The 57,671-nt window shown below is 68.9% G+C and carries 52 protein-coding genes (1 of these 52 running past the window's edge); 15 read left to right on the top strand and 37 right to left on the bottom strand.

Annotated elements, in window-relative coordinates:
- The 6 genes from D473_RS0121180 to D473_RS0121155 form a co-directional block, all read left to right on the top strand.
- Positions 1 to 102, top strand: the 3' portion of a protein-coding gene (locus D473_RS0121180) for an alpha-1,4-glucan--maltose-1-phosphate maltosyltransferase (RefSeq protein ID WP_017611043.1). Its footprint begins 1,869 nt before the window's first position; only the last 102 of its 1,971 coding nucleotides appear in the window; its start codon lies beyond the left edge, outside the window; the stop codon is at positions 100 to 102.
- A gap of 88 nt (positions 103 to 190) precedes the next feature.
- Positions 191 to 2,035 (top strand): maltose alpha-D-glucosyltransferase, encoded by a 1,845-nt coding sequence (gene treS, locus D473_RS0121175; protein WP_017611042.1) that lies wholly within the window; start codon positions 191 to 193, stop codon positions 2,033 to 2,035.
- A gap of 1 nt (position 2,036) precedes the next feature.
- Entirely contained in the window at positions 2,037 to 3,422 is a 1,386-nt protein-coding gene (locus D473_RS0121170) for a maltokinase N-terminal cap-like domain-containing protein (protein WP_017611041.1), read from the top strand.
- A gap of 126 nt (positions 3,423 to 3,548) precedes the next feature.
- Positions 3,549 to 5,828 carry a 1,4-alpha-glucan branching protein GlgB gene (gene glgB, locus D473_RS0121165; RefSeq protein ID WP_017611040.1) on the top strand — a complete coding sequence of 760 codons (2,280 nt, stop codon included), beginning with the start codon at positions 3,549 to 3,551 and terminating at the stop codon, positions 5,826 to 5,828.
- Positions 5,829 to 5,989: 161 nt separating this feature from the next.
- Positions 5,990 to 7,222 (top strand): heparan-alpha-glucosaminide N-acetyltransferase domain-containing protein, encoded by a 1,233-nt coding sequence (locus D473_RS0121160; RefSeq protein WP_241474846.1) that lies wholly within the window; start codon positions 5,990 to 5,992, stop codon positions 7,220 to 7,222.
- Between the two features lie 87 nt (positions 7,223 to 7,309).
- The gene (locus tag D473_RS0121155; RefSeq protein WP_026127170.1) at positions 7,310 to 8,734 is read left to right on the top strand and encodes an APC family permease; all 1,425 of its coding nucleotides are present in this window, start codon (positions 7,310 to 7,312) and stop codon (positions 8,732 to 8,734) included.
- Between the two features lie 38 nt (positions 8,735 to 8,772).
- Here the strand turns inward: D473_RS0121155 and D473_RS0121150 are convergent, their stop codons facing one another.
- The 6 genes from D473_RS0121150 to rpsB all read right to left on the bottom strand — a co-directional run bounded on the left by D473_RS0121150 (position 8,773) and on the right by rpsB (position 14,406).
- A complete protein-coding gene (locus D473_RS0121150; protein WP_026127169.1) occupies positions 8,773 to 9,954 on the bottom strand; it encodes a pyridoxal phosphate-dependent aminotransferase in 1,182 nt (393 codons plus the stop codon).
- Positions 9,955 to 10,037: 83 nt separating this feature from the next.
- Complete coding sequence (locus D473_RS0121145) at positions 10,038 to 10,973, bottom strand: phosphatidate cytidylyltransferase (protein WP_017611036.1); 936 nt, start codon at positions 10,971 to 10,973, stop codon at positions 10,038 to 10,040.
- Between the two features lie 3 nt (positions 10,974 to 10,976).
- Positions 10,977 to 11,534: a ribosome recycling factor gene (gene frr, locus D473_RS0121140; RefSeq protein WP_017611035.1), complete on the bottom strand. Its 558-nt coding sequence runs from the start codon at positions 11,532 to 11,534 to the stop codon at positions 10,977 to 10,979.
- 56 nt (positions 11,535 to 11,590) lie between these two features.
- Positions 11,591 to 12,343 (bottom strand): UMP kinase, encoded by a 753-nt coding sequence (gene pyrH, locus D473_RS0121135; RefSeq protein ID WP_017611034.1) that lies wholly within the window; start codon positions 12,341 to 12,343, stop codon positions 11,591 to 11,593.
- Positions 12,344 to 12,496: 153 nt separating this feature from the next.
- Positions 12,497 to 13,333, bottom strand: a complete 837-nt coding sequence (gene tsf / locus D473_RS0121130) for a translation elongation factor Ts (RefSeq protein ID WP_017611033.1) — start codon at positions 13,331 to 13,333, stop codon at positions 12,497 to 12,499.
- A gap of 119 nt (positions 13,334 to 13,452) precedes the next feature.
- On the bottom strand, positions 13,453 to 14,406 hold the full coding sequence (gene rpsB, locus D473_RS0121125; RefSeq protein ID WP_017611032.1) for a 30S ribosomal protein S2: 954 nt from the start codon (positions 14,404 to 14,406) through the stop codon (positions 13,453 to 13,455).
- A 265-nt stretch (positions 14,407 to 14,671) separates the two neighbouring features.
- Between rpsB and D473_RS25185 the strand changes: the two genes are divergently transcribed.
- The 4 genes from D473_RS25185 (at position 14,672) to D473_RS27335 (ending at position 19,786) form a co-directional block, all read left to right on the top strand.
- A complete protein-coding gene (locus D473_RS25185; protein ID WP_017611031.1) occupies positions 14,672 to 15,319 on the top strand; it encodes a M23 family metallopeptidase in 648 nt (215 codons plus the stop codon).
- An 88-nt stretch (positions 15,320 to 15,407) separates the two neighbouring features.
- The gene (locus D473_RS0121115; protein ID WP_017611030.1) at positions 15,408 to 15,818 is read left to right on the top strand and encodes a hypothetical protein; all 411 of its coding nucleotides are present in this window, start codon (positions 15,408 to 15,410) and stop codon (positions 15,816 to 15,818) included.
- A gap of 219 nt (positions 15,819 to 16,037) precedes the next feature.
- Entirely contained in the window at positions 16,038 to 16,802 is a 765-nt protein-coding gene (locus D473_RS0121110; RefSeq protein WP_017611029.1) for an IS5/IS1182 family transposase, read from the top strand.
- 485 nt (positions 16,803 to 17,287) lie between these two features.
- Positions 17,288 to 19,786, top strand: a complete 2,499-nt coding sequence (locus tag D473_RS27335; RefSeq protein WP_152436893.1) for a TPR repeat region-containing protein — start codon at positions 17,288 to 17,290, stop codon at positions 19,784 to 19,786.
- A gap of 90 nt (positions 19,787 to 19,876) precedes the next feature.
- On the opposite strand, the gene D473_RS0121090 is transcribed toward D473_RS27335, so the two are convergent.
- From D473_RS0121090 to D473_RS0121005, 18 genes are all read right to left on the bottom strand, one after another.
- Complete coding sequence (locus D473_RS0121090; RefSeq protein ID WP_017611025.1) at positions 19,877 to 20,758, bottom strand: tyrosine recombinase XerC; 882 nt, start codon at positions 20,756 to 20,758, stop codon at positions 19,877 to 19,879.
- Positions 20,755 to 21,108, bottom strand: a complete 354-nt coding sequence (locus tag D473_RS0121085) for a RidA family protein (RefSeq protein ID WP_017611024.1) — start codon at positions 21,106 to 21,108, stop codon at positions 20,755 to 20,757. The genes D473_RS0121090 and D473_RS0121085 overlap by 4 nt, the downstream gene beginning before the upstream one ends.
- Positions 21,109 to 21,257: 149 nt before the next feature.
- Positions 21,258 to 22,400, bottom strand: coding sequence for a DNA-processing protein DprA (locus D473_RS0121080; RefSeq protein WP_017611023.1), 1,143 nt, complete (start codon positions 22,398 to 22,400; stop codon positions 21,258 to 21,260).
- Between the two features lie 17 nt (positions 22,401 to 22,417).
- Complete coding sequence (locus D473_RS0121075) at positions 22,418 to 23,935, bottom strand: YifB family Mg chelatase-like AAA ATPase (protein ID WP_017611022.1); 1,518 nt, start codon at positions 23,933 to 23,935, stop codon at positions 22,418 to 22,420.
- Complete coding sequence (locus D473_RS0121070; protein ID WP_017611021.1) at positions 23,932 to 24,300, bottom strand: YraN family protein; 369 nt, start codon at positions 24,298 to 24,300, stop codon at positions 23,932 to 23,934. The genes D473_RS0121075 and D473_RS0121070 overlap by 4 nt, the downstream gene beginning before the upstream one ends.
- Before the next feature lie 143 nt (positions 24,301 to 24,443).
- Entirely contained in the window at positions 24,444 to 24,785 is a 342-nt protein-coding gene (locus D473_RS0121065) for a DUF2469 domain-containing protein (RefSeq protein ID WP_017611020.1), read from the bottom strand.
- Positions 24,786 to 24,994: 209 nt separating this feature from the next.
- Positions 24,995 to 25,891 (bottom strand): signal peptidase I, encoded by an 897-nt coding sequence (gene lepB / locus D473_RS0121060; protein WP_017611019.1) that lies wholly within the window; start codon positions 25,889 to 25,891, stop codon positions 24,995 to 24,997.
- 68 nt (positions 25,892 to 25,959) lie between these two features.
- Entirely contained in the window at positions 25,960 to 26,319 is a 360-nt protein-coding gene (rplS, locus tag D473_RS0121055) for a 50S ribosomal protein L19 (protein ID WP_017611018.1), read from the bottom strand.
- A 174-nt stretch (positions 26,320 to 26,493) separates the two neighbouring features.
- On the bottom strand, positions 26,494 to 27,273 hold the full coding sequence (gene trmD, locus D473_RS0121050; RefSeq protein ID WP_017611017.1) for a tRNA (guanosine(37)-N1)-methyltransferase TrmD: 780 nt from the start codon (positions 27,271 to 27,273) through the stop codon (positions 26,494 to 26,496).
- Between the two features lie 63 nt (positions 27,274 to 27,336).
- Positions 27,337 to 27,855, bottom strand: coding sequence for a ribosome maturation factor RimM (gene rimM, locus D473_RS0121045; protein WP_017611016.1), 519 nt, complete (start codon positions 27,853 to 27,855; stop codon positions 27,337 to 27,339).
- A gap of 132 nt (positions 27,856 to 27,987) precedes the next feature.
- Positions 27,988 to 28,230: an RNA-binding protein gene (locus D473_RS0121040; RefSeq protein WP_017576214.1), complete on the bottom strand. Its 243-nt coding sequence runs from the start codon at positions 28,228 to 28,230 to the stop codon at positions 27,988 to 27,990.
- Between the two features lies 1 nt (position 28,231).
- Positions 28,232 to 28,693, bottom strand: coding sequence for a 30S ribosomal protein S16 (rpsP, locus tag D473_RS0121035; RefSeq protein ID WP_017611015.1), 462 nt, complete (start codon positions 28,691 to 28,693; stop codon positions 28,232 to 28,234).
- A 239-nt stretch (positions 28,694 to 28,932) separates the two neighbouring features.
- On the bottom strand, positions 28,933 to 30,510 hold the full coding sequence (ffh, locus tag D473_RS0121030; RefSeq protein WP_017611014.1) for a signal recognition particle protein: 1,578 nt from the start codon (positions 30,508 to 30,510) through the stop codon (positions 28,933 to 28,935).
- A 172-nt stretch (positions 30,511 to 30,682) separates the two neighbouring features.
- Positions 30,683 to 31,894, bottom strand: a complete 1,212-nt coding sequence (locus D473_RS0121025; protein WP_017611013.1) for a hypothetical protein — start codon at positions 31,892 to 31,894, stop codon at positions 30,683 to 30,685.
- A 407-nt stretch (positions 31,895 to 32,301) separates the two neighbouring features.
- Complete coding sequence (locus D473_RS0121020; protein WP_017611012.1) at positions 32,302 to 33,633, bottom strand: ammonium transporter; 1,332 nt, start codon at positions 33,631 to 33,633, stop codon at positions 32,302 to 32,304.
- A 336-nt stretch (positions 33,634 to 33,969) separates the two neighbouring features.
- Complete coding sequence (ftsY, locus tag D473_RS0121015; RefSeq protein WP_017611011.1) at positions 33,970 to 35,169, bottom strand: signal recognition particle-docking protein FtsY; 1,200 nt, start codon at positions 35,167 to 35,169, stop codon at positions 33,970 to 33,972.
- A 66-nt stretch (positions 35,170 to 35,235) separates the two neighbouring features.
- The gene (locus tag D473_RS0121010; RefSeq protein ID WP_017611010.1) at positions 35,236 to 36,270 is read right to left on the bottom strand and encodes a FecCD family ABC transporter permease; all 1,035 of its coding nucleotides are present in this window, start codon (positions 36,268 to 36,270) and stop codon (positions 35,236 to 35,238) included.
- A 163-nt stretch (positions 36,271 to 36,433) separates the two neighbouring features.
- Positions 36,434 to 37,432, bottom strand: a complete 999-nt coding sequence (locus tag D473_RS0121005) for an ABC transporter substrate-binding protein (protein ID WP_017611009.1) — start codon at positions 37,430 to 37,432, stop codon at positions 36,434 to 36,436.
- Positions 37,433 to 37,925: 493 nt separating this feature from the next.
- Between D473_RS0121005 and D473_RS0121000 the strand changes: the two genes are divergently transcribed.
- On the top strand, positions 37,926 to 40,553 hold the full coding sequence (locus D473_RS0121000) for a S8 family serine peptidase (RefSeq protein WP_017611008.1): 2,628 nt from the start codon (positions 37,926 to 37,928) through the stop codon (positions 40,551 to 40,553).
- 67 nt (positions 40,554 to 40,620) lie between these two features.
- On the opposite strand, the gene smc is transcribed toward D473_RS0121000, so the two are convergent.
- The 10 genes from smc to recG all read right to left on the bottom strand — a co-directional run bounded on the left by smc (position 40,621) and on the right by recG (position 52,395).
- Complete coding sequence (gene smc, locus D473_RS0120995) at positions 40,621 to 44,190, bottom strand: chromosome segregation protein SMC (protein WP_026127166.1); 3,570 nt, start codon at positions 44,188 to 44,190, stop codon at positions 40,621 to 40,623.
- Between the two features lie 422 nt (positions 44,191 to 44,612).
- Positions 44,613 to 44,801: a hypothetical protein gene (locus D473_RS0120990; protein ID WP_017611006.1), complete on the bottom strand. Its 189-nt coding sequence runs from the start codon at positions 44,799 to 44,801 to the stop codon at positions 44,613 to 44,615.
- A 323-nt stretch (positions 44,802 to 45,124) separates the two neighbouring features.
- The gene (locus D473_RS0120985; protein ID WP_017611005.1) at positions 45,125 to 45,445 is read right to left on the bottom strand and encodes an acylphosphatase; all 321 of its coding nucleotides are present in this window, start codon (positions 45,443 to 45,445) and stop codon (positions 45,125 to 45,127) included.
- A 125-nt stretch (positions 45,446 to 45,570) separates the two neighbouring features.
- Positions 45,571 to 46,425, bottom strand: a complete 855-nt coding sequence (gene mutM / locus D473_RS0120980; protein WP_017611004.1) for a bifunctional DNA-formamidopyrimidine glycosylase/DNA-(apurinic or apyrimidinic site) lyase — start codon at positions 46,423 to 46,425, stop codon at positions 45,571 to 45,573.
- A gap of 5 nt (positions 46,426 to 46,430) precedes the next feature.
- On the bottom strand, positions 46,431 to 47,165 hold the full coding sequence (rnc, locus tag D473_RS0120975) for a ribonuclease III (RefSeq protein ID WP_017611003.1): 735 nt from the start codon (positions 47,163 to 47,165) through the stop codon (positions 46,431 to 46,433).
- Positions 47,166 to 47,516: 351 nt separating this feature from the next.
- Positions 47,517 to 47,693 carry a 50S ribosomal protein L32 gene (gene rpmF / locus D473_RS0120970; RefSeq protein ID WP_017611002.1) on the bottom strand — a complete coding sequence of 59 codons (177 nt, stop codon included), beginning with the start codon at positions 47,691 to 47,693 and terminating at the stop codon, positions 47,517 to 47,519.
- A 143-nt stretch (positions 47,694 to 47,836) separates the two neighbouring features.
- Positions 47,837 to 48,415, bottom strand: a complete 579-nt coding sequence (locus tag D473_RS0120965; RefSeq protein WP_017611001.1) for a YceD family protein — start codon at positions 48,413 to 48,415, stop codon at positions 47,837 to 47,839.
- 238 nt (positions 48,416 to 48,653) lie between these two features.
- Positions 48,654 to 49,145 (bottom strand): pantetheine-phosphate adenylyltransferase, encoded by a 492-nt coding sequence (gene coaD, locus D473_RS0120960; protein WP_017611000.1) that lies wholly within the window; start codon positions 49,143 to 49,145, stop codon positions 48,654 to 48,656.
- 306 nt (positions 49,146 to 49,451) lie between these two features.
- Positions 49,452 to 50,009, bottom strand: a complete 558-nt coding sequence (gene rsmD / locus D473_RS0120955) for a 16S rRNA (guanine(966)-N(2))-methyltransferase RsmD (RefSeq protein WP_026127164.1) — start codon at positions 50,007 to 50,009, stop codon at positions 49,452 to 49,454.
- A gap of 274 nt (positions 50,010 to 50,283) precedes the next feature.
- Positions 50,284 to 52,395: an ATP-dependent DNA helicase RecG gene (recG, locus tag D473_RS0120950; RefSeq protein ID WP_017610998.1), complete on the bottom strand. Its 2,112-nt coding sequence runs from the start codon at positions 52,393 to 52,395 to the stop codon at positions 50,284 to 50,286.
- Between the two features lie 387 nt (positions 52,396 to 52,782).
- On the opposite strand from recG, the gene rpmB reads away from it, so the two are divergent.
- Positions 52,783 to 52,968 carry a 50S ribosomal protein L28 gene (gene rpmB / locus D473_RS0120945; RefSeq protein ID WP_017610997.1) on the top strand — a complete coding sequence of 62 codons (186 nt, stop codon included), beginning with the start codon at positions 52,783 to 52,785 and terminating at the stop codon, positions 52,966 to 52,968.
- Between the two features lie 193 nt (positions 52,969 to 53,161).
- On the opposite strand, the gene D473_RS0120940 is transcribed toward rpmB, so the two are convergent.
- Complete coding sequence (locus tag D473_RS0120940) at positions 53,162 to 53,809, bottom strand: cellulose binding domain-containing protein (protein ID WP_026127163.1); 648 nt, start codon at positions 53,807 to 53,809, stop codon at positions 53,162 to 53,164.
- A 121-nt stretch (positions 53,810 to 53,930) separates the two neighbouring features.
- Positions 53,931 to 54,926, bottom strand: a complete 996-nt coding sequence (locus D473_RS0120935; RefSeq protein ID WP_017610995.1) for a thiamine-phosphate kinase — start codon at positions 54,924 to 54,926, stop codon at positions 53,931 to 53,933.
- 154 nt (positions 54,927 to 55,080) lie between these two features.
- Between D473_RS0120935 and D473_RS0120930 the strand changes: the two genes are divergently transcribed.
- Together D473_RS0120930 and D473_RS0120925 are read left to right on the top strand one after the other, a co-directional pair.
- On the top strand, positions 55,081 to 55,314 hold the full coding sequence (locus D473_RS0120930) for an Lrp/AsnC family transcriptional regulator (RefSeq protein WP_017610994.1): 234 nt from the start codon (positions 55,081 to 55,083) through the stop codon (positions 55,312 to 55,314).
- A gap of 62 nt (positions 55,315 to 55,376) precedes the next feature.
- Positions 55,377 to 55,850 (top strand): DUF3515 domain-containing protein, encoded by a 474-nt coding sequence (locus tag D473_RS0120925; RefSeq protein WP_083918057.1) that lies wholly within the window; start codon positions 55,377 to 55,379, stop codon positions 55,848 to 55,850.
- A gap of 120 nt (positions 55,851 to 55,970) precedes the next feature.
- Here the strand turns inward: D473_RS0120925 and D473_RS0120920 are convergent, their stop codons facing one another.
- Positions 55,971 to 56,696, bottom strand: a complete 726-nt coding sequence (locus tag D473_RS0120920; RefSeq protein ID WP_017610992.1) for a DUF3105 domain-containing protein — start codon at positions 56,694 to 56,696, stop codon at positions 55,971 to 55,973.
- Between the two features lie 89 nt (positions 56,697 to 56,785).
- Between D473_RS0120920 and D473_RS0120915 the strand changes: the two genes are divergently transcribed.
- Positions 56,786 to 57,487 (top strand): DUF305 domain-containing protein, encoded by a 702-nt coding sequence (locus tag D473_RS0120915; RefSeq protein WP_017610991.1) that lies wholly within the window; start codon positions 56,786 to 56,788, stop codon positions 57,485 to 57,487.
- The last annotated feature ends 184 nt before the right edge of the window (positions 57,488 to 57,671 follow it).

Genomic DNA, 57,671 nt, shown 5'->3' with positions numbered 1-57,671 from the left:
GACGAGCTGACCGGCCGCACCTACACGTGGCGAGCGCACAACTACGTGCGTCTCGACCCGGCGGCCGGGCCCGCGCACGTGTTCACCACCAACGGCAGATGAGGCTCCCGGGGCGGCCCGACCGGCACCGGGCCCGCACCCGGAGGACGCCCGTTGATCCGACGTCGAACATTTTGGTGGGGAGCAGTAGATGAGCAAAGACGCGCCCGGACCCGGCGACCACGCCGAGCACGGTCCCCTGGCCCCGGCCACCGGGGCCGCCACCGGACCACTGATGTCCTCCGGCGGTTCCAGCGATCCCTACTGGTACAAACACGCCGTCTTCTACGAGGTGCTCGCCCGGGGGTTCTCCGACTCCAACGGCGACGGCACCGGAGACCTGGCCGGCCTGACCAGCAAGCTGGACTATCTCCAGTGGCTGGGGATCGACTGCGTCTGGCTGCTGCCGATGTACGAGTCACCGCTCAAGGACGGCGGTTACGACATCTCGGACTACTTCAAGATCCTCCCGGAGTTCGGTCGCACCTCCGATTTCGTGGAGCTGCTGGACGAGGCCCACCGCCGCGGCATCCGGGTCATCACCGACCTGGTCATGAACCACACCAGTGACCAGCACCCGTGGTTCCAGGCCTCCCGGGAGGACCCCGAGGGGCCCTACGGCGACTTCTACGTCTGGTCGGACACGCCCGACCGCTACGAAGAGGCCCGCATCATCTTCGTCGACACCGAGACCTCGAACTGGAGCTGGGACGAAGTACGCGGCCAGTACTACTGGCACCGCTTCTTCTCGCACCAGCCCGACCTGAACTACGAGAACCCGAAGGTCCAGGAGGCGATCCTGGAGGTCCTGCGTTACTGGCTGGACCTGGGCATCGACGGCTTCCGTCTGGACGCGGTGCCCTACCTGTACGAGCGCGAGGGCACCGACTGCGAGAACCTCAAGGAGACGCACGAGTTCCTCAAGCAGGTGCGCGCCGAGGTCGACCGCCTCTACCCGGACCGGGTGCTGCTGAGCGAGGCCAACCAGTGGCCCTCCGACGTCGTCGACTACTTCGGCGACCGCGAGAGCGGCGGCGACGAGTGCCACATGAACTTCCACTTCCCGCTGATGCCGCGGATGTTCATGGCGGTCCGCCAGGAACAGCGGTTCCCGATCTCGGAGATCCTCGCCCAGACCCCGCAGATCCCGGAGAACTGCCAGTGGGCGATCTTCCTGCGCAACCACGACGAGCTGACCCTGGAGATGGTCACCGACGAGGAACGCGACTACATGTACGCGGAATACGCCAAGGAACCCCGCATGCGCGCCAACGTGGGGATCCGCCGGCGCCTGGCCCCGCTGCTGGACAACGACCGCGACCAGATCGAGCTCTTCCACGCGCTGCTGCTGTCGCTGCCGGGCTCACCGGTGCTCTACTACGGCGACGAGATCGGCATGGGCGACAACATCTGGCTGGGCGACCGCGACGCGGTACGCACACCGATGCAGTGGAGCTCGGACCGCAACGCCGGTTTCTCCAAGAGCGACCCGGGCCGCCTGTACCTGCCGCTGGTCCTGGACCCGATCTACGGGTACCAGGCCGTCAACGTCGAGGCCCAGGTCGACAACCCGGGGTCGTTGTTGCACTGGACGCGGCGCATGATCCAGATCCGCAAACGCCACCCGGTCTTCGGTACGGGGGCCTACACCGAACTCGACGCCACCAACCCCAGCGTGCTGGCCTTCCTCCGCGAGGACGGCGACGACCGGATGCTCTGCGTGAACAACCTGTCCAAGTACCCGCAGCCCGTGGAGCTGGACCTGTCCCGGCACGCCGGGGTGAGCCCGATCGAGTGTGTGGGCGGGGCGCGTTTCCCCCGGATCGGCGAGCTGCCGTACCTGCTGACCCTGCCGGGCCACGGGTTCTACTGGTTCCAGCTCCCGCCTCTCGTCCCGGAGGAGAGCACACGGGACGAGGCCGGGGAGCTGCCCGGTTACGGCCTTCCCGCGGCCGGGGTCAGTGCACGCAGCACCCAGGGAAGCGGGGCGGTCTGACATGTGCGAGCTCGAAGAACTCCTGGCCGTCTGGCTGCCCCGGCAGCGGTGGTTCTCCGGCAAGGGGATCCCGCTCCGCCGGCTGCGCATCCTGAGCCGGCACCAGCTGCTGTCGGTGGGCCCCGAGGGGCCGGACCTCAACCTGCTGGTCCTGGAAGCGGGCCAACGCGGCACGACCTCGCGCTACCAGATCATGTTGGGCTCGCGTCCGCCGCGGACCCTGCCCGCCCACCTGGCCCGCACCGCCATCGGGGTGTGCCAGGTCTTCGGCGGCCGCGCGCAGGTCGTCTACGACGCCGCCCATGACGAGGAGCTCACCGGGCTGCTGCTGGAGCGTTTCGCCGACACGGAGTCGGCGGGCCGCTCCGAGGTCCGTTTCCGTACCCTGCCCGGAGCGCGGGTGCGCACCGGTGAACCGGGCAGGTTGCTGACCGGGGAGCAGTCCAACACCTCGCTGGTCTTCGGCCGCGACCACGTGCTCAAGACCTTCCGCCGGCTGTGGCCCGGCCCCAACCCGGACCTGGAACTGAACACGGCACTGTCGGGATCGCCCTACGTGGCCGAACCCTGCGGGTGGATCGAGGCCGATCTGCCGGGATCTCCCACCCCGACCACGCTCGCGATGCTGCAGACCTTCGTGCCCGAGGCGACCGACGGCTGGGTCCTGGCGACCGTGAACGTGCGGTCGCTGCTCGCGGGAGCGACCCAGGAGCGGGAGGCGGCCTTCGCGGAGGAAGCAGCGCTGTTGGGGCGCACCACCGCCGAGGTGCACCGGTCCTTGTCCCAGGCCCTGCCGACCGACGTGCTCTCGCTGGGCGAGATCTCCGACCTGGCCGAAGCCATGGTCGAACGCCTGGCGATGGCCACCGCGGAGGTCCCGGAACTGGCCGAGCACGCCCAGAGCGTGATGTCGGCCTACTCCGACTTCTCCCAGGTGGACGGGCCGCTGCCGACCCAGCGGGTGCACGGCGACTACCACCTGGGGCAGGTCATCCGCCCGGAGCGGGGATGGGTCCTGCTCGACTTCGAGGGTGAACCCACGATGCCGGTGCAGGACCGCCGGCGCCTGTCCAACCCGCTGCGGGACGTGGCCGGGATGTTGCGCTCCTTCGACTACGCGGCCGGGTACCTGCTCATCGACCATCCGGGCGAACCCGACCTGGAACAGTCGGCCCGCTCCTGGGCCCGGCACAACCGGGAGGCCTTCTGCCGCGGTTACGCCGACGGCGGCGGTATCGACCCGGAGAAACACCTGATCGCCCTGCGGGCCTTCGAGTTCGACAAGGCGGTCTACGAGGTGCTGTACGAGGCCCGGAACAGGCCCAACTGGCTACGGGTACCGCTGGACTCGATCGCCTCGGCGGTCGCGACCTCGGTGCCGGGCTGACAGCGGGGTGCGGTCACGGCGGCCGGGAGCGGCCCCGTGACCGCACCGTGTCTTCCCTCTCCCCACAGGACTCCCGCCCCCGATCACGAGCACTGTCCACGACCACGAACCACACACGGAGCCGTCTTGTCCCCGTCACACGAAGAACGACAGCCGAACGAGCACGCCGCGGCCTCCACGCCGAAGGCCGCCGCACCGGCGCCGCGCACGCGCCGTCCTGCCGGGCCCTCCCCCGAGCTCCTGTCCGAGATCGACCGTGTCGTCGACGGCCGCCACCACGACCCGCACTGCGTACTGGGTGCGCACACCGAGGGCCGCAGCACGGTCGTGCGGGCCCTGCGTCCGGGGGCGCTGGACGTGCACGCCGTCCTGGGTGACGGCTCACGGGTGGAACTCTCCCACCTGCACCGGGGCGTCTTCTCCGGCAAGGTGGCCAAGAAGGCGCTGGGGGCCCCGGCCGAGTACCGCGTGGCCGCCCGTTACGAGGAGGGCGGCGAGGAGCACCTGAGCGCCGAGCCCTACACCCTCGCCCCGACCCTGGGCGAGCTCGACCTGCACCTCATCGGCGAGGGCCGGCACGAGGAGCTGTGGAACGTCCTGGGCGCGCACCCGGAGACCCTCTCCACCCGCGCGGGCGAGGTCGAGGGCACCGGGTTCTCGGTGTGGGCGCCCGACGCGCGCGGGGTCCGTGTCATCGGCGACTTCAACTACTGGAACGGTGTCGGCCACCCGATGCGCAGCCTCGGTTCGAGCGGGGTGTGGGAGCTCTTCGTCCCGGGGCCGGGCGAGGGCGACCTGTACAAGTTCCAACTGCTGGGCGCGGACGGCCACTGGCACGACAAGGCCGACCCGATGGCGCGGGCCACCCAGATGCCGCCGGCGACGGCGTCGGTGATCACCTCCTCCGATTACGTGTGGGGCGACCAGGAGTGGATGTCCGCCCGCAAGGGCACGGAGCCGCACCGGGCGCCGATGAGCGTCTACGAGGTGCACCTGGGCTCGTGGCGGCCGGGGCTGGGTTACGAGGAGCTCGCCGAGCAGCTGGTGGAGTACGTGGCCGAGCACGGGTTCACGCACGTGGAGCTCCTGCCGGTGGCCGGGCACCCCTTCGACGGGTCGTGGGGTTACCAGGTCACCTCCTACTTCGCTCCCACACCGCGGTTCGGGACGCCGGACGGGTTCCGGCACCTGGTGGACGCGCTGCACCGGGCGGGGATCGGTGTACTGCTGGACTGGGTCCCCGCGCACTTTCCCAAGGACTCCTGGGCGCTGGCCCGGTTCGACGGGACCGCGCTGTACGAGCACCCGGACCCGCGCCGGGGCGAGCACCCCGATTGGGGCACGCTCATCTTCAACTACGGCCGGACCGAGGTGCGCAACTTCCTCATCGCCAACGCCCTGTACTGGTTGGAGGAGTTCCACATCGACGGTCTGCGGGTGGACGCGGTGGCGTCGATGATCTACCTCGACTACTCGCGCGACTCCGGACAGTGGGAGCCCAACGCCTTCGGCGGCCGGGAGAACCTGGAGGCGATCGAGTTCCTCAAGGAGCTCAACTCGGCCGTGTACCGGCGCAACCCGAGCGCGGTGATGATCGCGGAGGAGTCCACCGCCTACACGGGGGTGACCACGCCGGTCGACCTCGGCGGGCTCGGGTTCGGACTCAAGTGGAACATGGGGTGGATGCACGACTCCCTGGAGTACGTGAAGAAGGAACCCGTCCACCGCAAGTACCACCACAACGACATCACCTTCGCGATGATGTACGCCTACAGCGAGAACTACGTGCTGCCGCTGTCGCACGACGAGGTGGTGCACGGCAAGCAGTCCCTGCTCAACAAGATGCCCGGGGACGAGTGGCAGCGGGTGGCGAACGTGCGGGCGCTGCTGGGCTTCATGTGGTCGCACCCGGGCAAGCAGCTGCTGTTCATGGGCGGGGAGATCGCCCAGGGCGAGGAGTGGTCGCACGAGGAGGGTGTGCCGTGGTGGCTGCTGCAGTTCGACCACCACGCGGGGGCCCAGCGCCTGGTCAAGGAGCTCAACGACGCCTATCGTCCGCGTGAGGCGCTGTGGTCGCTGGACACCGATCCGGCCGGGTTCACCTGGCTGGACGGGGGCGACCACGAGGGCAACACACTCTCCTACCTGAGGTCGGGGCAGGAGGGTTCCGTGCTGGCCTGCGCGGTGAACTTCTCTCCGGTACCGCGGCAGGACTGGCGCATCGGGCTGCCGCGCGCGGGACGGTGGAACACGGTCCTCAACACCGACGACACCCGTTTCGGCGGATCGGGCCACCCGGCGCCGACGGCGGTGGAGGCCGAGGAGACGGGGTGGCACGGGCAGCCGTGCTCGGCGCCGGTCACGCTGCCGCCGCTGTCCGCGGTCTGGTTCGAGCCACAGAACTGAACCTGCCGGTGAAGGGCCTCGGGTATCCCCCGGGGCCCTTCGGCGTGCGCAGTGGCCAGTGGCGTTGCGCACCGGAGCTCCTGCACGTGTCGCGGGGAGTGCGCCCGGGTCACTACCCTACGGAGGTTCGTGTCCCCGATCGTCCGGTTCCAGTAAGGTCCATGACTGCGCCCCGCCACCCCGCTGCCCCGCCCTCCCCTGCCCCGAATGAGGCCCGACCACGGCTGGAAGGGGTGGACCTGGCCCGCTGGGCGGCGATCGCGGGCATGCTGATCGTGCACTTCAGCGTCCCGTTCGTCCCCGATGACACGGTGACGGCCTGGTTGACCCACCAGGCGGCCTGGGGGCGTTCGACGATCCTGTTCACGTTCCTGGCCGGGGTGTCGCTGGCGCTCATCTCCGGGACACGTGAACCGCACCGCGGCAGCCAGGGGCACGTGACCGCGGGCCGGGTGGCGGTGCGCGGCGTGGTGCTGATGCTCATCGGGTGGACGCTCACCTCGATCGTGGCCCCCACCGAGGCCGCGCTGACGGTCATCATCACCTACTACGGCCTGTACTTCCTGCTGGCGGTGCCGTTCCTGCGGCTGAACGCGAAATGGAGCGCGGCCGCCGCAGTCACCGCCGTGATCGTGGGGCCGCAGCTGCTGTACGCGTTGCGGCGCTCCAACGACGTGGGCGGGCGGTTCTTCGAGATCACCCAGGCATGGAACCAGTCCTCACCGGGGCACATCTTCCTGGAGCAGGGACTGCTGGACCTGGCGGTCTACGGGCTCTACCCGGCGTTGAGCTACGTGGCGGTCGTGCTGGCCGGCCTGGCCGTGGGGCGTCTGGACCTGCGTTCGCACACGGTCCGACTGGGGATCGCCGCTCTGGGGCTGCTGCTGAACTCGGTCGCCTACCGCGCCTCCTGGCACGCCTGGGAGAGCTACCGGCTCGTCGAAGAGCTGGGGCCGCGTGAGGAGTACCAGGGGCCGTTGCCCACCGAGGACGCCCGGTGGCTGCTCTCCAGCGTCTCGCACACCGCCACGACCCCCGAGATCGTGGGCGGTACCGGGCTGGCCATGGCGGTGCTCGTGGCGTGCCTGTACCTGGCCGACCACCTGCCGCGGCTGCTGAGGCCGTTCATCGCGACGGGAACGTTGGCGCTGACCGTGTACGTGGCACACGGCCTGGCCATGGTCTGGCAGGCGAACCTGGACCACACCGCGGGTGGGCTGTCACGTTGGTTGAACGAGTCCATGCCGGAGGTCTTCGTCGTCGGGTCGATCGTGTTCGGTCTGGCCTGGCACAAGATCGTGGGACGCGGGCCCCTGGAGGCGCTGGTGTCCACGGTGAGCAGGGCCGTGGTGCCGGGCACGCGGCCGTCACGGGGGACCGGGGCCGACACGTAGGCCACCCCTCGTCCGGCCCGTGCCCCCCTTCCACCGGTGCCCCGAGCGTGTTTGGGTGTCCTCCTGCACACGAGTGAGGGGAAGGGCATGGCCGATCAGAGTACGGGCCTGCTGAGGGTCCTCGGGCGCGGAGACGTCCTCGCACTGTCCTTCGGGGCGATGATCGGCTTCGGCTGGATCGTCCTGACCGGTGAGTTCATCGACGCGGCCGGTCCCGGCGGCGCAGCGCTCGCCTTCGTCATCGGCGGCGCCATCATGGCCTTCGTCGGCCTCATCTACTCCGAGCTCGTCTCCGCGTTGCCGTACGCCGGAGGCGAGCACCACTACGCGTTGCGGGCGATCGGGCCCAAGGGGGCACTCGTGGCCTCCTGGGCGATGGTCCTCGGGTACGTGTCCGTGGTGGCCTTCGAGGCGGTCGCGGTACCCGAGACCCTCGTTTACCTGTTCCCCGACATGGGCGCGGGCCACCTGTGGACCATCGCCGAGTACGACGTGCAGGCGAGCCTGGTCGCGGTCGGTGTCGTCACCGCCGTGTCCATGGCGGCCGTCAACTACGTGGGTATCCGCCCCGCCAGTGTCCTCCAGATCGTCGCCGTGCTGTTCCTGCTCGGGATCGGGGCGATGATGGTCACCGGCTCCTTCGTCGGCGGCTCCGCGGAGAACATGGAACCGCTCTTCACCGGCGGCGCCTCCGGGCTCTTCGTCGTGCTGGTGGCGGTGCCGTTCCTGTTCGTGGGCTTCGACGTGATCCCGCAGTCGGCCTCGGAGATCAAGGTTCCCTACCGCCTCGCGGGCGGGCTGCTCGTGGTCTCGGTGTTCTGCGCGACCGCCTGGTACGTGATGGTCATGCTCACCGCCGGGGCCGGCCTGTCCCCCGCGGAGCTGCTCGACTCCGAGCTGGCCTCCGCCGACTCCGTGGCCGCCGTGTGGGACAGCCGCACGATGGGCAACCTGCTCGTCCTCGGCGGGATCGCAGGGCTGCTCACCAGCTGGAACGCCTTCCTCATCGGGGGCAGCCGGCTGCTGTTCGCGATGGGGCGTTCCGGGATGGTGCCGGCCTGGTTCGGCCGCCTGCATCCGCGCTACCGCACTCCCTCCAACGCGATCCTGTTCATCGGTGTGCTGTCGGTGCTCGCGCCGCTCTTCGGCGATCCGATGCTGGTCTGGTTGAGCAACGCCGGGGCGTTCAACATCGTCATCGCCTACCTGTCGGTCATCGCCTGTTTCCTCGTGCTGCGCCGCCGGGAGCCGGGCATGGAGCGCCCCTTCCGGGTACCTGCGGGCACCCCGGCCGGTATCGTCGCGTTCGTACTGGCCTTCGGCCTGTTCCTGCTCTACCTGCCGGGCATGCCCGCCGCCCTCTCCTGGCCCGAGGAGTGGCCGATGGTGCTCGTGTGGTGGATCGCGGGTCTGTTCCTGATCCTGCGCCTGCCCCGTGTACGCGCGGGCGCCGGCGCCGAGGACCGCCTCCTCCAGGCCCTGCGTGCCCGTCGGAGCTCCCCACGCCCCTGACCCGGACCGCGGTGGCCGGTGCACCGGCCACCGCGGTGTCAGCCGCGGTCGGCGTGCCAGCGGCGCAGACGCGTGAGCGCCTCGTCCAGGACCTCGTCACGCTTGCAGAAGGCGAAGCGCAGCAGGTGCGCGCCCTCCTCCTCGTGGTCGTAGAAGGCCGAGGCGGGCACCGCAGCCACACCGGCCTCACGGGGCAGGGCCCGGGCGAGTTCCTCGCCGTCGGAGAAGCCCAGGGGCCGGATGTCGGCCATGAGGAAATAGGTGCCCTCGCAAGGCCGTACGTCGAAACCGGTCTCCGTCAGGCCCTCGGCGAGACGGTCACGCTTCTGCTGCAGCGCGTCGCGTTGCGCGAAGATCCACTTCTCCTCGGCCTCGAGCGCGTCGGCGATCGCCAACTGCAGTGCCCCGTTGGCCGAGAAGGTGAGGAACTGGTTGACCGTGCGCGCGGCCCGCACCAGCGGTTCGGGGCCCATGACCCATCCGGTCTTCCAGCCCGTCACCGCGAGGGTCTTGCCCACGGACGAGATCGACAGGGTGCGTTCGGCCATGCCCGGCAGGGTCGCCAACGGCACGTGCGGCAGACCGTCGAAGGTCAGGAACTCATACACCTCGTCGGTGACCGCGACGAGGTCGTGCTCACGGCAGACCTTCGCGATCTCCGCCAACTCCTCGGCGTCGAAGACCGCGCCGGTCGGGTTGTGGGGCGTGTTCACGATCATCACCCGGGTACGCGGCCCCACGGCGGCACGCAGTTCGTCGGGGTCGAACGTGAAGCGCCCCGTGGTGCTGTCGGGGCGCAGCGGCACCGTCCTGCGCACTCCCCCGGCCAGACTGATCAGGGCCGCGTAGGAGTCGTACATCGGCTCGAAGACGAGGACCTCGTCGCCGCGCTCCACCAGGGACAGCAGGGAGGCCGCCAGAGCGCCGGTCGCCCCGACGGTGACGTAGACCTGCGTCTCCGGGTCGAGTTCGATGCCGTGGCGGCGGGACCGGTAGCGGGCCACGGCCTCGCGCAGCTCCGGTCGCCCCGACCCGGGCGGGTACTGGTTCACTCCCTCGAGCACGTAGCGGTTCGCACCCTCCAACAGAGAGCGGGGCCCGTCGGTGTCGGGAAAGCCCTGCCCGAGGTTGACCGACTCGGTCTCGTTGGCCAGGCGCGTCATCTCGGCGAAGATCGTCTCGCCGTAGGAGCGCATTCTCTCGATCAGCGGTTCACTCACATCACGAGCGTATCGACAGCACGACGGGGACCGACACTCCTGGTCGGCCCCCGCTTCACTCCTCCGTTGCCGGATCCGGGCGTTCAGAGCAGCAGGCTCAGCACCACCCACACCACGGGGCCGGCGATGAGCAACGAGTCCATACGGTCCATGAGGCCGCCGTGGCCCGGCATGAACCGGCCCATGTCCTTGATGCCGAGGTCGCGCTTGAGCAGCGACTCGATGAGGTCGCCGACGGTCGCGGCCAGCACCACGGCAAGGCCCAGGACCACACCGACCCACCAGTCGCCGTCCAGCATCTCCGTCACGCACAGGGCACCGGCGATCGCGCAGCCCAGTACCGAACCGCCGAAACCCTCCCATGTCTTGTTGGGGCTGATCACCGGGGCCATCTTGTGGCTGCCCAGCAGGATTCCGGCGAAATATCCCCCGATGTCACTGGAGATCGTCACCACGATGAAGGTGACCAACCAGAACTGCCCGTCGCCGGGGTGGGCGATGAGCAACTGCCAGGTCGCCAACAGGAACGGCAGGTACACCACGGTGAACATGTTCGCGGCGGAGTCGGCGGCGAACCCGTCCGCGCCCCCGCGCAACCGCCACGACAGGGCGACCAGAGCGGTCAACGCGGTCGCACCCAGCAGTACCGGGGGCCCTCCGAAGTAGGCGGCGGACTGCATCGCCACACCGCCCAGGGCCAACGGCACCACGGCCAGGTGCACGTCCTTGCGCGCGAAGGCCCGGTTGAGCTCGCGCAGCCCCAGCAGCACCGCGATCGAGGTGATGATCGTGAACAGCTGCGGCCAGGGAAAGATGGAGAAGAAGACGAGCACGCCGAGCACGACGCCGCTCGCGATGGCCACCGGGAGGTTGCGGCCGGTGCGCACCGGATCGCCCCCCGGCTTGTGCAGCACGAAACGCTGCCCGTCGGCCTGGTCGGAATCGGTCGGCGATTCCTCGTCGGGTCTGTGCTCCGGCGAGTGATCGCCACCTCCGGAGCCGCGGGAAGGTGTCGTCACTGTCTAGACCTCGAGGAGTTCCGATTCCTTGAGCTTGAGCAGTTCGTCGATGCTGCCGACGTACTTCTGCGCCAGCTCTTCCAGCTCGGCCTGCGCACGATGGGCCTCGTCCTCACCGACCTCGCCGGCCTTGACCGCCTTCTCGAAGCTGTCCTTGGCACGGCGGCGCACGTTGCGGATCGAGACACGGGCGTCCTCGGACTTGGTGCGCGCGAGCTTCACGTACTCCTTGCGGCGCTCCTCGGACAGCTCCGGGAAGACCACGCGGATGACCTGACCGTCGTCGGAGGGGTTCACCCCCAGGTCGCTGTTGCGGATCGCGTTGACGATGTTGGTCCGCGCGCTCACGTCGAACGGCGAGATGACCATCATGCGCGGTTCGGGAACCGAGAACGAGGCCAGCTGGTTGATCGGCGTGGTCGTACCGTAGTAGTCGACGGTGATCTTGTTGAAGGTCGCCGGGTTGGGACGGCCCGTGCGGATGGCCGCGAAGTCCTCTTTCGCGACCCCGACGGCCTTCTCCATCTTCTCTTCGGCCTCGAGGAGGGTTTCTTCGGTCATTGTGGCGCTCCCGGAACTACTTGGTGTTCGTGGCTATGTGGCCCGGCGGTCCGGCGTCAGGACCCGGACGGGCCGACGATGGTGCCGATCTTCTCACCGCGTACCGCACGCAGGATGTTGCCCTGGCTCATCAGGTCGAACACCACGATGGGCAGTCCGTTGTCCATGCACAGGCTGACCGCGGTCGCGTCCATGACCTTCAGTCCGCGGGTGAGGACCTCGTTGTAGTTGAGCTTGTCGAACTTGACCGCGTCGGGGTTGCGCTGCGGGTCGGAGTCGTAGACCCCGTCGACCTGGGTGCCCTTGAGCACTGCCTGGGCACCGATCTCCAGCGCACGCTGAGCGGCCGTGGTGTCGGTGGAGAAGAACGGCGCGCCCAGACCGGCACCGAAGATGACCACACGGCCCTTCTCCAGGTGTCGGGCGGCGCGGCGCGGGATGTAGGCCTCGGCGACCTGGCTCATGTGGATCGCGGTCTGCACGCGCGTGTCCACACCCAGGCGCTCCAGGAAGTCCTGCAGTGCCAGGCAGTTGATGACGGTGCCGAGCATGCCCATGTAGTCGGCCCGGCCGCGCTCCATACCGCCCTCGGTGAGCTCCGCGCCGCGGAACATGTTGCCGCCGCCGACGACCACCGAGACCTGCATACCCTCGGAGACCGCTTCGGCGATGGACTCGGCAACGTACTGCACGATCTCGGGGTCGATACCCAGACCGCCACCGCCCGCGAACGCCTCCCCGGAAAGCTTGAGCATGACCCGTTTCCAACCGGAGTCGTGCATGGCGGGTTCGGTGTTCGTCTCTTCCATCACGGCCTGAGGCCTCCCTGTTCGTCCCCGAGCGGCACGGGTCCCCCGAGTTCATCTGTCACGGCCGGCCCCGCCTGCGGCGCCGTAAACCGCCCTGATCCACCAAAGGTGCCGGGGAGATCTCTCCCCGGCACCCCCATCATCTCAATACCCCTAGGCCTGGCCGACCTTGAAGCGGGCGAAGCGCTTGACGTTCACGCCGGCCTCGTCGACGACGTTCTGCACCGTCTTCTTGTTCTCCTTGACGGAGGGCTGGCCCAGCAGGGTGATCTCCTTGAAGAAACCGTTGAGGCGGCCCTCGACGATCTTCGGGATGGCCTGCTCCGGCTTGCCTTCCTCACGGGTGGTCTGCTCGGCGATACCGCGCTCGCGCTCGACCACGTCAGCGGGGACCTCGTCCTTGCTGACGTACCGGGGAGCCATCGCGGCGATCTGCTGGGCGAGGTCCTTGCCGATCTGCTCGTCCGCCTTGTCCAGCTCGACCAGGACACCCATGGTCGGGGGCAGGTCCGGGTCGGACTTGTGCAGGTAGGTGGCGATGTAGGCGCCCTCGAACTTGGCGATGTTGCTGAGCTGCAGCTTCTCACCGATGACGGCGCTCTTGCCCTCGATGTAGGCCTGCAGGCTCTTGCCGGACTCGATCTCGGCGTCCATGACCGTGGCGAGGTCGTCGCTGTCCTGGGCGGAGACGAAGCCGGCGACCTCGTCGGCCAGAGCGATGAACTGCTCGTTCTTGGCGACGAAGTCGGTCTCGCAGTTGAGCTCGACCAGCGTGGCCTTGCTGTCGCTCTCCTGCTTGAGCACGACGGTGCCCTGGGCGGCAGTGCGCTCAGCACGCTTGCCGACGTCCTTGGCACCCTTGACGCGCAGGGCCTCGACGGCCTGGTCGAAGTCGCCGTCGGCCTCGGTCAGGGCCTTCTTGCAGGCCATCATGCCCGCACCGGTCATGTCGCGCAGCTTCTTGACGTCCGCGGCGCTGAAGTTCGCCATTGTCGGAGTTTCCCTCGGAAGTGAAAGTCTGTGGTGGACGGGGCGGTGCACCAGCCCCAGGGGGCCGCCCCGCCCGGTGGGGCGGGGCGGCGGCGAAAACGTTCGGCTGCTCGCCCGGACTAGGCCTCGGAGGCCTTCTCCGCGGCGTCGCCCTCCGGCGCCTGCTCAGGGGCGTCCACGGGGGAGTCGACGGCCTCGGGCTCGGCCGGAGCCTCGGCGGCGACCTCGTCGGCCGGAGCGACCGTCGGGGTCTCCTCCGGAGCGGCCTCGGCGGCTTCCTCCTTCGGAGCGGCCTCCTTGCCCTCCAGGAGCTCGCGCTCCCACTCGGCCAGCGGCTCCTCGTCGGCCTTCTGCTCGCTCGCGCCCTCGGCGGAGGCACCGGAGCGGACCATCAGACCGTCGGCGACGGAGTCGGCGACCACGCGGGTCAGCAGGCTGACGCTGCGGATGGCGTCGTCGTTGCCCGGGATCGGGTAGTCGACCTCGTCCGGGTCGCAGTTGGTGTCCAGGATGGCCACGACCGGGATGTTGAGCTTGCGAGCCTCGCTGATCGCGATGTGCTCCTTCTTGGTGTCCACGATCCACACGGCGCTGGGCACGCGGGCCATGTCGCGGATACCACCGAGGGTGCGCTCGAGCTTGTCCTTCTCACGGCGGAGGTTGAGCAGCTCCTTCTTGGTGAGCGTGGAGCCGGCGACGTCGTCGAAGTCGATCTCCTCCAGCTCCTTCAGGCGCTGCAGCCGCTTGTGGACGGTGGAGAAGTTCGTGAGCATGCCGCCCAGCCAACGCTGGTTGACGTAGGGCATGCCGACACGGCGGGCCTGCTCGTCGATGGCCTCCTGCGCCTGCTTCTTGGTTCCGACGAACAGGATGGTGCCGCCGTGGGCAACCGTCTGCTTGACGAACTCGTAGGCGCGGTCGATGTAGGACAGCGACTTCTGGAGGTCGATGATGTAGATGCCGTTGCGCTCGGTGAAGATGAAGCGCTTCATCTTCGGGTTCCAACGGCGGGTCTGGTGCCCGAAGTGGACGCCGCTCTCCAGGAGCTGGCGGATCGTCACGACTGTGGCCATGACCTGTCCTTCCTGCGGTGGCGGGGTACTGCCCCGCCTTCGGTTGTGCCTGACGCCCCGGCCGTGCCGCCACCCGCTCTCGCGGTGTGGACCGTAGGTCCGGCCCCTCCCCCGTGGGGAGGCTCGTGGACGTGCGTGATGTGGTTGGCCTCAAGGGCCACAGATGATTCTATCCTCCGTCGGGAACACCCAGGACCCATCCGTGGCCGTCCACAGATTCGGGCTCCCTCTGGTGGACCACCACCTTCCGACGGACCCTTGACGCATGGGCCCACTCACCCGCTGGCTACTGACCTTCTCGCTCCTGCTGTTCCCCTTTTTCCCGATCCGAACCGCCGCCGCGGAGCCCCCGTGGCAATGGCCCCTGGATCCCCGCCCCCACGTGCTGCGGGGCTTCGATCCGCCGGAACGGAGGTGGCACGCGGGCCATCTGGGCGCTGACCTGGCGGCTGAGGTGGGACAACCCGTGCTGGCGTCCGCGGACGGGGTGGTGCACTTCGCCGGGACGGTCGCCGGTGTGCCGGTCGTCTCAGTGGCACACGGCGACCTGCGCACCACCTACCTGCCGGTGCGCGCCTCGACGGCGCGGGGTGACCCGGTGCTCGCCGGCGACGAGCTGGGGACCCTGCCCGCGGAGCCGGCGCACTGCGCCTCCCGGCCGTGTCTGCACTTCGGGCTGTTGCGGGGAGCGGCGTACCTGGACCCGCTCGGTCCACTGGGGCACGGCCCGGTGCGGTTGCTGCCCCTGCCGGGATCCTGGCGGAGCGGGCCGGTGGAGAGGGAGGCAGAGGTCGAGCCTACGGACAGCGACCGCGGCGCCCACGTACGGACCTCCGGCACTCGGCCCGGGGGCACGGATGCCACACTCCACGGGCGGACCCTCCCGACGCGCGCGACGCGGGCGGGCAGGTGAGCAACCGGCCCCCTGGGGACAGGGAGCGGTGACCGCCACACACGGGTCCCGACCACATCCTCATCCAGCGACAACGGAACAGAGAAGCATGTCCGACAACAAGCACCCCGTCGACCGGTACTTCGACGAGCGACCGAACTTCGGCTACTGGGCCGGCACGGTGATCGGCGCCGTGCTCACCCTGGTGGGCTGCGCTGTCGTCTTCCAGCTACTGACGACCCCCACGGAACACATGCCCAATTCAGAAGCTTCCACTTATTGCTTGCCGGTCACCCAATGGAGGGAGGTTCCAGAGCATCACGATGTCAGCTACGACCGTGAAAACTCCCTCACCAGAGAACATTGCAGCCGGAAACGCGAGAACACCATCGCCACGGCAATCTTCGTTGCGGTCCCCACGAGCATGGTCGGTTCCCTCACCGGCGCCGCGATCCTCTTCCGCCGACGCCTCACACCCCACCAGCAGAGCTCAGACCAGAACGGCCAAGTAAGCGAATAAGCTACTCCAGCTCCGAACCAGAGCAGCCCCCTCCGCCTCGCCTCATTGCAAAGGCAGAGCATGTCCGCTTCCGGCCATGACCGGCTCCATACTGAGCCGTTTTCATCCTGAAGGTGCAGGTCACAGCCTCGTACCGGCTCCGCGAAACCACCCCTGACAGCAAGAAACCCCTGGTAAGCGGGTTAACGACCAAGAAAACCAGCCCGACCAGGGGTCCCGATGCTGTTCTACCGCGCCTGCCTGCCGTTGTCACGCCGCACCCTGAACCTGGCCGCCCGTACCATCGCCGCCCACCGCAAGGCCACCGGCACACGCTGGAGGCGCCTGGACCCCGCCCAGCAGGCCCTGCTCGTACTGGTCCATCTGCACAAGGGCGAGCCCTTCACCACCCTGGCCGCCGGCTTCGGGGTTTCCACGACCACCGCCTGGCGCTACGTCCGCGAGGCCGTGCGCCTACTCGCCGGCCTTGCCCCCTCGCTCGAGGCGGCGCTGCGCCGGGCTCGCCGTAAAGGCTGGACCTTGGTGATTGTGGACGGAACCCTTATCGCCTGCGACCGCGTGGCCGCCGACCGGCCGTTCTACTCGGGAAAGCACAAGCGCCACGGCATGAACATCCAGGTCGTGGCCGCTCCTGACGGCGAGCTGCTGTGGGTCTCGGGGTGTCTGCTTGGTTCGGTGCACGATGTCAGAGCGGCCCGGGTCTTCAATATCGCCGAGCGGATCGCGGCCGCGGGTCTGTTCGGCCTGGGCGACAAGGGCTATGTCGGCTTGTCGCCGGTGGTGATCTGTCCGTTCAAGGGGCGGGGCAAGCCGGAGTGGCAGAAGGAGGCCAACCGGGTCCACGCGCGGCTTCGCGGGCCCGGCGAGCGGGCAAACTCCCAGCTCAAGAGCTGGGACATTCTGAAGCAGCTGCGTTGTTGCCCCTACCGGGCCGGTGAGATCGCACGGGCGGTGCTGGTCCTACAGAGCCGCAAATCACGATGAAAAGGCCTCACTGTTTGACCTGCTGAAATTTCCACCCGCCCTTACCCCACAGGGAGCCCACCCCCAAACGATCCGTTATCATACGAAATACGCGATGCTCGCGCCACAATAACTCACCAGGAAGGCGAGTTTCACTTGTCAGGACATGAGGCGGGGGCCAATGTTGCCGATGCGTACGGAGCCGGCCAAGATGCTGAGTCCTACGCAGCAGGCTTCTCAGGCCTAGGACTGGATTTTGATGACGCCCTCCAAGGGGCCAAAACTGCCTGCCAAAATGACCCAGAGGTCACCGGCTGGTCCCAGTATGGAGATGACCAAGCTGAAGCCATCTCGAGCGTTGAGAGACACGGAATTTCGATTGGCGAAAACGTCCAAGGCAGCGCCTCCGAAATTTCACGCACGGACGAAGAGGCCTCCGAGATCATCGGAGAGAGCGAAGCCAACCTCCCTCGGGACTTGAACTTCTAAAACAATAAGGAAATCTCATGGAATTCAACCCCAAGACCTGCGAAGTCGACACTGGAAAGCTCGACAGTGTCGCAGAAGACCTCCTAGGCATGGTCTCCAGAATCAGCGGTAAAACTGGTGACATGGAGGCTCATTTCAATAATTCAGCAAAAGAGTTTTCTGACCTCATTGCAGAGGATATATACTCCGTTGCCGATGAGAATATTGGCGCATGGGGGGACGCCCTCACTGCATGCTTCCATGTTTTCGGTGTAGTCAAAAAATGGAGCCAAGAAGTAGGAAGATACCGTGACAACATTGATGCCCTACAAGAGGAATGGGATGAAGCTGTACAAAACAATTTTGGATTCATGGATCCCGATGACGTGGGAATCGCAAAAGCAATGCGAGTCAGGGCCGAGAGCCTCCAAACTCGCGCTGATAAATATTGGGAAACCCTCGAAGGGCAATCTGAAGACAACACGGATAGCCTCGAAGGTGGGCCGACCATCGGAAACCTTCGTGAACTGGTGGATGCTGGCATTCTAGGTTTTGCATTCTATAATGCAACCCGAAAGATTATGTATTACCCGAGCACCGCAGGGAACGGAGAGGACCACGCCGAGGACCTGCAACCGTATCTGGATGGCGAAAAAGAGCCCGATGCCGATTACTACCATCTCTTGGCTCAGCTGGCGGCAATCAATGGAATGGCATTGGATGGCCAGCGGAACGGAGATAAACTCCGCCCTGACCAAATCGAATACCTAGAGCAATTTTACGGCACACTCGACGAGAACGGAAGTGTTGTTGATCTTCCTTCGACCCTTGATGGGAACGAAAACTTCGAAGGTGACGATCTTTCCGAACTTCAGGAAGCTCTTGGCGGCGGCCTTCTAGCCCTATCCGACGGAGGCCTCGGAGGGGGATACGAGTATCTTCCGGAAGACGTTCAGAACGTCGCCGAAGGACCGAATGGCTGGAACGGAGGCGGCGCTAGGCCTGGTGACACAGGAAACGATCAAGAGGAGCGTAGTCATGAGTCTTGGGTTGACGCTGCAAGCAGCCTTGGTGATCTTCTTCAGGCTGCTCCCTCACTCGAAGGGCACCCCATGCAAGGAGGAGAGGCTTTCTCCGCACATATGACGGTTAGTATCTCCGAAGCTATGGATATCGATTACCCTGACGAAAACTTCACTCCCACAGAAGAACTCCAACCGCTACTTGATATCAGTACTCGCAATCCAGAAGGTAGCGCTGTGCTACTCACCGGCGAGACCACCAACGGGAATGAATACTCTCACCCCGGATACGGAAATGTCGACCTAGGCGATGTATTGGGGAACCTCTACCAGCAGGACTGGGAGGATGACGGGGCAACAGTTTCCCAGATCACCGGATGGATTCCCGAATATGCCAACAGTGAGGACCCTGACATGGTCCATCTCGCTGGCAACTCGAGCGCAGGCCTCATCGAAGCAATTGCTGCCGATAATGAACTTTACCTTGATCTCATTGGCATTGAGTTCGAAGAAGGTTCTGACAACGACAATCCCGCTCACAATATTGACCAAACCAAGACTTCATTTACTGAGAATAACCCAGCACTGGCAGAGAATTTCTTCGAAATCTTCCACACATACATTGATGACTTCGGCGGAGAAGTAGACCCAGGAACTCATAACTACAACACCGAGGAAGAGCACCTCAATCTCGACCCTGAATCTCGGGCTCGTTTCATGCAGTACATTGCGGGCGACCACGATTCAGCAGTCAATATGGCTGCTGCTGTCGATGCTCAGAAGCTCGACAATCTCAGCTTGGGTGGTTCTGATCCTAACTCACCAGAAGTTTCGGGGTCTCACAACGGTACCCTACAGGGCCTTCTAGACACAGCTTTTCAGAACGAGGCCATGAACCGCACGGCCAACGCTGATGAAGCAGAAATTGAAAACACCGAGAGGCGAAAAGAAGCCGCCACCATGGTGAGTGATATGGCGCTTGCAGCAGCGAAGGCTCCTGCGGGCGCCAACCCAGTCACTTCTCTCGGGGCTGACATGCTGGAAATGATCATCAAGGAAGACATTCAGAACGAGATCGATGATGACATTAAGGAAGATCTCGGTGATTTCGCGGAAGCCAGAGGTAGCACCAACACTTCCGAAGGCGAAGCCAGAAGGGATGCATCCCTTTTCATTATCAAACAGCTCACTGAAGGAGAAGACTCCGACCTCAGCATTAGTGGCATCAGTGAAAACGAGGAACAATCCAATGCCCTTGTCGGGGAGGGTGATGACGAGCGGGTGGCGAGCGGAATTCACGAAGTCTACTCAAGAGACAGGAGCGACCTCGACGCAGGGATACGAGGAATACTCGAGGACCAACGAATTCCTTCCGGGCCGGATGAGGAGATGGCAGCGGATGAGTTCCTGAGATACTATGACCGGAACCATGGTGAGCAGTACGATGATATCGTCGATAATTTGAGAGTTGATAAGCCTGAGGACATCGCCGAGCTGGCAGGCCGAAGTGTGTGACCTCGTATATGAGGTCAAGACAGATATTTTTGCTTTGCATCTCCTGAATCATCGCTTCGCGCGGCAGACCCGAAGTAGCAGCGAAGAGGATCAGGCCCGGGGATGAGCCTGTTGGTAGGTCGCACGCAGGCGGTCCACCGACACGTGCGTGTACACCTGCGTACTGCGGGGACTGGCGTGTCCCAGGAACTCCTGCACCGTCCGCAGATCCGCTCCCCCGTTGAGCAGGTGCGTGGCCGCGCTGTGCCGCAGGTCGTGCGGGGCACCGTCCACGCCGGCCGCCCGCAGGTGGGCGTGCACGTCCTCGCGTGCCTGGCGCACTCCCAGCCGTCCGCCGCGCACACCGAGGAAGAGGGCGCTCCCGGAAGCGCGGGTGAGCAGGTCCGTGCGCGCCCCCGTCAACCAGTCCTCGAGGGCATCGAGGGCAGGTGCGCCGACCGGCACGCTGCGTTCCTTGTCCCCCTTGCCGATGACCCGCACGGTCTCACGGGCACGGTCGAGGTCGGCCACGTCCAGCGCACACAGCTCCGCGACCCGGATCCCGGTGGCGTAGAGGAGCTCCACGACCGCGCGGCGGCGTACCGGGACGGGCCCCTCCTCGGTCTCTTCGGTGTGGGAGAGGGCGTCGGCGGCCTGGCGCTCGTCGAGCACCGTCGGTAGCGCGCGCTGTTGGGCAGGTATCGACAGCCGGGGCCCGGGGTCCGAGGGCAGGGTCCCTTCGCGGTACAGGAACCGGGTGAAGGCGCGCACGGCAGCGACCCGGCGGGCCAGCGTCGAGCGGCTCGCGCCCGACTCCCGCGCGCGGGAGAGCCAGGCCCGGACGAGGGGGACGTCGAGCTCGTCCGGTTCCTGGCCGGTCTCCTCCAGGTGGGCGAGCAACGCGCGCAGGTCGGCCAGGTAGCCGCGGATGGTGTGCGGGGACCGCCCCAGCTCGTGCGTGAGGTGGGTGCGGAACCGGTCGAGTACGGTCACCGCTCCCCCACGCTCGCGATGCCCTCGACCTCCACCAGGTAACGGGGGTCGACGAGCCCGCTGACCTCCACCAGGGTCCCGGCGGGCCGGTGGCCCTCCGGCAGGCACCCCAGCAGCGCCGAGCGGAACTCGTCGAGGTCGGTCACGTGGCGCAGGTAGTAGGTGAGTTTGACCAGGTCGTCGAGGGTCGCCCCGTGCTCGGCGAGAAGTCGTTCCATGTTGGCGAAGATCTGCCGGGTCTGGCCCGCGACGTCGCCGGGCACCTCGCCGTCGGGCGACATGGGGAGTTGACCGGAGAGGAAGAGCAGCGGCCCAGGGGCCACCAAGGCGTCACTGTACGGTTTGGCCATGGCCGCAACGTACCCGCGCACGGGGCGGCTCTACCCCGCTCGACGGCCACGGCCGCAGGCCCGGCCGAGCCCCAGAGCACGTGTCTTGGTGCCCGGCCCTCCGTGCGGCCGGGCAGGCCCGTCTTGCGGGGCCTGCCCGAGACCGGCTCTCATGTGCGCGTGGGACGCCAGCCGGCGGTGCAGCGTTCCACGAGCCCCGCGGCGGCGAGCACGCCGAGCGCCCGCATGGTGCCCTCCAGGTCCCCACCGCACTCGAGGGCGATGGAGGCGGTGCCGGCGCCGGTGCGGGGCACGGCAGCCAGTACACGTTCGGTCTCCGGGGACAGAACGGTCTCCACCCGCACCGGGCCGGAGGGCTCGGGTCCGGCGTCGCCTCCGAGGTACTCGAGCACGTCCGCCGCGCCGGTCACACAGAGCGCCCCGTGGTCCCGCACGAGCTGGTGGCACCCCACGGACAGGGCCGAGGTGACCGGGCCGGGGACCGCCATGACGGCGCGGCCCATGGAGGTGGCGTGTGTGGCGGTGTTGAGGGCTCCGCTGCGCCGGCCGGCCTCGATGACGACGGTGCCGGGGGTGAGGGCGGCGATGAGCCGGTTCCGGACGAGGAAGTCCCGCGCGCGGGGTGTGGCCCCGAGGGGGCGTTCACTCACCAGTACCCCGCGCCGGGACACGTCGGCGAAGAGCGCGGCGTGCCCGCGCGGGTAGTCCACGTCGAGCCCGCAGGCGAGCACGACCACGGTGGCGCCGACCGCGTGTGCCGCGCGGTGGGCGGCCCCGTCGATGCCGTAGGCGCCGCCGGACACGGTGATGACGGAGTGCTCGCCCAGGGAGTAGGCCATTTCGGAGGCGACGTGTTCGCCGTAGGAGGTCGCGGCCCTGGCCCCTACGAGCGCCACGGAGCGCAGGCACAGGTTGCGCAGGTCACCGCCGCCACGCACCCACAACCCGTAGGGCCCGGGGTCGAGCCCGTCCAGACGTCCGGGCCACTCGGGGTCGCCGGGGGCCACGAAGCGCACACCCATCTCCGCGGAGTCCCCGAGCAGGCCGTCGGGGTCGACCCGTTCGGCCCGGGTACGCCACCGCTTCCACGTGCGTTCCATCGCCGGACGGGCCTCGGGGTCGGCTTCGATGTCCACGGTGTCGGTGATCGGTGGGTCCTGTCCCCTGGCCAGCGCCGCCCACACGGGCGCGGCCCCGTGTTCGGCGAGCAGGTCCGCCAGCCACGTGTTGCCCGGCCCGGCCACCGCCGTCAGGCACGCCCGCGCCCGGACCTCGTCGTCCCTCTCACTCATCCCTGACACCTCCCGGTTCAACAAGCCCGTCCGGACCAGAGCGCGAACGCGTACGCGGTCTCCTCCTCGCCGGGGCGGTCCCGTTCGGCGAGATCGGCCAGGGTCCATGCCACACGCAGGGCACGGTCGACACCCCGCGCGCTGATCTGTCCCAGGTCCAGGGCCCGGCCCAGTACCCGCAGAGCCTCGGGACGTACGGGGAACTCGCGGCGCAGGCGTGTACCGGGCACGGCGGCGTTGGTGCGCCACGGGGTCCCGGCCAGCCGTTCAGCGGCCCGGGCGCGGGCGGCACGCACCCGGTCGGCGACCACCTCGGAGGGTTCGGCGAAGGACCGGTCGGCGAGCAGCTCGGCACGGGCCACGGGTTGCAGCTCCACCTTGAGGTCGATGCGGTCCAGCAGCGGCCCGGAGATCCGGGAGAAGTACCGGCGGCGTTCACCGGCGGGGCAGGTGCACAGCGCCCCGGGTTTTGCGCACGGGCAGGGGTTGGCTGCCATCACGAACTGGAACCGGGCGGGGAAGGTCACCGTGGAGGCCGCACGCGCGAGCACGACCTCCCCGCGTTCGAGGGGTTCGCGCAGGGAGTCCAGTACCCCGCGTCCGAACTGCGGCGCCTCGTCGACGAAGAGCACCCCGCGGTGGGCCTTGGACACCCAGCCGGGTGCGGCGTGGCCGCTGCCTCCGCCGATGATCGAGGCGCGGGTCGCGGTGTGGTGGGGCGCGGCGAACGGTGGAAGGGTGATCAGGGGCGCGTCGGGGGGCAGCGTGCCCGCCACGGAGTGGATCGCGGTGGCCTCCAGCGACTCGACCGGCCCCAGGCGCGGCAGCACGGTGGGCAGGCGCTCGGCGAGCAGGCTCTTCCCGGTTCCGGGAGAGCCGAGCATCATGAGATTGTGCCCTCCGGCGGCGGCGATCTCCACGGCGCGGCGGGCGACGGGCTGGCCGAGCACGTCGGCGAGGTCGGGCCCGTGCTCGCTCGGTCCGGGCCCGGTGATCTCCGGGGCCGGGCAGGAGGGTTCTCCCCCGCGCATCCAGTGGCACAGGTCGGCGAGGTCGGTGACGCCCACGACGTCCACGTCGGGTACCAGGCCGGCTTCGGCGAGGTTGCCGGGGGCGACCACGAAACGTTCGAATCCCTGTTCGGCCGCTGCCACGACGGCGGGCAGGACCCCGCGTACGGGCCGGACCCGGCCGTCGAGGCCGAGTTCGCCGATGAGTACGGTGTCGGTGAGGCGGTCGAGGGGCACGTCGCCCATGGCAGCCAGGAGCGCCCCGGCGATGGCCAGGTCGAACAGGCTCCCGGACTTGGGCAGGCTCGCCGGGGACAGGCTGACCACGACGGAGCCGGTGGGCCAGCGCTCCCCGCAGTTGACGAGGGCGGCCCGGATCCGGTCGCGGGCCTCGCGCAGAGCGGCGTCGGGCAGGCCCACGAGGGTCACGGAGTTCTCTCCTCCGCCGCCGAGGTCGACCTCGACCTCCACGACATGTCCGCGGACCCCGACCAGGGCCAGGCAGTGGGTGCGGGCGAAGCTCATCGGGCCGTCCCCCGTTCGTGGGAGAGGAAGACCCGGCCGCCCAGGAGCAGTACCGACACGGTGTCGACGCGGGTCCGGGCGGCGGGGACGCCGTACCGGTGCGCCCAGTAGCGTGCCAGGCGGTGCAGGCGGCGGCGTTTACCTTCGGTGACGGCGAGCGAGGGGTGTCCGCGCACCAGTGAGGTACGGGTCTTGACCTCGGCCGCGACCAACATCGGTCCGTCGCGGGCGAGCAGGTCGACCTCGCCCTCACTGTTCCACCGGTTGCGTGCGAGCACCTGCATGCCTTCACGGCTCAGGTGCCGTGCGGCCAGCTCCTCGCCCCGTCCGCCCACGTCGCGTCGGTACTTCGCCCTCGGATCCATCGGTGACCACCTCCGATCACCACGGTGAGTGATCGGAGGTGGTCCCGCCAGAGCCTCTTTTTTTCTGTGGACGGCGATGGTGGCCCGCGTTCGCCGTCCCGTGTGTCAGGACCGTTGAGAGGCCGGTCCCGCGGGTTCCGAAATCAGGCCTCGGGGCCGGACGACCCGGCGGGGTCGGTGGGCGGCAGCTCCAGATCGGACTTGGTGATCTCCTCGACGTTGACGTCCTTGAACGTCACCACGCGCACGTTGCGGACGAACCTGGCGGGCCGGTACATGTCCCAGACCCAGGCGTCCTCCATCGCGACCTCGAAGTACATCTCCCCGTTCTCGGTCGAACGCGGCTGGAGGTCCACGTGGTTGGTGAGGTAGAACCGGCGTTCCGTCTCCACGACATAGCTGAACAGCCCGACGACGTCCCGGTACTCGCGATAGAGCTGGAGCTCCATCTCGGCCTCGTACTTCTCCAAGTCCTCAGAACTCATGTGCGCGCTCGCTTTCGTCAGCACTCTCCGGTCTTGGTGCGCTCGGTTCCTCCGAGGTCCATCATGCGTCACGGGTCGGACCCGCGTCCCCCGGAGCGCGGATTTCCTTCGCCGGATCGGTCACCGTACCCGAGAATCCCCGGGGTGGGGAGCTCTGAGACCAGCCTCACCGCGGCCCTCGCCCTCTCCCCCGGACCGGCCTGCGGCGGTCACTTCTCGGCGGCCTCGATCTCGTCGAAGGCGGGCGGGACACCGAGCCCGCCCATCTGATCGAAGGGCCAGATGATGACGAACGCGCGGCCGACGACATGGTCGACGGACACGGCGCCGCCCCCGGGGTTGTTCTGGTTCATGCGGGAGTCGTAGGAGATCGAGCGGTGGTCACCCATGAGCCAGAGCTGGTCGTCGCCCAGTTCGATGGGGCCGAACTCGGTGTGGCTCTCGGTACTTCCCGGGTAGAGGTACTCGTCCTCGTCGAGGGGGACGCCGTTGACGAGGAGGCGGTTCTGTTCGTCGCAGCACTCGACGGTGTCGCCGGGCAGGCCGATGACCCGCTTGATGTACTCCTTGCCGGTGGGGGCAGCGCCGAGCTGCTGCTGCACCCACTGGAAGCCCCGTGCCACGGGGTTGGCGGGTTCGGGGACGTTCACGGAGTTGGGGTCGTCCCAGGAACCTTCACCGTCGAAGACCACGACCTCTCCGCGTTCGATGTCGCGGAGCTGGTAGACGACCTTGTTGACCAGCACCCGGTCACCGACGAGGAGGGTGTTCTCCATGGAGGTGGAGGGGATGTAGAACGCCTGCATCACAAAAGTGCGGATGACGAACGCCAGGACCAGAGCGATCGCGATGAGGATCGGCAGTTCCTTCCAGAAGGAACCCGAACCCTTTTTCTTCGTTCCGCTGTCGGACTTGCTCACCGTCTCCTCCGCCCTCTCCTCCGGCTCCGCAGGGCCGGTGTCACCACCCCCGGAGACACCTCTGGCTCCCGTGTGCCCGTCGGGTACGCGGGAGCCAGGGTCGGAGCCGTGCTCCTCCGGGCCTGGTCGGTCCGGGTTCTCATCGGGGAGCCCGTCCGAGCCGAGGTCCCTGTCGTCGTTGGTCATCAGTGCGAAAGCCTATCCGTTCTTCGACGGCAGTGGTGGCCTTCGTCACCGATGGGTCCGAACGGAGGCTACGACTTCTTGGGCTCGCGGCGCTCGCGGATACGAGCGGCCTTGCCGCGCAGGTGACGCAGGTAGTACAGCTTGGCACGACGCACGCGACCGCGGGCGACGACCTCGTACTTCTCGACCGCCGGGGTGTGGATCGGGAAGACCCGCTCCACACCGACGCCGTAGCTGACCTTGCGGATGGTGAAGGTCTCACGGTTGGCCGAACCCTGGCGGGCGATGACGACGCCCTTGAAGACCTGGGCACGGGTGCGGGTGCCCTCCGTCACGCGGACGTGGACGGCGAGCGTGTCACCGGGACGGAAGTCCGGGACGTCGGTGCGCAGCTGGGCCTTCTCCAGCTCCTGAATGGCGGTGTGCATCTGAAATCCTCATTGATAGCGCGCCGCGTCCTGTCCCCGCGGTCAGCGGGAAGGGGAGCGCGGGCGAGGCCCTGACACATGGGTCTGAACTGTCGGAACCCCGGGTGGCCGACACAGAGGCCGACGTCGGACCGCCGGCATGCGGATGCCACTGGCCACCAGGGGGGATCCCATCTAGTTTGCCACATGTTCTCCGCCGCCCGGAACGGGCCGTTCTGCGAGGACCTCCCGGTCACGGGCGTCGAAAGTCTCCTCGGACGCGGAGTCCAGCAGCTCGGGACGGTTGCGCACGGTCTTGCGCAGGGCCTCGTCCCGGCGCCAGCGGTCGACGGCGGCGTGGTTGCCCGACAGCAGCACCGGCGGGACCTCGTGACCGCGCCATTCGGCGGGTTTGGTGTAGACGGGACCCTCCACGAGGTGTTCCATGCCCCCGGAGGCGAAGGAGTCCTGCACGTGGGACTCGCGGTTGCCGAGCACCCCGGGCAACAGGCGTGTGATGGCCTCCACCATGACCAGGGTGGCCGACTCTCCTCCGTTGAGGACGTAGTCGCCGATGCTGATCTCCTCGACGGGCATGTGACGGGCGGCTTCCTCTGCCACACGCGAGTCGATGCCCTCGTAGCGCCCGCACCCGAAGACCAGGTGTTCCTGGCCGGCGAGCCGCTCGGCGTCGGCCTGACGGAAGGGGCGGCCACTGGGGCTGGGCACGATCAGGCGTGCGGGGCGTTCACCCACGACCTCGTCGAGGGCCTCGCCCCAGGGGCCGGGTTTCATGACCATGCCCGGACCGCCGCCGTAGGGGGTGTCGTCGACGGTGTTGTGCCGGTCGTGGGTCCAGGCGCGCAGGTCGTGCACCTGCATCTCGAGCAAGCCGGCGGCGCGGGCCTTGCCGATCAGGGACAGCTCGAGGGGCGCGAAGTAGTCGGGGAAGATGCTGATGATGTCGATGCGCACGGCGTACTCGTTCGCTCCGGTGGGATGGGCTCGGCGGGGCCGGCCGGCGGTCAGCGGTGCCGGTCACTCGGTCCGGTCGAGGTCGAGCAGCCCGGGCGGGGGGTCGATGACCAGGCGGCCGGCCTCCACATCGACCTCGGGCACGAGCGCCCCCACGAACGGGACGAGGGCCTCCTCACCGTCGGGGCGTTCCACGACCAGCACGTCCTGGGCGTGGTGGAGCACGTCGGCGACCTCACCGACCTGCTCGCCGCCGGTGGTGTGCACGGCCAGGCCGATGAGTTCGTGGTCGTGGAACTCGTCGGGGTCGCTCGGGGAAGCGACGTCGGCGGAGTCGACCAGCAGGACGGTGCCGCGCAGCGCCTCGGCGGCGTCGCGGTCGCCTACGCCCTGGAAACGCACGAGCATGCGCCCGCTGTGGTTGCGGGTGGAGGTGATGGTGAGCGGCCCGGTGGCTGCAGGGTCGGTGAGCAGCACCGAACCGTCGGCGAACCGTGCGCCGGGGTCGTCGGTGCGCACCTCCACGGTGACCTCACCGCGGATACCGTGGGCACGGCCGATCCGGCCGACGACGAGACGCATGTGGTTCTTTCCTTCCGTGGGCCCGTCCCCCGTACGGGGTCCGGGATGACAGCGCCCGGGGTCCGTCTCAGCGGGGTCCCCGGGCATGACTGCGGGGCGCCGACCTTCCCGGTCGACGCCCCGTGAGGCGGCTCAGCGCACCTCGTGCAGGTCCAGTAGGTCAACGCGTACATGGCGGCCGCCCGCGAGCGAACCGATCACGGTACGCAGCGCCCTGGCGGTCCGGCCGTTGCGGCCGATGACCTTGCCCAGGTCGTCCGGGTGGACCCGGACCTCGAGAACCTTGCCCTTGCGGAGCCTCTTGGTTCTCACCTGGACGTCGTCGGAGTTCGCAACGATCCCCTTCACGAGGTGCTCAAGCGCCTCTTCCAGCACGTCAGGCCTCGCCCTCGGACTTCTTGGCCTCGGCCTCCTCGGCGGGCTCGGCGGCCGCCGCCTTGTCAGCCTTCTTCTCGGTCTTCTTGGCCTTGGTCGACTTCTCCTGGCCGGGGAGCACGAGCTCCTTCAGCGCGGCCTGGAACTCGGCCTCCTTGGCCTCCGGGTCGGCCTTCTCCGGCACCTGGAGCGGCGCCGGGGCGGCCAGGCCCTTGAACTTCTGCCAGTCACCCGTCTTGCGAAGGAGGGCCTTCACCGGCTCGGTGGGCTGAGCGCCCACGGACAGCCAGTACTGAGCACGCTCCGAGTTGATCTCGATGAAGCTCGGGTGCTCCTTCGGGTGGTACGTGCCGATCTCCTCGATCGCCCTGCCGTCACGCTTGTTGCGGGCGGAGGCGACGATGACACGGTACTGGGGCGTACGGATCTTACCCATACGCTTGAGCTTCAGTTTGACAGCCACTGGAGTGGTCTTCTCCCGGATACGGTGTTGAGCGCCCGACCGAGGGCCGCGTGGGGCACGGCATCCGACCGGACATGACGTGGGTGGCGAACAAGATTAGAGGGTCGGCCCGTCCACCGTTAGTCGACTCCTCATTGTGCCAGACGTCGACGACTTCCTTCGCCAGGTCGGCGGCGCGTCCGCGTCACACCGTCGGAATCGGCGACGGGCCGGCCGGAGGTCCGACCGGCCCGTGTCCGCTACTTGTTCTTCGGGAGCTTGAAGTTCGAGAGGTCCGGCATGTTCGAACCTCCCAGCCCCGGGGGCAGCTGCCCGGAACCGCCGCCGCCCAGGCCCGGGGGCAGATCAGGCATCTGCTGACCGCCGCCCTCCTCCTGGCGTCGCTTGCGCTCGGCCTCGCGGTCCGCCTCCTGCTGACGGGCCTTCATGGGGTTACCGCTGCGCTGCTTGCCCTTCTTGTCCTTCTTCTTCTGCTTCTTCTTGGCGGCGCCGCCACCGCCACCGCCACCAGCACCGCCGCCACCGGGCATGCCCGGCATGCCGGGCATGCCGCCGCCCTTCTTCATCTTGCGCATCATCTTCTGCGCCTCGAAGAAGCGGGTGACCAGACCGTTGACGTCGCTGACCTCGCTACCGGAACCCTTCGCGATCCGAAGACGGCGCGAACCGTTGATGATCTTGGGGTTGGCGCGCTCGGCCGGGGTCATCGACTGGATGACCGCCTGGATGCGGTCGATGTCCTTGTCGTCGATGCCCTCGATCTGCTCGCGCATCTGCCCCATGCCGGGCATCATCCCGAGCAGGTTGCCGATGGGGCCGAGCTTGCGGACCATCGACATCTGCTGGAGGAAGTCGTCCAACGTGAAGTCGTCGTCCGAGGCCATGGACGAGGCCATCTTCTCGACCTCGGACTCGTCGAACGTGCGCTGCGCCTGCTCGATGAGCGTGAGCACGTCACCCATGTCCAGGATGCGCGAGGCCATCCGGTCAGGGTGGAAGAGATCGAAGTCGTCCAGCTTCTCGCCGGTGGAGGCGAACATGATGGGACGACCGGTGATGTGCCGGATCGACAGTGCCGCACCGCCGCGGGCGTCGCCGTCGAGCTTGGTGAGCGCCACCGCGTCGTAACCGACACCGTCGAGGAAGGCCTGCGCGGTGTTGACCGCGTCCTGACCGATCATCGCGTCGACGACGAAGAGGATCTCGTCGGGCGAGNAGGCGACGCGGAGACGGCCGGCGGTGTCGATGACGACCACATTGTGGTTGTTGTGGCGGGCGTGCTCGATGGAGGCCCGTGCGACCTCGACGGGGTCACCCACACCGTTACCGGGTTCGGGGGCGAACACGGGCGTGCTCGCGCGCTCACCGACCACCTGCAACTGGGTGACGGCGTTGGGGCGCTGGAGGTCGGCGGCGACCAGGAGCGGGGTGTTGCGCTCGGCGGACAGCCAGCGCGCGAGCTTGCCCGCCAGGGTGGTCTTACCGGCGCCCTGAAGACCCGCGAGCATGATCACCGTCGGCGGGTTCTTGGCGAACCGGATCTGCCGGGTCTCGCCACCGAGGATCTCGACCAGTTCCTCGTTGACGATCTTGATGACCTGCTGGGCAGGGTTGAGCGCCTTGGAAACCTCTTCGCCGCGGGCCCGCTCCTTGATCCGCGCGATGAATTCGCGGACCACCGGTAGAGCGACGTCCGCCTCGAGCAGCGCGAGACGGATCTCGCGCGAAGTCGCGTTGATGTCCTCCTCGGACAGCCGCCCCTTGCCGCGCAGCGAGGAGAAGACCGATGTCAGCCGGTCGGAAAGCGTCTCGAACACGAGTTTGGCCAGTCCTTCGTCTCGGAATTGATCTCCCAGCCTACCCGCCCGGAGCCACCCTCCAGAATACCGAGACGGCGGACGGTGCGGCCTCTTCACATGTCGGCGGCCCCGTGTACCGGTCACGGGGCCGCCGGCGCGGTCTCACACGGGCGCGCTCCTGGGGCGGAGATCAGTCCTCCTGGTCGCCGTCCCCGTCGTCGGCGCCCTCGGTCTCCTCGGCTCCGCCGTCGAGGGTGGCCTCGCGCTGCTCCTCCAGAGCGGCGAGCATCTCCTCCTGCTGGCCGCCGGTCAGGCCGCGGGTGACCAGCTGGGCCTCACCGCCGATCTCGTAGGACTGCTCGGTCTGGCTGACGATGTTGTAGTCGGCCTCGCAGGACAGCTCGAGGCTCTCACCCGCCTCGAGAGTTCCGCTGTCGTCGCACTCCTGGTCACCGATGTCGTCGTTGGTGAAGGTCACGTCCATGCGGACGGACACGTTCCCGACACCGTCGCCACCCGCGTCGTGGACGGTTCCGGTCCAGGTGCACAGCGGACCGGCCTCGCAGTCCATCTCGGGTGAACCGGACCAGCCGATCTCCACCCGGGCGTCACGGGAGCCGGTGAGCTCGTCCTCGGCAGTAGTGACCAGGCCCTCGTAGAGCTCGTTGACGGCGGCCTCGTCGGCCTCGGCCAGGTCCAGGCGCACCTGCGGTCCGGCGTCGGCGTCCTCGGGGGCCAGCTCCTCGATCTCCACGCGCTTGATCTGCTCGGTCTCGGCATCGATCCAGAGCTGGTTGCGCTCCCCGGCCAGGTCGATCTTGTGGGTGAGCTCGCCGTCGAGGTTCTCCTCCTCGGCCTCCTCGCCCTCCACACCGATGTCCTCGATGATCTGGGCCAGGGCCGGCGGGGCGAGGGAGGAGGCGGGGTTGACCCCCACCTGGGTGACGTTGGAGCGCACCCAGTTGTCCTCGAAGTCGTCGAAGTCCGGGCCGAAGACACCCTTGTCGAGCCAGAAACTCTCGGCGGCCTTGACGTAGAGCTTCTCGTCGGCCTGGGCGACCTCGGCCTCGGCCTCGTTGAGCCGCAGGGTCCCGTTGGCCGCACCGCCGTCGGCGACGGTGAGCGAGGCGTCCTGCACGTCGGCCCCGACGCTCTCCGCGATCTGGCCGTCGACGACCAGCGCCGGGTACTCGGCCAGGTCGGCCAACGCGCTCTCCAGGAGCGGTTCCGCGGGGACCGGCTCGGTCTCCTCGGCGGCGGACCCGTCCTCCTCGTCACCGCCCGGGGCCAGGTGGCTCAGGTCGATCGAACACCCGGCCAGGCCGAGCGCGGCGACAGCGCTCGTCGCCGCGAGCAGCCACCGCCCGCTTCTGCGACCCCTGCTGTGACTAACCGGCGCCATGTTGCCTCCTGTCCCCGCTTTCGTGGGGCACTGTACGAATGAGCGTGAGTGGTGGGGTGGGCGGCGAGGCAGCGGTGTGCCCGCCCGTCCATGACGTCTGATGCCGACGCGGGCCCCGCGGTTGCAGCTTCCGGCGCCTCGTCCCCGGGCGCGTGCATGAGCCGGGACGGTCCGCCGCCGAAGCCGTGTGTGGGACCCTCCGGGCGGCCGACCCTACGCCTCACCGATCAGAAAGCGTACCGAACGAACGGTACCGGGATCCCCGCCGACCGGATCCGGCCACCCCCGGCGGCGACGGCGGCGGTGCCCGCGAACACCGGAGGGCCGGTGGGAGCTCCCGCTCCCACCGGCCCTGGTTCGTCCCACCGCTTGTCATGGTCCGGGTCCGGACACCTCTCCGTCGAGGCTCAGGCCCCGGACCGCGGCGGGACCGTCTCCCCGCCCGGAGGCGCAGACGAGGAGACCGCTTCTTCGCCGAGCCCGGCCGGCTCGCCCAAGGTGTAGGCCGACTCGGCGTGCAGCTCGTGGTCGAGGCCGTTGGTCTCGACCTCCTCGGCGATACGGAAGCCGATGCCGAGGTCGACGACCTTGGCGATGATCCAGGTGACCACGAAGCTGTAGGCGATCACGCCGAGGACCGAGACGGCCTGGGCGAGGAGCAGACCGATGCCGCCGCCGTGGAGCAGCCCGGCCGTCCCCTCGCCCGGAACGGCGGAACTGGCCAGGAAGCCCAGGGCGAGGCAGCCGACGATGCCGCCGACCAGGTGGATGCCGACGACGTCGAGGGCGTCGTCGTACTTGAATTTGAACTTCCAGCTGATCGCGTAGGCGCAGACCGCGCCGGAGAGCGCGCCGACAACGATCGAGCCGACGGGGGTGACGTCGGCGGCGGCGGGGGTGATGGCGACCAGGCCGGCGATGGCTCCGGAGGCGAACCCGAGCGCGCTGACCTTGCCGTTGCGCAGACGCTCGACCAGCATCCACGAAGCCGTGGCGGCGGCGGTGGCGGCCTGGGTGTTGACCAGGGCCAGGGCGGCCTCCTCGTTGGCGCCGTAGGCCGAGCCGCCGTTGAAGCCGAACCAGCCGAACCACAGGAGGGCAGCGCCCAGGAGCACGAACGGGAGGTTGTGCGGGCGCATCGCTCCCGAGCCGAAGCCCTTGCGGCGGCCGAGCACGATGACCAGGGCCAGGGCCGCGGCGCCGCCGTTGATGTGGACCGCTGTGCCGCCTGCGAAGTCGATGACCTCGGGCAGGCCGGTGAACTCGTGCAGGCGGGCGATCCAGCCCTCGCCCCAGACCCAGTGGGCCACGGGGAAGTAGACCAGAAGCGCCCAGACGGGGGCGAAGAGCAGCCAGGCACCGAACTTGGCGCGGTCGGCGATCGCGCCGCTGATGAGCGCGACGGTGATCACCGCGAACATCATCTGGAAGCCGGCGTCGACCAGGAGCGGGTAACCCCCCTCCTCGTCGACCTCGGTGATGATGCTGCTCAACCCGATCTGGTCGAATCCGCCGATGAAGAGTCCGAGTGGCCCGTGACCGGGGGCGTACGTGAGTGAGTGGCCCACGACGACCCAGAGCACACTGACCACGGCGATGGATCCGAAGCTCATCAGCATCATGTTCAGCACACTCTTGGCTCGGGACATACCGCCGTAGAAGAACGCCAGGCCCGGTGTCATGAGCATCACCAGCGCGGCGCTCATCAGCAACCACGCGGTGTTACCGGTGTCGATCATGTCTTCGCCTCCAGGGACGGACCGTCGGGAGCATCGATGAGCGACGGTCGGCAGGCGCGCCATCGGGCCCGACGCCATCACCACGGAAGCCACGGTCCACCCGGGGTGTTTCCCGGCTGCATTCGGTGTGTTGCCCCGGCGTAAATGAACGGGCCCGGTCATTAACTCGCCGTGAACACGGGTGCGCTCGTGAACGGCTGCCGCTGTGAACCCGCCCGCACGAAAGGAGGCCGCCGTCGCGTGGACGGCGGCCTCCTGCCGCGCTCGTCGTTCCTGCGGCCCGGACCGCATCCGGCCGGTGCCCGTCTCCGCTCCGGGGCCGGTCCCCGGAGGGCCCTACTCCTGGGTGAGGAGGGCGTCGACGAAGACCTCGGGGTCGAAGGGGGCCAGGTCGTCGGGGCCCTCGCCCAGACCCACGAGCTTGACCGGTACACCCAGTTCCCGCTGGACCTGGACGATGATGCCGCCCTTGGCGGTGCCGTCCAGCTTGGTCAGTGCGATGCCGGTGATGTTGACGACCTCGGCGAAGACCCGTGCCTGGCGCAGACCGTTCTGTCCGGTCGTGGCGTCCAGCACCAGCAGGACCTCGTCGACCCGGGACTTCTTCTCCACGACCCGCTTGACCTTGCCGAGCTCGTCCATGAGCCCGGTCTTGGTGTGCAGGCGGCCGGCGGTGTCGATGATGACGGTGTCGGCGCCCTCCTCGGCTCCGCGCGCGACCGTGTCGAAGGCGACACTGGCCGGGTCGGCACCCTCCTCCTTGCTCACGACCGGGGCACCCACACGGCCGCCCCAGGTCTGGAGCTGTTCCGTGGCGGCGGCGCGGAAGGTGTCGGCCGCGCCGAGCACGACGCTGCGGCCGTCACCGATCAGGACCCGGGCGAGCTTGCCGGTGGTGGTGGTCTTGCCGGTGCCGTTGACCCCCACGACCATGATCACGGCAGGGCGCTCGCCGTGGGGTTCGGTGCGCACGGTGCGGTCGGTGTCGCCGCCGAGCTGGGCGAGCAGTTCCTCCCGCAGGAGTCCGCGCACGTCGTCGGGGCCGCGGGTGCCCAGCACCTTGACGCGGGTACGCAGGTTCTCCACGATCTGGGTCGCCGACGTCACGCCGATGTCGGCGGTGATGAGGGTGTCCTCGATCTCTTCCCAGGTGTCCTCGGTCAGGGAATCGGAGGAGAGCAGGTTGAGCAGCCCCTGGCCCAGGGAGTTCTGGGAACGGGCCAGCCGCTGCCGCAGGCGCACCATGCGTCCGGCCGAGGGCGGAGGGGTCTCCAGTTCGGGGGCCGCCGGCTCGGCCTCCGGCTCCTCCACGGTCTCCGCGGGCACGGGCGGCGCCTGCGCAGGCGGGGTGGCGACGGTGCCCTCGTCGCGTTCCCGGTCCTCCTCGGGGGGTGCCGCCGTGGCCCCCCCGGTGACCTCGGGCTTGGTCTCGTCCTTGCCCGGCGTGACCGAGCGTTGGCTCCTGACCAGGAAGAATCCGCCGACGGCGAGGAGCACGACGACGAGGGCGATGGCTGCGAGCAAGGTGATGTCCATAGCTCGGACAGTCTTTCAGAGTGCCGGACGCCTTCGCACCACACAGGCCCGGCGGGCGTCCCGGCCTCAGGTGGCGCGGTGGCGGGTCGCACGCAGGATGAGCACGAAGAAGGGCGCGCCCAGGAAAGCGGTGACCACACCGATGGGAAGTTCGGCCGGGGCCACGAGGGTGCGGGCGGCGATGTCGACCAACACCATGAACGCCCCGCCGACGACGACGGTGACGGGCAGGATCGCGCGGTAGTTGGATCCCACCAGGCGGCGCACGATGTGGGGCACGACGATGCCGACGAACCCGATGAGCCCGCTGACCGAGACGGCGGCGGCGGTGGCCAGGGAGGCGGCGAAGATGACGACGATCCGTACCAGTGTCGGGTGCAGGCCCAGGCTGACGGCCTTGTCGTCGCCGAGCGCGAGCATGTCGAGCAGATATCCGCAGGCCAGCAAGGCCACGAGACCGACCATCGCGTAGGGCAGCACGAGCCGCACGTCGTCCCAGCCGCCGCGTCCCAGGCTTCCGAGCAGCCACGAGTAGATCTGTTGGAGCTGGTCGATCCCCATCTGTTGGACGAGGGTCTGGGCGGCCGAAAGGAACGAGGAGACCGCCACCCCCGCCAACAGGAGCGCCGCGGTGCCCCCTCCCCCTGCGGTCGAGCCCAGCAGGTAGGCGGAGAACACGCCCGCGAGCGCACCGATGAAGGCGGCCACGGGCACCATCGCGCGCGTGCTGTCGAACCATTCCGAGCCGAAGACCATGACCAGGGTCGCGCCCAGGCCCGCACCGGCCGCCGCTCCCAGCAGGAACGGGTCGGCGAGCGGGTTGCGGAACACGCCCTGGTAGGCGCCGCCGGCGGTGGCGAGCAGGGCGCCCACGAGCAGACCCATGACCACACGCGGCAGGCGCAGTTCGAGGAGCAGGGCCTCCTCCCGTTCGGTGAGCGGGGACTCCGTGCCGGCCGAGAGGAGGCTGAACACGTGCCGGGCGATGTCGGCGGCCGAGACCGAGGCCGCGCCGGCGCTGACGCCGCACAGGACCGCGGCCGCGAGCAGGACCAGGCCGCCCAGGACCCACTTCGTGGGAAATCCGGCACCGCCCTTCATTTGGCCGCGTTCAGCGGACACCGCAACCTGCTGCGCGTCGCCCCAGCGGCACTCTCGCTGTGTTCTCATCAGTCGGCAGGGGCCCACCCTGACTCCTTCTTCGGTCTTGCGATAGCACCACTGGATACGCCGCTCGCGACGGAAGGCGTCCACCGAACACGGCCTAGGCCCCTGCCTGTTCCCGGACGGCGTCGCCGACGGACTCGGTCAGTTCGACCACGCGCGGCCCCCAGCGGGAGGAGATGTCGGGGTCGAGCGTGTGGACACCGCCCTCGGCCACGGCGGTGACGGTGCCGAAGGCGGGGCGCTGCTCGAGCTCCTCGACGGCGTTCTCGTCGCCGTAGGCGAGGAAGATGAGATCGGCGTCCTCCTCCACGACGTACTCGGCGGACAGCTGCGGGTACCCGCCCGCGCTGCCGTCGTCGGCGTCGTCGGCGATGTTGGTCAGGCCGAACATGGAGTAGATCTGGCCGATGAAGGTCTCCGAGGTCACCGAGTAGAGGCCATCGTCGAGTTCGTGGTAGACGCTCATCGGTTCGGCGTCACCGGTCTCGGCGCACACTTCCTCGACCGTCGAGGTGATCTCGGACTCGACGCGGTCGGCCTCGGCGTCGGCGTCCTCGGTCCGTCCGGTGGCGTCGCCGAGCAGGCGGAGCTGGGCGTAGGTGCCCTCGAGGTCCTGTGCGGCGTTCAGTACCAGGGCGGGCACGTCGATCGAGTCGAGCTGGTCGGCGAGGTCGATGTGCTCGCTGCCGAGGACCACGAGGTCGGGGTCGTACTCGGCGATCGCCTCGACGCTGGGCTCGTAGCCGCTCAGGTCGGTGACGGGCGCCTCCTCGGGGTAGTAGGAGTACTCGTCGACCGCTTCGACCTGGTCGCCGGCCTCGATGGCGAACAGCATCTCGGTGTGGGTGGGTGAGAGGGAGACGATGCGCTCGGGCGCGGACTCGACCTCGAGCCCGCCGTTGTCGTCCTCGACCGTGGCGGGGAAGGTGCCGTCGCCGACCTCGGGACGGTCCGGGTCGGGCTCGGGGGGAGCGCAGGCGAGGTCGGCCGCTTCGTCCCGGGGTTCGTCATCGGTGGCGCTGTCGTCGGTTCCGCAGGCGGTCAGGACGAGGGCGGCGCCGAGCAGTACTGCGGGCAGTCTGCGTGCTGTACGCACGATGCTCCTTGCATACCAGGGGAAGGAGCACGGCCCGGTTCACCAGACGGCCTGTCCTTCCCACGAGGACGGGGACGTCGGCACCGGCGAGGCGACCTGGCTCGTCCCCTCCGCGCGGAGGGGCCTCACAGTTGCGGGACAGCGCCGGGTTGGGGCCGGGTGTGCGGGTGGCCCCCTGACCGGACTTCGCTCGTTCGGTGCCGTTCGGGCCGATGTGTCGCACACTGTCGGCCCAGCCACGCCACTGTACTCTCGCCGCACGTCGGAGCGGCACCGGGGAGGCCGCTACCGCGCGACGACCGCCCGAACCGGTCTCCTGTGAGCATTGACACATGCCCGACACAACGCAATGATCACGTAGCTGTGCGCGCCGAACAACCGATACGGACACATTTCGGCACATCCCCCAGCGCATGCACAACATGATCCCTGTTGGGGGCTGCCCTTCCCCCGGTGTCCTGAGGCGCGCACCGAGAAGGGATGTGTTGTCAAGGTGGTACAACGCTCACGCCTGGCGCAGGTGGCCGGGTTGTCTCTCGTCGCGGGCCTGCTCGCGGCGGCCCCGGCCCAGGCCGATCAGAGCTCGGAGCTCGCCCCCCTCCACCCGCTGCCCACCTCCTACGACGGCGAACCGGTGCACCAGGCCGAGGGCCTGTGGTTCGTCGAGATGGAGAGCCCTCCCACGTCGGAGGGCACCGCGACGGCCACGGTCGAAGGCGAGCACGAACAGTTCCGGGCCGAGGCCGACGGCCACGGCCTGGACTACGACGAACGCCACGCCTTCGACGACCTGTGGAACGGCCTCTCGGTCGAGATGGATGAGGCCCAGGTCGGATCGGCCCGCCAGATCCCGGGTGTGAAGGCCGTGCATCCGGTCCTGCGCCACGAGATCCCCGAGGTCGACGACAGTGAACCCGACATGGACACGGCGCTGCCCATGACCGGGGCCGACGTCGCCCGGAACGAACTCGGCCTCAGTGGCGAGGGCCTGCGTGTGGCCGTCATGGACACCGGTGTGGACTACACCCACCCGGACCTGGGCGATGGTGGTTTCCCCAACGACCGTGTAGTGGCCGGGTACGACTTCGTCGGCGACGACTACAACGCGGGCGAGCCGGGGTCGGACGTGCCCCGGCCCGACGGGGACCCCCAGGACTGCAACGGCCACGGCACCCACGTGGCCGGCATCGTCGGCGCCGAGGGCGAGGTCACGGGTGTGGCCCCCGAGGTGGAGCTCGGTGCGTACAAGGTGTTCGGGTGCGAGGGTTCCACCGACGCCGACATCATGCTGGCCGCCATGGAGGCCTCCCTCGAGGACGACATGGACGTACTGAACATGAGTATCGGTTCGGCGCACTCCTGGCCGCAGTACCCGACCGCCGTGGGCGCCGACAACCTCGTCGACCAGGGTGTGAGCGTGGTCGCCTCCATCGGTAACTCCGGTGACACGGGCCTGTACTCGGCCGGTGCCCCCGGCCTGGGCGAGAGCGTCATCGGTGTGGCCGCCTTCGACAACACCCACATCGAGACCGCGACCGCTCTGGCCCGGCCCGGTGGCGAGACCGTCCCGTACATGGGGATGGACTCGGCCCCCGAGCCCCCGGCCTCGGGCGAGACCGACGAACTCGTGCACGTGGGCCGCGCATGCCTGTCCGAGGGCGACGAACTCGAGGAGGACCCCGAGGGCAGGACCGCACTCGTGGCCCGCGGCCAGTGCGAGTTCGGCGCCAAGTACGAGGCCGCCGTGGAGGCCGGGGCGACCGCCGTGGTCATGTACAACAACCTGCCCGGCATGTTCTCCGGCGGCGGACTGCCCGACCTGGGTGTGCCCTCCATCGGGGTCTCCGACGAGACCGGCGCGCACCTCGTCGACCTCATCGAGGCCGGGGACGCCCCGACCCTGGAGTGGACCGAGGAGCATGTGCAGACGCCCAACCCGACCGGCGGCACCATCAGCTCGTTCAGTTCCTTCGGCCTGTCCCCCGACCTGGCGCTCAAACCCGACCTGGGCGCCCCGGGCGGCCTGATCAACTCCACCTATCCGATGGCGATGGGCGAGTACGCCACGCTCAGCGGCACGTCGATGTCGGCACCGCACGTGGCGGGCGGCGTGGCCCTGCTCCTGGAGGCCCGCCCCGATCTGGACCCGCACGGGATCCGCTCGGTGCTGCAGAACAGCGCTGATCCCAAGGACTGGTGGGGCGACCCCGAGTCCGGGTTGATCGACAACGTGCACCGCCAGGGCGCGGGCATGCTCGACGTTCCCGGCGCGGTACTGGCCGGCACGAGCGTGGCACCCGGCAAGCTCTCCCTCGGCGCTACCGAGGGCGCCGTCACCGAGACGGTCACCGTCACCAACGGCAGCGAGACCGAGAAGACCTACGCCCTCGGGCACGAGGCGTCCGTGGGCACCCACGGCGACACGTTCGCGCCCTCGTTCAACGACGCAGCCGCGGCGGTGAGCTTCTCCGAGGACGAGGTCACCGTGCAGCCGGGCTCCTCGGCCGAGGTCGAGGTCACCGTCACCCCGCCCGCCCGCGATTTCGAGCAGATGATCTACGGCGGGTACCTCACCGTGGGCGACGGCGCCGGGGAGGTGTACCGGGTGCCCTACGCCGCCTACAACGGCGACTACCAGGAGATCGATGCACTGCCCGTGGGCGGGGAGATGCCCGCGTTGACCCAGGTCACCGAGTGCGCGAGCTTCGACGGCCTGGACTGCGTCGACCCGGGCGCGGTCTTCGACCCGAGCCCGGGGGGCGAAGCCTTCACGATGGACTGGGTCGACGGGCTGCCGGACATGCCCTACTTCCTCGTGCACTTCTCCCACCACACCACCGAGGTGCGCATGGTCGTGATCGACGAGCGGACCGGACGCCCGGTCCACCCGGACCGCAACGTGGCCGTGCAGGTGGACCACGTGAACCGCAGCGCTTCCCCCGACGCGTACTTCAGTTACCCGTGGGACGGCACGGTCGTGGATTCCCACGGCCGGGTCACCGACGTGGACGACGGCGAGTACCGCCTGGAGCTGCGTGCGCTGAAGGCGCTCGGTGACCCGGAGGAGGAGGACCACTGGGAGTCCTGGACCTCGCCGGTCGTCACCATCGACCGCAGCTAGGCGGGATCTCGCCGCCGGCGCCGATACCGGTGGCGCCAGGAGCGGGTTCCCCGCGCACCGCCCCGGGTCACGGACCCGGGGTGGTGCGCTCCAGTTTCTGGCTGATGACCTGGGAGATCCCGTCCCCCTTCATCGTGACGCCGTACAGGGCGTCGGCCGCCTCCATCGTGCGTTTCTGGTGGGTGATGACGATGAGCTGGGAGGCCGACCGCAGCTCCTCGAAGATCACCAGCAGGCGCTGCAGGTTGGTGTCGTCCAGGGCCGCCTCGACCTCGTCCATCACGTAGAACGGCGACGGGCGCGCCTTGAAGATCGCCGCGAGGAAGGCCACCGCCGTGAGCGAGCGTTCCCCGCCCGAGAGCAGGGACAGGCGCTTGACCTTCTTGCCGGGCGGGCGCGCCTCCACCTCGATCCCCGTGGTGAGCATGTCGTCGGGGTCGGTCAGCACCAGCTTGCCCTCGCCCCCGGGGAAGAGGCGGCCGAAGATCTCGGCGAACTCGCGCTCCACGTCGAGGAAGGCCGCGGAGAAGACCTCCTGCACCCGCGAATCCACCTCGGCGACGATGTCCATGAGGTCGCTGCGGGTCTTCTTGAGGTCCTCCAACTGCGCGTTGAGGAAGGCGTGGCGCTCCTCCAGCGCGGCGAACTCCTCCAACGCCAACGGGTTGATCTTGCCGAGCTGGTTGAGTTTGCGCTCGGCCGCCTTGTACCGCTTCTCCTGGACCTCGCGCACGTACGGGACCGGGGCGGCGTCCTCACCGGCGTCCGCGGGCGGGGGCACCGGGACCTTCGGCCCGTACTCGCGCACGAGCGTGGGCACGTCCACGCCCAGTTCCTCGACGGCCTTGGTCTCCATCTGTTCCAGGCGCATGCGGCGCTCGGCCCGGGCGATCTCACCGCTGTGCGCAGAGCTGGTGAGTTTCTCCATCTCCACCGAGAGCTCGCGTACACGGGCGCGCACCGTCTTGAGTTCGGCGTCGCGCTCCTCCTTGGCTGCCTCGGCGGCGGTCCGTTCGGTGTCGGCGGCCGTGCGGGACCGGCCGATGCGTTCCAGGGCCAGGCCGGCGCTCTGTACCACCGCCTCGGCGACCGTGGCCTGGGCGACCCGGACACGGCGGCGTTCGGCGGCGCGTTCGACGGCGCTGCGTTCCTCGGCGGCCTGGGCGAGCAGCGCGTCGGCCCGCCCGGAGACCGACCGGAGCCGCTCCTCGGCGGTACGCACGGTCAGGCGGCGCTCCGTCTCGGTGGCGCGTGCGCGTGAGGCATGCGCGGCGAGTTCGTCGCGGACCTCGGGGTCGGGGGCCTCCTCCTCGATCGAGGAGGCCATCTCCTCGGCCTCGGCGTACTCCTCCTCCAGGCGCGCGAGTTTGGCGGCGTCCTCCTCGCGCGCGGTACGGGCCTTCTCGCTCGCCTTCGCGTAGCGCTCGGCCTCCGCCTCGGCCGAGCGCGCCTGTCCGCCGAGCTTGCCGAGCTTCTGTGCGCTCTCGTTGCGTTTGCGGTCGTTCTGCTTGCGCCGGGCGGCGAGCTCCTCGACCTGTTCGGCACAGGTGCGGCGTTCGGCCTGGGCCTCGGCCAGGGCCTCACTGGCCACACGCGCGGTCTCCGTGGCCGACTCCAGGGCCTCGGCGGCCTCATCCACCGCGGACCGGACCTCCAGGAGGCTGGGCGCCCCGGCCGATCCGCCGTGCGCCATCACCGGGGTGAACACGTCTCCCTCGGGGGTGACGGCACGCACCTGCGGCAGTTTGTCGACGAGGTCGCGCGCTCGGGCGGCGCTGTCGACCAGAGCGGTGCGGTCGAGGAGGGCGGCCACGGTCCCTGCCACGTGTTCGGGCACCACGACCGCGTCCAGGGCCCAGCTCGTCCCCTCGGGCAGGGACGGCCACTCCTGGCGGGGCACACCGCCCAGGCCGGCCTCGGTGGCGGCGCGGGCCACGACGATGCCTGCACGCCCGGCCTCCTCCGAACGCAGCAGGTCCAGTGCGGCCACGGCGGCCTCGGGGTCGGTGACCGCAACGGCCCCGGCGGCCTGGCCGAACGCGGAGGCCACCGCCGTCTCGTGGCCGCCCTCGACCTGGACCATCGCCGGAAGGCTGCCCAGGGTGCCCGGGAGCTCGGCGCCGAGCAGGGTGTCGGCGCCGTCCTTGCTGGCCAGGCCCAGTTCCAGGGCTTCCTTGCGTGCGGCCAGGGCGGAGCGTTCGTTCTCGGCGGCGCGTTCCTCGCCGCGGAGGCGGTTGAGGCGGTCCTCCACCTCGGCGAGGCGGGCAGCGGCCTCCTCCTGGGCGGTGTCCGTCTCGGCGTCGCCCTCGTCGAGACCGGTGGACTCCTCCGCAGCGGCCTCGTACTCGGCCTGGGCCTCCTCGGAACGCCGGGCGGCCTCCTGAGCGGCTTCCTGGGAGCGGGCGATCTCCTCGTCGGCGGAGGCCAGGCGCGACCGCAAGCTCTCCACCCGGGTCCCCATGCGCACGATGCCCTCGCGGCGCTCGGCGGAGGCACGGTTGGCCGCTTCCAGCCGTTTCTCCTCGCGGTGGAGAGAGTCCTCTGCGGTGCCGCGTTCGGTCACCGCGGCCTCGAGCTGCTCGCGGGCCTCCTCGAGGCGTTCGGCGAGCTCCTCCTCCTGGGCCGCGGCCTCCTCGGCCTCCATCTCCAGTTCCTCGGGGTCGCGCCGGTGGACGGGCTCCTCCGACCCGGTGGCGAGGTTGCGGTGGCGCTCGTCGGCGAGCCCGCGCACGGCATCGAGGCGTTCGGTGAGGCGGGACAGCGCGTGGTAGGCCTCGGTGGCCGAGGCCAGCGCGGGGGCGGCCGCGGTGGAGCGTTCCTCCAGCTCGGCCTCGCGTTCCTGGGCGCGTTTGAGGGAGGTCTCGGTGGCCTGGCGTTTGGCCTGGACCTCCTTCTCGTCGGCCTCCTCCTCGGCGAGCTGGTCGGTGAGGGTGACGATGTCGTCGGCGAGCAGGCGCAGGCGGGCGTCGCGCAGGTCGGCCTGGATGACGGCGGCCTTGCGGGCGAGCTCGGCCTGGCGGCCCAGCGGTTTGAGTTGGCGGCGCAGCTCCGAGGTCAGGTCGGTGACGCGGTCCAGGTTGCCCTGCATCGCGTTGAGCTTGCGGACCGCCTTCTCTTTGCGTTTGCGGTGCTTGAGGATGCCCGCAGCCTCCTCGATGAGCCCGCGGCGTTCCTCCGGTCCGGCGTGCAGGACGGTGTCGAGCTGCCCCTGGCCGACGATGACGTGCATCTCGCGTCCGATACCGGAGTCGCTGAGAAGATCCTGGATGTCGAGCAGCCGGCAGGTGTCGCCGTTGATGGAGTACTCCGAGCCACCGTTGCGGAACATGGTCCGCTTGATGGTGACCTCGGTGTAGTCGATGGGCAGGGCGCCGTCGGCGTTGTCGATGGTGAGGCTGACCTCGGCGCGGCCCAGTTCCTGGCGGGTGGAGGTGCCCGCGAAGATGACGTCCTCCATCTTGCCGCCGCGCAGGGACTTGGCGCCCTGTTCACCCATGACCCAGGAGAGCGCGTCCACGACGTTGGACTTGCCGGAGCCGTTGGGGCCCACGACACAGGTGATCCCGGGTTCGAAACGCAGGGTGGTGGCCGACGCGAACGACTTGAAGCCGCGCAGCGTCATTTTCTTGAGATACACCCTTACCTCCCGGGACGGTCACCGTCTGCTTGCACGGGCGACCACACAAGGGTGCCACGAAGCGGTGACCAGCGGGTGTGCCATCGGTCAAGGTGGCAGATCACACGGACGGGCGCCGGGGCCGCCGGCCGTGCGGGAGGGCCCGGCAGCAGGCACGGGCCGGGCGAGGCGTCCTCACGGGAGAAGGGGATGCGGGGGATGTCCGGCGGACACGGAGGGTTGTGGCAGGAGCCGCCGGGTACAAAGCAAAAAGGCCGCAACGGAAAGGAAAAGGTCGTGCGGGCAGTGGAAAAGGTTCAGTATCGGGGCACTCGAGGTGATCCCCAGGGACGCCTGTGATGGTGCGCTCGGCGTCCCCGTCAAAGGATCCTCACGCCGACGGCTGGTACCGGAACAGAACCGGCACCTCGGCGGTGTTGCGCTCAGGCGAGCGCGGGCTCCCGGTCGGACGAACCGGAGGTGTCCGTGACGGCCATGCTGAGCTGGTCGTTACGGGCCTGGAGTCGGCTGACCTCGGCCTCGAGGTCGCGCACCCGGTTCTGCAACCGGCGCATCTCCTGAGCCATACGAGGGTCGGAGCCGCCGACGTGGCCAAACAGAGCCTTCGCCATGATGTGGGTCCTCCACACTGAGTGACCAGTTGTGATGTGCGCACACGGTGTCCCGCAGGATTCGTGACGTGGTGGCCACGAGCGGGCCGGAAATGTTGCGCGGTGTACTTTCCAGAGTCTCACCGTGCGCGCTACTGGTCAAGGTTCGATTACGACAGTCGGTAACGACCAGAACCCGGACGGACACGTCCTGGGCATGTGGCACCGCGCCATACGAACCAGCGGTCACCCCCGTCGCCGGGTTCGTTCCAGAGGCCTCGGGCGCAGGGCCCTCGTCCTCGACCGCACGGTGCGGTTCGCATCGCGTTACCCTTCCAGCATACTCACCGCTCGACGAATCCGTTGAAGGTGCCCCTGGGTGAGGCCCAACGTTCGACCACGGAATCGACACGACCGGGCGTTCGGCCGCCGCGCAGATGCCCCAGGAGCCGGTCGCACGCATGCCGGTCTCCCTCGGCCACGACCTCGACACGGCCGTCCTCGAGGTTGGTGGCAGCGCCCACGAGCCCTTCCTCGAGCGCTCTGGCCCGCGCCCACCAGCGAAAACCCACACCTTGCACCTGGCCGCGCACCCACGCGGTGAGCCTGACGTGCTCGTCCGGATGCCCGGCAGCTCCGGTGTTCCCACCCGTGTACTCGTTCACTGCCCGCGCCCTCCTAACCTTCACGACAAACTTTCCTCACTACGATGCCCCACCACGTGCGCCCTGCGCGTCACAGCTTCACCACAGGCGGGCCGAGGCACCGGCTCGGATCGCTTCGGCCCTGTTCAGCGGCGCCGGCTCGGGGCCGGCTGGCAGCGCGGGCAGGAGAAGGAGGACCGGTTCATGAAGGCCTCCCGCACGATGAGCGCACCGCAGCGGCCGCACGGCTCGTCACGGCGCCCGTAGGCGTTCAGTCCCCGCTCGAAGTAACCGCTCTCGCCGTTGACGTCGACGTAGAGCCCGTCGAAGGTGGTGCCGCCCACCTCCAGGGCCTCGCCCATCACGTCCTGCACGTGCGCGATGAGGGTGAGCGCCTGGGTGTCGGAGAGCCCGCGCGTGGACCGGCCCCAGTGCAGGCCCGCCCGCCACAGGGCCTCGTCGGCGTAGATGTTGCCGACACCGCTGACCACGGACTGGTCGAGCAGGGCACGCTTGACCTCGGTGCGTTTGGTGCGCAGAGCCCGGACGAGCTCCTGCGGCACGAACCCGGGATCGAGCGGGTCCAGGGCGATGTGGTCGACCACGGAGGGAACGTCGGGTCGCTCTCCTCCGGAGGCGACCATGAGGTGGCCGAAGGTGCGCTGGTCCACGAACCGCAGTTCCTGGCCCTCAGACAGAGGCAGGCGCACCCGCAGGTGCTTCTCGTCGGGTTTCCCGGCGGGCTGCACCAGCATCTGGCCGCTCATGCCCAGGTGGGCCAGGAGCATGTCACCGGTGTCCAGCACCAACCACATGTACTTGCCGCGGCGGCGCACGGACGTGGGCACCGCACCGGACAGGCGCGCGGTGAAGTCGGCGGCTCCGGGAGCATGGCGACGGATCGATCGCGGGTGCAGGACCTCGACCGTGCCGACCGTGCGGCCCACGGCGTGCGTTTGCAGGCCCCGGCGGACGACCTCGACCTCGGGCAGCTCGGGCACGTCTGTTACCCCTGTCCCCCGTTGTCGCCGGCCTGGACCGAGCGGGCGCGGATCGCCTTCCACGCCGACTCCGCGGCCTGCTGCTCGGCCTCCTTCTTGCTCCGGCCCTCACCGAGCCCGTAACTCTCGCCGGCCACACGCACGGTCGCGCGGAAGGTCTTCTGGTGGTCGGGGCCGGACTCCTCCACCTGGTACTCGGGCACGCCGAGCATCTCCGAGGCGGTGAGCTCCTGCAGGGACGTCTTCCAGTCCAGCCCCGCGCCCAGGCCGGAGGCGGTGGCGATGAGCGGGTCGAACAGGCGGTGCACGAACTCCGACGCGGTGTCGAGGCCGCGGTCGAGGTAGACGGCGCCGATGATCGCTTCGAGGGTGTCCGCCAGGATCGAGGACTTGTCTCGGCCCCCGGTGCCCTCCTCGCCACGGCCGAGCCGGATGAACTCGCCCAGACCCAGGCCGCGGGAGACGTCGGCGAGCGCGCGCATGTTGACGACGGCGGCCCGCAGCTTGGCGAGCTGGCCCTCGGGCAGGTCCGGGTGCTTGCGGAAGAGGGTGTCGGTCACCACCAGGCCGAGCACGGAGTCACCGAGGAACTCCAGCCGCTCGTTGGTGGGCAGGCCGCCCTTCTCGTACGCGTAGGAACGGTGCGTGAGGGCGCGCAGGACGATACCCGCGTCGATCTCCACACCGATGGCCTTGTTGAAGGCCCGGGATTCGGAGGCGGAAAGCTGCTGGTTGGCCACGCGTGATCACTTCCATGGTCGTGCGCGCCGGGCGGGTCCGGGTCGGCGCAGGCAGCCCCCGGTCCTGCCCCACCTCCACCTGCCCGGCGCTGAGCGGATCGGACGCGTGCGGGCCGGTCTGGACCGCGGTGCTCGAAAACGAGGTGATCGTCGCGGGAGTGCGACTCCCCCGGCAGCCACCACGAACTCGGGAACCACGGCCAGCTCGTGGACCGGGCCCCGTCGCGCCCCTGGGTTGCGCCACCACTCTACAAAGCCCCGGACAGAGAAGTGCCGCGCTCCCCGTCGCTGGGGAACGCGGCACTTCAGCATCCGGTCTCCGCGGGCCTCGGGCCCTGACAGGAGCACTGGTCAGGACGGGTTGACGACCTGGCGGTTGTTGTAGGTGCCGCAGGTCGGGCACGCGGTGTGGGGCTGCTTCGGGTCACGGCAGCGCGGGCAGGTGCCCAGCACCGGGCGCTGCGCCTTCCACTGGGAACGACGGATCCGGGTGTTGCTCCGCGACATCTTCCGCTTCGGGACGGCCACTTCAATCCTCCTGGGTCACCCCCGCGCGGTCGCGGGAGATCGATCGTCTGGTCGGCCCCGCGTGCTCTGCGGGGCGGGTGTGCTCCGGTCACGGGGCGCCCGGGCCGGTGGCCGGACCCTCCCGTGTGCACGGGGCAGTGCTCTCAGCGTTCGCCGGGGTCCTCCGCGAGATTGCGGAGGGCCTCCCAACGGGGGTCGATTCGTTCGCCGTGACCGTGGTCGGGACCGGCCTCGGCGAGCTTGACCCCGCACTCGGGGCACAGGCCGGGACAGTCCGGACCGCACAACGGTGAGAGCGGGAGAGCGAGAACGACGGCGTCTCGGACCACGGGGTCGAGGTCGAGCAGGTCGCCCTCAAGATAGTAGTCCTCCTCGTCCTCGTCCTCGTCCTCGCCGTCGGCACTCTCGTTCTCGTCGGACTCGTAGTGGAAGAGCTCCTGGTAGCTCGCCTCCAGGTCCTCCGAGAGCGGGTCGAGGCAGCGCGAGCACTCAGCCGTCATACGTCCCCGGACGGTGCCGGTGACGAGGACACCCTCCATCACGGCCTCGAGCCGGAGATCGAGTTCGACCTCCGCGCCCTCGGGGATGGACGCCATCGGCGTCGCGAACGCCTCTGGGACGTTCACGATGCGATTGACGGTCCGCATCGACCCCGGCTGGCGGCCCAGCGAGCGGGTGTCGACCACGAACGGGTCACGGGGATCAAGACGGGACTGGGTCATCGCGCTTTCACGAAAGGTTGCGGAGCTTGCCGGACACCGCGCACGTGCTGTGGCCGATGCCGGGAAACGGGACCGGTGGTGTTCCGTTCGCGGGTCCCCTCCGGGGGCGGGACATGCGGTGTCCCTCCTACGGAGCGGCAGGGCGAGGTCCGTGTGCCACGGACGACACCCATGGTCGAACCACGATTCTACCTATCATCTCCGCGCCCACCCAAATCAACCCCGGACAGGGTACTCGTCACTGCTCCGCGGCGCGCTCGGCGTACTTCTCCCGCAGCCGCTTCTGGACGTAAGGGGTGACCAGGCTGGAGACGTCGCCGTTGTGCTGGGCGATCTCCCGCACGAGGCTGGAGGAGAGGAACGAGTACTGCGGATTCGCGGTCATGAACACCGTCTCCACACCCGAGAGACGGTAGTTCATCTGGGCGATCTGGAGCTCGTAGTCGAAGTCGCTGACCGAACGCAGGCTGCGGACGATGGTGTCGATGCCGTTGGCCCGGCAGAAGTCCACCAGCAGGCCGTCGAACTCGGCGGCGGCGACGTTGCCGAAGTCCGCCGTGCCCTCGGAGAGCATGTCGAGTTTCTCGTCGACGGTGAACAGACCGCGCTTGTTGATGTTGTTCAGCACGGCGACGACGACCTCGTCGTACTGTTTGGCGGCCCGGCCGACGATGTCGATGTGACCGTAGGTGACCGGGTCGAACGATCCCGGGCAGACGGCACGGCGCACTGTGGATCACCCCTTTCCGAAGGCTCTCGTGTTGCCGGGACGGCTTCCCCGTCCGCGGTCCCGCGGACAAGGGATACGCATCACATATGTCTCAATCCCGGCAGATCATGTCCAGAGTGGGCATGACGGGCACATACCCCCCGCCATCCTCCCCCATCCGTCTCCGGCGGCCGTGACCCGGATCCCCATCACAGGGACCGGGCCACGCGCCAGGCACACCTGTCCCGGCCGCGAGCCCGGGTGCACGGCACCGCGCCCCGGGCCGGGCGGACCAGCGCTCCCCCGCGCGGGGCTCCGGGCAGCAGGTCAGGCGGGACGGGCGTACCAGAGCACGGCCTCACCGTAGGTACGGCTGCGGTCGCGCACGAGTCCGTCGGGCCAGACGGGTTCCGGACTGCGCTTGGAACGCTCCAGGGCCACGACGGCGTCGGGGGCGAGCCAACCCTGGTCCACGAGGGCGCTCAGCACCTCGGCGAGCCCCTCCTCCCCCACGGCGTAGGGAGGGTCGGCCACGATCAGGTCGTACGGCTCGTCCGGGCCCCGGTCGAGGACCCGCTCGACACGGTCGGCAGCGATCCGCGCGGACAACCGGAGCGCCTTCGTGTTCGCCTTGATGGTCGCGGCGGCCTTCCGGTCGGCCTCGACCAGCAGGGCGTGCCCGGCCCCGCGGGAGAGCGCCTCCAGACCGATCGCGCCCGACCCGGAGTACAGGTCCAGCACACGTATGCCCTGCAGCGTTCCCAGGTCCGACTGGGCGGAGGAGAAAAGCGCCTCCCGGGCACGGTCACTGGTGGGGCGGGTGGTGCGGCCGTCGGGGGCGTCGATGCGCCGCCCGCCCGCGGTTCCGGCGATGATGCGGGTCATGGCACCAAGGTAGCGGCCGGCGGCGGCCAGGGCCTGTCCGGCGGGGGCGAACACCACACCTAGGGAGTGTTTTTCAGAAGGCTTTCGGATCAGCGAGCGGCCGCCCAGGCAATCTCTCGCAAGACGATGTGCGAAGTTGCCCCTACTGTGCCCTGCTACGCAAGCTCCGCAGCGTCGCACAGCGGGGGCCCGCCTGGTTGTGCTTCACGAGCGCAGAGACGCAACGAGAGGCAGCCTGGTGGATGCGAGCCCGGAATGATTCAAAAAACACGACCTAGCCCTTGTCCAGGTACTCGGCCCTCTCCTCGGGCAACAGGGTGTCCAGGGCCTCGGCGNTGTGGCGGGCGGCCTCCTCGCGCGCCCGGCCGATGAGTTCCTCGTCGCGCAGCAGGGTGAGCATGCGCAGGCTGGACCGGGCCCCGGACTGCGCCTCACCGAGCACGTCGCCCTCCCGGCGCATCTTCAGGTCCTCGCGGGAGAGCTCGAACCCGTCGGTGGTCGCGGCGACCGCGGCGAGCCGTTCGCGTGCGGGAGTGCCCTCCTCGGCCTCGGTCACGAGCAGGCACAGGCCGGGGAGTCCACCGCGCCCCACACGTCCGCGCAGCTGGTGGAGCTGGGAGACCCCGAACCGGTCGGCGTCCATGATCACCATCGTCGTGGCGTTGGGCACGTCCACACCGACCTCGATGACCGTGGTCGAGACCAGGACGTCGATCTCCCCCGCGGCGAAGCCCCGCATCGCCTCGTCCTTCTCCTCGGGGGCCATCCGCCCGTGCAGGGGCTCCACCCGCAGATCGGGCAGAGTCTCTTTCTGCAGCCGGGCGTACAGGTCGAGCACGGAGGCCGAGGGGTCGTCGTCGGTGTCGCCGATGCGGGGGCACACCACGAACGCCTGGCGCCCGGACCGGACCTCCTCGCGCACCCGTTCCCAGGCGCGCGACAGGAAGTGCGGCTTCTCCAACGCAGGCACCACGTGTGTGGACATCCCCGCGCGCCCGGACGGCAGCTGGGTGAGAGAGACCACATCGAGATCGCCGTAGACGGTCATCGCCACGGTCCGCGGGATGGGCGTGGCGGTCATCACCAACACGTGCGGGCGCCCGGATGCCGCCTTCTCCCGGAGGGCGTCGCGCTGCTCCACGCCGAACCGGTGCTGTTCGTCGACCACGACCAGCCCCAGGTCGGCGAAGGAGACGTGTTCCTGCAGCAGGGCGTGGGTGCCCACGACGATCCCGGACTGCCCCGAGGCGGCCTCCAGCAGCGCCTCGCGCCGGGCCGCCGCCCCCATCGATCCGGTGAGCAGACTCACCCTCGTGGCGTGGTCGGCGCCGTCGATCTGCCCGGCCCGCGCCAGGGGACCGAGCATCGCGGTGATGGAACGGTGGTGCTGCTGGGCCAGGACCTCCGTGGGCGCCAGCAGCACGGCCTGCCCCCCGGAGTCGACCACCCGCAGCATCGCGCGCAGTGCCACGAGCGTCTTGCCCGCACCGACGTCGCCCTGGAGCAGGCTGTGCATGGGCCGGGTCCCGGCGATCCGCTCGGCCAGGCCCTCGCCCACCTCCTCCTGCCCGTCGGTGAGGGTGAAGGGCAGCTGTGCGTCGAAGGCGGCCAGGATCCCGTCGTCGGTACCGGGCCGCGGCTGTGCCGAGAGTTCCTCAGCCTTGTGGCGCCGCATCGCCAGTGCGAGCTGGAGCACGAACGCCTCGTCCCACTTGAGGCGCTCGCGGGCACGGTCGATGTCCCCGCCGTTAGCGGGTCGGTGGATCCCCTTCAGGGCCTCGGCGATCCCGGACAGGCCGTGGCGTTCACGTACCTGCGGCGGCAACGGGTCGGGCAGCTCCTCCACCCGCGCCAGCGCCATCTCCACACCCATGGCGATACGCGAGGAGTCCAGTCCCTTGACCGCCGGATAGACGGGGATGATCTGGTCGGCGTAGGCGCGTGCCTCCTCCTCCGACAGCTCCTCGCCCTCCAGGAGCTGGTACTCGGGGTGATCCAACTGGCGGCGCCCCCGGTAGGTGGAGACCCGCCCCGAGATCATCGCCAGCCGCCCGGGCACGAGTTTGCCCTGGTGGAACGAGCCGCGGTTGAAGAAGGTCAGGTGCAGCCGCCCGGTGCCGTCCGTCACGGTGACCTCGAGCATGTCCATCCGGCGGCGTTTGCCCCGGGCGGGGATCGTGCGGCGGCGCGCGTCGAGCACCCGGGCCTGCACCGTGACGTCCTCGCCCTCCAGGAGCACGGCGAGGTCGGTGAGATCGCCCCTGCGGTCGTAGCGGCGGGGATAGTAACGCAGCAGGTCCCCGAGGGTGTGCAGGTCGAGTTTGTCCTTGAAGGTGCGCGCCGAGCCGCCGAGCGGCGTGCGCAGCGGTTCGTCCCAGGTGCTCACTGTGGTTCCCGTCCGGATTCGGCGATGACCGGCTGATGAGCGCCAGGTTAGAGGTTCGGAGCCTGTTTCGAAGGCCTCGGGGTCTCAGATCCGCATCGGCACCCGGGCCTTCTCAAGCGGGGTATACTGGTCGCAGTTCATCGCGTGTTCGCTGTGCCCGCACGGCGGATCCGATGCTCCGGTGGGTGACGGAGCAGTGCTCTCACCACGGCCCACCTTCGCACGAAGACGTTCGGTCTGCGGCCCGATTCCGCGTCCGACCATGCTTTTCGTGTACTCTTCGACGGTTGGCGACCGCGTCGCCGACCTACCTCGACCTCTTCCGGTCGGATCAGACCCTTCGCGTGCGGCGACGTGCGCGATCCCGAGCGCTTGAATGGAGTTACCGTGGCTTCCGTTTGCGACGTCTGCGGCAAGGGACCAGGGTTCGGTAACAGTGTTTCCCACTCGCACCGTCGCACCCGCCGCCGCTGGAACCCCAACATCCAGACCGTCCGCACCCGTGTCGGTGGCACGCCCAAGCGCGTGAACGCCTGCACCTCGTGCATCAAGGCCGGCAAGGTCGTCGGCTGAGGCTTCGGCCGTAGAATTCCTCGAAGCGCCCTCCGACACCGTCGGGGGGCCTTCGTCGTTTCCGGGGCCTTCGCGCGGCAGGATCGGGGCACGCGGCGCGGTGTGCACGACCGGTCCGGCATGTACGCCGGTCCGGGGCGCAAGGGGTACGCGGCCGGCGCGGGGAGGGCCCCGTCCAGGGTGCCCCGGGGGCTCAGAGGTTGCAGACGTGACCGTTGAGCGAGCAGCGCGCCGGCGGGTCCTCGGGGTCTCCCATGGCGTCGAAGGAGATCGTGGCCGACTCCCCGGGGTCGAGGCCGTCGCCGTTGCCGGGCTGGCGCGCCAGGATCCCGTCCTCCAACGGTTCCCAGTCGGCGTCGTGCACCTCGGTGACCTCGGCGTCGTCGAAGGCCAGCGCCAGCTCCCAGGCCTCCAGGCGGCTGTCGGAGGTGTTCGTGAGCGTGACGCTCCCGGTGAAACCCGCCGCGCCGCGGTCCACCACGCGATAGACGACGGTGGTGGGTTCGGTGCCGGCTTGTGTCCGGGGCCCTCCGGAGTTTCCGGGGTCCTGTTCGGCCGAGCTGCTTCCGGGCGGGGATTCGGGTTCCAGATCCTCCGTCGCTCCGGGGTTCTCCGAAGCGCCGGGGTCACTGCCGAACTGCAGGTAGATCTGCGTCGTGCTGTATCCGAAGAGCAGCAGCCCCAGCAGCACACCGGAGATGATCAGGACGTTGAGCAAGCGCGGCGGCTCCACACGTCTGGGTACGGTGCTGCCGAGGAATCCGCTGACGCGCCTCAGGGCACCGGCGTCCTCGGGTTCACTGCGGTGCGCGCCGCGGCGCATGGCGCGCCGCTTACCCATGCCGCCCAATGAACCGCCTCTCGACGCTGCTCTGCATCCCGGTCGCAGACCTTTCCTCGCTCACACGAGCCGCGCGGAGAAAGCCTAGCGTGCGAGTCGAACAGGACAAATCCGAGCGTGCTCACCCACGGCCGAAATGGTCCCATCCCCCGCGTGCGGGCTGGTCCCCGTCGACCGTGACACCACCAACGGTGCCCTCCTGGACCTTTTCGGACACCTGCTGGACCCGTCCCACGGTGTACCAGTGGTCGGGGAGCTCTACACCGGGCGGGAAGGTGGCGGCGAGCGCGTGGTCCTCCCCGCCGACCAGCATCAGCTCCTGCGCGACCTCGTGTTCCCGATCGGGACCGGCCCCGAGCACCCGGACGGCTTCCAGCAGCTCCGGGTCGGGACGCAGTGACATCGAGTCCAGATCGATATGCACATCGCTCGCCCGGGCCACGTGGCCGAGGTCCTGCACGAGGCCGTCACTGACGTCGAGCATGGCGGTGGCCCCCAGCCGGGCGGCCTCCGCGCCGGCAGCGTAGGGCGGGCTGGGCCGCCGGTGCTCGGACAGGCAGAGCGCGGGGCCGTCGATCCCGCGTTCCAGCAGGGCCAGGCCGGCCGCGGACAGTCCCAGAGGACCGGCGCAGGCGACCACGTCCCCCGGCCGGGCCCCGTTGCGGCGCACGGGATCGGCGCCGCCGAGGTCGCCCAGCGCGGTGACCCCGAGGGTGAGGGTGTCCGATCCCACCATGTCGCCGCCCACGACGGTGCCCCCGGCGACCGCGCACTCGTCGCGCACCCCCGCGGTGAACTCCTCGGCCCACTGCACGGGCAGGTCGGGGGGTGCCGCGAACCCGATGAGGAGGGCGGTGGGTCGCGCGCCCATCGCCGCGATGTCGGCGAAGTTCTGGGCGACCGCCCGGTGGCCCACGTCGCGGGCGCTGGACCACTCGCGGCGGAAATGGCGGCCTTCCACGAGCATGTCGGTGGTGGCCACCGTCCGCCCGTCGGATGCCGCGACGATCGCCGCGTCGTCGCCGGGGCCGAGGATGACGTCGTCCGTGATGGGGAATTGGGCTGTCACACGTGTGATCAGAGTGAACTCGCCCAGACCTCCGATGGTGTACCGCACAGAGATCAGGGTACGGTGACGCTTCGGCGCGTGGCCCAGACCTCTGCAGAGACTGTGGCCAGCGCCGACACTTTTTTCAACAGCAGTCGTGCCTTTCCTGGTCGGCCGGTGCCCCGCTCGACCCATCCCGGCTCGTACCGAAGGAGATGAACACATGGTGAAGGCTTACATCCTCATCCAGACCGAGGTCGGCCAGGCCTCGGAGGTCGCCGGACGTGTGCGTGCCATCCCGGGTGTGGACGAGGCCCATGACGTCACCGGCCCCTACGACGTCATCGTGCAGGCCCACGCCGACGACGTCGACGCCCTGGGCTCACTCGTGGTGGCCCGCATTCAGCGCCTGGACGGGATCGCCCGTACTCTGACGTGTCCTATCGTCAATATTTGAGCGGGCCCCTGCGGGCCCGGACGATTCCCCTTCCGGGTCCGACAGAGCGGGGTGGCTGAACAGTGCGCAGACGTGGTTTCGGGTCGGCGGTGGCACCGGCCCTCGGTGTGGTCCTGATCGCCACCGGCTGTGGATCGCAGACCGTGCAGATGAGTCCCCCGGAGACCGACGGGACCACCACGGAGGTCTGCTCGGCGTTCGTCGACGAGCTCCCCGAGACCCTCATGGACGCCGAGCGCGCCGAGATCCGGCCCGAGAGCGAGATCATGGCGGCCTGGGGAGACCCGCCCATCAGCCTGCGCTGCGGGGTGCCCCGCCCCGACAGCCTGCAGCCGGACTCGCTCCTGGAGGAGGTCAACGGGGTCGCGTGGCTGCCCCGGCCCGAGGACGAACCGACGATGTTCACCGCGGTCGGCCACGAGGCCTACATCGAACTGCAGGTGCCCTCGGGCCACGGGGCCCCCGCTCCGGCCCTGACGACGATGAGCGACCTGATCTCCGAGCACGTCCCGGCGTTGCCCGAGGGTTCGCTGTGAGGGCTCCCTGACACACGGGTAGGGGTCGGCGCCCGGTGACCGGTTCGGATCGGTCCACGGACGCCGGCCCCTTCTGTTTCTGCCGGCACGAGGGATACCGCCGCGTGCGGGGACGGCGGGTTATTCGGTCTCCTCGTCGGAGCCTTCGTCCTCGGCCTCCTCGTCGGCGCCGCCGTTCTCCTCACCCTGCTCGCCGCCGGCCTGTCCGAGCTGTTCCTCGATCTGCGGGGCGGTCTCGGAGATCTGGCCCGAGCACGCGGCACCCGGCTCAGGGACGTCCTGACCGCGCTCGTACAGCTGCACGTAACGCTGCAGATTCTCGTCGTCGGCGCTTTCCGCGGTGATCTGGCGGGCCCAGCTGGAGGCGACGATGGGGGCTTCCATCTCACCCTCGTAGGGGGTGACGAGGAGGTAGTCGCCGGCGTTGTACATGTCGTTGAGCGCCTGGATCTCTTCCTCGGGGAGCTCCGGGTCGTAGTTGATCCACACTGCGCCGTGCTCCAGGGAGTGCACGGCCAGTTCCGGGGTCACCGGCTCGGGGTAGACCCCGCAGTTCTGCCAACTGGACCAGTGATCGCCACCGGCCGGGGGAGACTGCTCGTAGTCCACCCTCTCTCCCATGTCCAGGTGGTTGTTGGTGACCCCCTCGAACTCCTCGACCCCCGCGATGTTGCGGCTGCGGAGCTCCATGACCACCGCGAAGACGAGCAGACCCACCACCAAGGCGGCCGCGGTGCTGATACCCGCGATCTTCCACATGCGCTTGCGGCGTTCTTCCTTGATGCGCTGGGCCTTGAGCTCTGCGGCCTTGCGCCGTCTTTCCTCGGCCGTCTTCTTCTTGGCCACTGGGTCTCCTGGGATAGGGGTGTTCTACAGGTACTTACCTATCCTCTACCTTGTCAGCACAGTCGGGCGATACGACCAGGATGTAACCGATGGAACACAATGACCAGCACGCGGAGACCTCCGCTGACATCGACGGGGCCGAGGAGCCGACCGAGGAAACGGAACCGGGGCCCTCATGGAGGTCCACGCCGACGTGGATCGCCGTGACGCTCGCCGTCCTCGCCCTCGTCGCCGGTTTTCTCGCGGGTCGGCCCTCCTACCCGCTGGACAACAGCGCGGACGCCGGTTTCCTGCGGGACATGACCGCCCACCACGCCCAGGCCGTGGACATGTCGATGGTCATCCTGGACAAGACGGACGACCGCCAACTGCACACCGTCGCCACCGACATGACCCGCACCCAGCAGTCGCAGATCGGCATGATGCAGGGCTGGCTCATGGAGTGGGAGCTGCCCTCGCGCGGGACGGAGCAGCCCATGACGTGGATGGCCGGGTCCGGCCACGACCACGGCGGCGGTGACGGAGAGGCTCCCGAGCGGATGCCCGGGCTGGCCACGGACGAGGAGCTCGAGGAGCTGGACCGGGCCGAGGGCGAGGAGGCCGAGATCATCTTCCTGGAGCTGATGATCGACCACCACCTCGGCGGGATCGAGATGGCCGAGGCCGAGGTGGAGCTCGGCGGCGAGGACATGGTCCTCGACTTCGCCCAGGGGATGATCGACGCGCAGCAGACCGAGGTCGACCTCATGGAAGGCATGCTCGAGGACCGGGGCGTGGACCCGGAGGACTGACACCGGCCACGCAAAAGGCCCGACCACGCAAAAGGCTCCCCTCAGAGCACGTGCACGGGGGCCGACCTCCCCCACAAGTGACAGGCCCGCTCAGCCACACCAGGGACCGGCTTCCCCTGGGGCCGAGCCGGCCGACCTGTAAGTCTGTTCGTGGCTGGCCTGGGGCCGGCTGGCAGGGTAGTAC

Origin of the sequence: Nocardiopsis xinjiangensis YIM 90004, from assembly GCF_000341145.1 — a bacterium.
In the GTDB taxonomy this organism is placed as follows: domain Bacteria; phylum Actinomycetota; class Actinomycetes; order Streptosporangiales; family Streptosporangiaceae; genus Nocardiopsis; species Nocardiopsis xinjiangensis.
Note: the sequence above shows the minus strand (reverse complement) of the source record. Positions and strands in the feature narration are given on the sequence as shown.

Excerpts from the sequence above, each read along its gene's own strand:
- rimM (WP_017611016.1), bottom strand. The coding sequence starts at position 27,855 with ATGCGTCTCGTCGTCGGCCGGATCGGCCGTGCCCACGGTATCCGCGGT.
- D473_RS0120990 (WP_017611006.1), bottom strand. The coding sequence starts at position 44,801 with ATGGCGAAGGCTCTGTTTGGCCACGTCGGCGGCTCCGACCCTCGTATG.
- rplS (WP_017611018.1), bottom strand. The coding sequence starts at position 26,319 with ATGCACACCGCCATTCAGGAGCTGGAGAAGGCCCAGCTGCGCACCGAC.
- ftsY (WP_017611011.1), bottom strand. The coding sequence starts at position 35,169 with ATGGACATCACCTTGCTCGCAGCCATCGCCCTCGTCGTCGTGCTCCTC.
- rsmD (WP_026127164.1), bottom strand. The coding sequence starts at position 50,009 with ATGACCCGCATCATCGCCGGAACCGCGGGCGGGCGGCGCATCGACGCC.
- D473_RS0121065 (WP_017611020.1), bottom strand. The coding sequence starts at position 24,785 with ATGAGTTCTGAGGACTTGGAGAAGTACGAGGCCGAGATGGAGCTCCAG.
- lepB (WP_017611019.1), bottom strand. The coding sequence starts at position 25,891 with ATGACCAACGACGACAGGGACCTCGGCTCGGACGGGCTCCCCGATGAG.
- D473_RS0121010 (WP_017611010.1), bottom strand. The coding sequence starts at position 36,270 with ATGAAGGGCGGTGCCGGATTTCCCACGAAGTGGGTCCTGGGCGGCCTG.
- D473_RS0120965 (WP_017611001.1), bottom strand. The coding sequence starts at position 48,415 with ATGACCCAGTCCCGTCTTGATCCCCGTGACCCGTTCGTGGTCGACACC.
- D473_RS25185 (WP_017611031.1), top strand. The coding sequence starts at position 14,672 with ATGGGCCCACTCACCCGCTGGCTACTGACCTTCTCGCTCCTGCTGTTC.
- D473_RS0121085 (WP_017611024.1), bottom strand. The coding sequence starts at position 21,108 with ATGGCCAAACCGTACAGTGACGCCTTGGTGGCCCCTGGGCCGCTGCTC.
- D473_RS0121170 (WP_017611041.1), top strand. The coding sequence starts at position 2,037 with ATGTGCGAGCTCGAAGAACTCCTGGCCGTCTGGCTGCCCCGGCAGCGG.
- treS (WP_017611042.1), top strand. The coding sequence starts at position 191 with ATGAGCAAAGACGCGCCCGGACCCGGCGACCACGCCGAGCACGGTCCC.
- D473_RS0121110 (WP_017611029.1), top strand. The coding sequence starts at position 16,038 with ATGCTGTTCTACCGCGCCTGCCTGCCGTTGTCACGCCGCACCCTGAAC.
- D473_RS0121155 (WP_026127170.1), top strand. The coding sequence starts at position 7,310 with ATGGCCGATCAGAGTACGGGCCTGCTGAGGGTCCTCGGGCGCGGAGAC.
- D473_RS0121075 (WP_017611022.1), bottom strand. The coding sequence starts at position 23,935 with ATGAGCTTCGCCCGCACCCACTGCCTGGCCCTGGTCGGGGTCCGCGGA.
- D473_RS0121070 (WP_017611021.1), bottom strand. The coding sequence starts at position 24,300 with ATGGATCCGAGGGCGAAGTACCGACGCGACGTGGGCGGACGGGGCGAG.
- frr (WP_017611035.1), bottom strand. The coding sequence starts at position 11,534 with ATGACCGAAGAAACCCTCCTCGAGGCCGAAGAGAAGATGGAGAAGGCC.
- D473_RS0121020 (WP_017611012.1), bottom strand. The coding sequence starts at position 33,633 with ATGATCGACACCGGTAACACCGCGTGGTTGCTGATGAGCGCCGCGCTG.
- rpsB (WP_017611032.1), bottom strand. The coding sequence starts at position 14,406 with ATGGCCACAGTCGTGACGATCCGCCAGCTCCTGGAGAGCGGCGTCCAC.
- D473_RS0121080 (WP_017611023.1), bottom strand. The coding sequence starts at position 22,400 with ATGAGTGAGAGGGACGACGAGGTCCGGGCGCGGGCGTGCCTGACGGCG.
- pyrH (WP_017611034.1), bottom strand. The coding sequence starts at position 12,343 with ATGGAAGAGACGAACACCGAACCCGCCATGCACGACTCCGGTTGGAAA.
- D473_RS0120930 (WP_017610994.1), top strand. The coding sequence starts at position 55,081 with ATGGTGAAGGCTTACATCCTCATCCAGACCGAGGTCGGCCAGGCCTCG.
- D473_RS0120915 (WP_017610991.1), top strand. The coding sequence starts at position 56,786 with ATGGAACACAATGACCAGCACGCGGAGACCTCCGCTGACATCGACGGG.
- D473_RS0120940 (WP_026127163.1), bottom strand. The coding sequence starts at position 53,809 with ATGGGTAAGCGGCGCGCCATGCGCCGCGGCGCGCACCGCAGTGAACCC.
- tsf (WP_017611033.1), bottom strand. The coding sequence starts at position 13,333 with ATGGCGAACTTCAGCGCCGCGGACGTCAAGAAGCTGCGCGACATGACC.
- D473_RS0121115 (WP_017611030.1), top strand. The coding sequence starts at position 15,408 with ATGTCCGACAACAAGCACCCCGTCGACCGGTACTTCGACGAGCGACCG.
- D473_RS0121025 (WP_017611013.1), bottom strand. The coding sequence starts at position 31,894 with ATGGCGCCGGTTAGTCACAGCAGGGGTCGCAGAAGCGGGCGGTGGCTG.
- D473_RS0121160 (WP_241474846.1), top strand. The coding sequence starts at position 5,990 with ATGACTGCGCCCCGCCACCCCGCTGCCCCGCCCTCCCCTGCCCCGAAT.
- D473_RS27335 (WP_152436893.1), top strand. The coding sequence starts at position 17,288 with ATGGAATTCAACCCCAAGACCTGCGAAGTCGACACTGGAAAGCTCGAC.